Here is a 57671-nt window from a genome sequence, read left to right on the forward strand (position 1 = left end):
AATCTGGTATCTTTCTGTTTCGGTCAGTTGTGTATAGGCCATAGTGCATTTTCCTTTGGCGAGAAAGATGCCTACTATAGCAACTGACCGCCCTTCTGAAAAATTGCACTTATTAGTCGAATCCGCCCACTATTTAAATTTCTGGTTTTAATCGTACAAAGTTTTAACCGCTTTTTAAAGCCCAATGGTCTTTTTCGTTTCCTGAATAATATTTAATTTAACCGTTTTCATTAAACTGACCCTTAGTTTTTCCTTCTTATATTTTTAGATTTAAAACTAAAGAGGGTAACAGGTATGCTAATGACTTTAAAACACCCCTCATTCCTTTAATCATTTTTAATGTAATTAAATAAACTTTTTTATTCCTTTTTTCGCAGCTAATCGGGTTAACCCTGTTAAATGCTTTGACTTCTGTTATTAGATTAATGCTGTCTATACCCGTTATCTTTCAAATGGCACTAAAAGCGATCATCCACATTATTTAACCTAAGAGAATAGGACCACGAGCTATAAAATTATTTTACTGCTCGATTATAAACAAGAGCGAAAATCAATACACACGTCAGATTTTCACACTTAATTAAACCAATTACATGAACAGCGAATTTTTTCACATTCCATATTGTAATTCTTCATTAAAAACATAATTACTCATTGCGTCGTAAAAGTGATAACCTTACATCGAAGTTTTTACAGTTTTACAGTTTTACAGTTTTACAGTTTTACAGTTTTACAGTTTTACAGTTTTACAGTTTTACAGTTTTACAGTTTTACAGTTTTACAGTTTTACAGTTTTACAGTTTTACAGTTTTACAGTTTTACAGTTTTACAGTTTTACAGTTTTACAGTTTAATCATGATAGGTGAAATTATGAAAGATAAAATTATGAGTTTCTCTGTAAATAAAGATCTGGATGTTCATTCAAAAAGCTTTGACGCCTTCATTTCATACATGGAAAACAGCAACGACTTTTGGATCATAAAAGACAACGAATCTCGATTCGTCTATGCGAATGATATTATGCTTTATTACAGCGGCCTCCCTAAGGGTTTTAACATAGAAGGCAAGCTTGATAGTGAATGTCCAGCACCGTGGGCTGAGTTTGAAGATGTTATACAAGCTAATGATAAAAACGTAATGACGAGTCAAAAAACCATTCCGGTACTAAACACTTTCACTTATGGCGGAAGACAAAAAATAATCCAGCCATTCATGGTCGATATTACACCGCTAATGAAGGATGGGAAATGCATTGGCATTGTTGGACACGGCAAAAAACTTGAAATTTATTCCATGTATCATTTTGAAAACAACACTCACCCTGATTCATTAACTTTTGGCAAACCAACCGAGACTTTTACAGATAGAGAGTTCGATATAGTATTTTTTGCTTTGCAATCATTAAGCGCTAAAGATATTGCCAGAAAATTAAGTATTACCTATAGAACGGTACAAAGCAGGCTACATATCATTTATCAAAAAATAGGGATAAATTCATTAAGCCAGTTAAAAGAATATTGCAGGGGTAAGGGGTACGATAATTATTCTCCTACCCGATTTATTAACACGAATCCCTATATACCTCTGGTATAACAATGCGTAACATCACTGTCATTACTATGTCATTAGGGTTCTGCCAAGCAGAACCTTATGCTCCGCCCAAAACTCGCTCAGCAACGCGAAGGGGGATTTTACGGGATACCTCACATGGAGGTTATCACAGTTTTACAGTTCAATCATGATAGGTGAAATTATGAAAGATGACACTATGAGTTTCTCTGTAAATAAAGATCTGGATGTTTATTCAAAAAGCTTTGACACTTTCATCTCATACATGGAAAACAGCAATGATGTTTGGGTAATAAAAGACAAGGAACATCGATTCATCTATGCCAATGATACTATGATTCATTACAGCGGTCTTCCTAAGGATTTTAACATAGAAGGGAGGCTTGATGGTGAATGTCCAGCACCGTGGTCTGAGTTTGAAAATATTATACAAGCTAACGATAACAATGTAATGACGAGTCAAAAGACCATTCCGGTACTACACACCTTCACTTATGTCGGAAAAGAAAAAATAATCCAACCATTTCTGGTCAATGTTACACCGCTAATGAAGGATGGAGAATGCATTGGGATTGTGTCGCACGGTAAAAAACTTCAAATTTATTCCATGTATCATTTTGAAAACAACATTCATCCCGAGTCATTAACTGTTGGTAAACCAACTGATTTATTTACCGACAGAGAGTTCGATATAGTATTTTTTGCTTTGCAATCGCTAAGCGCTAAAGACATAGCTAGAAAATTAAGTATTACCTATAGAACGGTACAAAGTAGGTTACAATTTATTTACCAAAAAATAGGGATAAATTCATTAAGCCAGTTAAAAGAATATTGCAGGGGTAAGGGGTATGATAACTATGCTCCTACCCGATTTATTAACCCTAATCCCTATATACCTCTGGCATAACAATGCACAACATTGCTGTCGTTACTATACCATTAGGATTCTGTCTAAACAGAATCCTATGCGACGACCAAAACTCGCTTAACAAAGCGAAAAACAGTTTTGTGGGATACCTCACATGAACGTTATCACGGTCTTACAGTTCAATCATGATAGGTGAAATTATGAAAGATAACACGATGAGTTTCTCTGTAAATAAAGATCTGGATGTTCATTCAAAAAGCTTTGATGCTTTCATATCGTATATGGAGAACTGTAATGAGTTCTGGTATATAAAAGATAAGGAATCGAGATTTATCTATATGAATGATTACGGACTTCATCATAGCGGACTACCCAAAGGGTTTAATGTTGAAGGTAAACTGGATAGTGAATGCCCGGTTTATTGGTCTGAGATTGCTGATATTATTCAATCTAATGATCGTAGAGTAATGGAGGAAAAAAAAGTCATTCCTACTTTGATTACATTTATGTATGGCGGTAGGGATAAAATTATTCAACCATTTATGACGGACGTCACGCCTTTGATAAAAGATGGAGAGTCGATTGGCGTAGTAGGCAGAGCTAAAAAGCTAGAAATTTTTTCAATGTATCATATGGAAATTAATAAACCTCCTGAATCATTATCATTTGGCAATCCAACTGAGATTTTTACAGATAGAGAGTTCGATATAGTATTTTTTGCGTTGCAATCACTCAGTGCTAAAGATATAGCTAAAAAATTAGGTATTTCATATAGAACGATACAAAGTAGGTTACAATTTATTTATCAAAAAATAGGGGTAAATTCATTAAGCCAGTTAAAAGAATATTGCCGGAGTAAGGGATATGATAACTATGCTCCTACCCGATTTATTAACACGAATCCCTATATACCTCTGGCATAACAATGAACCACATCGTTATTATCACTATGCCATTAGGGTTCTGCCAAAACTCACTCAGCAGCGCGAAGGGTGATTTTACGGGATACCTCACATGGAGGTTATCACAGTTTTACAGTTCAATCATGATAGGTGAGATTATGAAAGATAACACGATGAGTTTCTCTGTAAACAAAGATCTGGATGTTCATTCAAAAAGCTTTGATGCTTTTATATCATACATGGAAAACAGCAACGACCTTTGGATTATAAAAGATAGTGAATCTCGATTCGTCTATGCTAATGATGTTGCACTCTATTACAGCGATCTTCCTAAGGGTTTTAACATAGAAGGGAGGTTTGATAGTGAATGCCCAGCTCCGTGGTCTGAGGTTGCAGATATTATACAAGCTAACGATAAAAACGTAATGACGAGTCAAAAAACCATCCCGGTACTAAACACCTTCATTTATGGAGGGAAAGAAAAAATGATCCAGCCGTTTCTAGCTGATCTTACACCGCTAATAAAGGATGGAAAATGTATTGGCGTTGTAGGACACGGTAAAAAACTTGAAATTTATTCCATGTACCATTTTGAAAACAACAGGCACCCTGACTCATTAACTTTTGGCACACCAACTGATTTATTTACCGACAGAGAGTTCGATATAGTATTTTTTGCGTTGCAATCACTCAGTGCTAAAGATATAGCGAGAAAATTAAGTATTACCTATAGAACAGTACAAAGCAGGTTACAATTTATTTATCAAAAAATAGGGATAAATTCATTAAGCCAGTTAAAGGAATATTGCAGAGATAAGGGGTACGATAATTATGCTCCTACCCGATTTATTAACCCTAATCCCTATATACCTCTGGCATAACAATGAACCACACCGTTATCATCACTATGCTATTAGGGTTCTGCTTGGCAGAACCTTAAGCCTTGTTTCTCTCACATTCCATCCAGCATATTTCATATTGCAATTACTCATTAAAAACATAATTACTAATAAAAATTTTACACAATATAGAATATTAGCATATTGAAGGTGATTACAGGAAACTGCTCCTCTGTAAAATCATCCGCACCAAATAGGTGCCCAAAAACTCATAAATATAATTATCCATTGTGTCGCAAAAGTGATAACCTTACATGGAAATTATTCCAGTTTTACCGTTTAATCATATAGGTGAAATTATGAAAGATAACACTATGAGTTTCTCTGTAAATAAAGATCTGGATGTTCATTCAAAAAGCTTTGATGCTTTCATATCATATATGGAAAACAGCAACGATTTTTGGATCATAAAAGATAGCGAATCTCGATTCGTTTATGCTAATGATGTTACACATTATTACTGCAACCTACCCAAAGGTTTTAATATGGAAGGTAGGCTTGATATTGAATGTCCAGGACCGTGGGTTGATTTTGTAGATGTTATACAAGCTAATGATAGAAACGTAATGACAAGTCAAAAAACTATTCCGGTACTAAATACCTTCATTTATGGTGGGAAACAAAAAATAATCCAACCACTACTAGTCAATATTACTCCTCTAATGAAGGACGGAAAATGCATTGGCATTGTTGGGCACGGTAAAAAACTTGAAATTTATTCCATGTACCATTTTGAAAACAACATTCACCCTGATTCATTAACTTTTGGCAAACCAACTGATTTATTTACTGATAGAGAGTTCGATATAGTATTTTTTGCTTTGCAATCACTAAGTGCCAAAGATATTGCTAGAAAATTAGGTATTACCTATAGAACGGTACAAAGCAGGCTACATATCATTTATCAGAAAATAGGGATAAATTCATTAAGCCAGTTAAAAGAATATTGCAGGGGTAAGGGATATGATAACTACGCTCCTACCCGATTTATTAACCCTAATCCCTATATACCGCTAGTATAACAATGAACCACACCGTTATCGTCATTATGCTATTAGGGTTCTGCCTGGCAGAACCTTAAGCCTTGTTTCTCTCACATTCCATCCAGCATATTGCAATTATTCATTAAGAACATAATTACTAATAAAAATTTTATACAATATAGAATATTAGCATATTGAAGGTGATTATAGAAACTGCTCCTCTGTAAAATCATCCGCACCAAATAGGTGCCCAAAACTCATAAATATAATTATCCATTGTGTTGTAAAAGTGATAATTTTACATGGGAGTTTTTACAATTTAATCATATAGGTGAAATTATGAAAGATAACACGATGAGTTTCTCTGTAAACAAGGATCTGGATGTTCATTCAAAAAGCTTTGACTCCTTTATATCATATATGGAAAACAGCAATGATATTTGGGCTATAAAAGACAACGAACATCGATTCATCTATGCCAATGATACTATGCTTTATTACAGCGGTCTTCCTAAAGGTTTTAATATAGAAGGGAGGCTTGATGGTGAGTGTCCAGCACCGTGGTCTGAGTTTGAAAATATTATACAAGCTAGTTGTGATGTTGTAATGACGAGTCAAAAAACCATTCCAGTATTAAACACCTTGACTTATGGTGGGAAACAAAAAATGATCCAACCATTTATGCTCAATGTTACCCCCCTAATGAAAGATGGGAAATGCATTGGGGTTGTTGGTCACGGTAAAAAACTTGAAATTTATTCCATGTATCATTTTGAAAACAACATTCAGCCTGACTCATTAACTTTTGGCAAACCAACTGATTTATTTACTGATAGAGAGTTCGATATAGTATTTTTTGCATTACAATCGCTAAGCGCTAAAGATATTGCCAGAAAATTAAGTATTACCTATAGAACGGTACAAAGCAGGCTACATATCATTTATCAGAAAATAGGGATAAATTCATTAAGCCAGTTAAAAGAATATTGCAGGGGTAAGGGGTATGATAACTACGCTCCTACCCGATTTATTAACACGAATCCCTATATACCGCTAGTATAACAATGAACCACACCGTTATCGTCACTATGCTATTAGGGTTCTGCTTGGCAGAACCTTACACCTTGTTTCTCTCGCATTCCATCCAGTATATTTCATGTTGAAATTATTTATTAAAATATAATTAATCAGTAAGTTTTAAATAAAATATTAGCATATTGAAGATGATTACAGGAAACTGCTCCTTTGTAAAATCGTCCACACCAAAGAGAGTCCCCTTTTGAAACTCATAAACATAATTATCCATTGTGTCGTAAAAGTGATAACCTTACATAGAAGTTATTCCAGTTTTACCGTTTAATCATATAGGTGAAATTATGAAAGATAACACGATGAGTTTCTCTGTAAACAAAGATCTGGATGTTCATTCAAAAAGCTTTGACGCCTTTATATCATATATGGAAAACAGCAACGATTTTTGGGCTATAAAAGACAACGAACATCGATTCGTCTATGCCAATGATACTATGCTTTATTACAGCGGTCTTCCTAAGGGTTTTAGCATAGAAGGGAGGCTTGNCTGCTCCTTTGTAAAATCGTCCACACCAAAGAGAGTCCCCTTTTGAAACTCATAAACATAATTATCCATTGTGTCGTAAAAGTGATAACCTTACATAGAAGTTATTCCAGTTTTACCGTTTAATCATATAGGTGAAATTATGAAAGATAACACGATGAGTTTCTCTGTAAACAAAGATCTGGATGTTCATTCAAAAAGCTTTGACGCCTTTATATCATATATGGAAAACAGCAACGATTTTTGGGCTATAAAAGACAACGAACATCGATTCGTCTATGCCAATGATACTATGCTTTATTACAGCGGTCTTCCTAAGGGTTTTAGCATAGAAGGGAGGCTTGTTAGTGAGTGTCCAGCTCCGTGGTCTGAGCTTGAAGATATTGTACATGCTAGTGATGGCAATGTAATGACGACTCAAAAGACTATTCCGGTATTAAACACCTTCACTTACGGCGGGAGAGAAAAAATAATCCAACCATTTTTGGTCGATGTTACACCACTAATGAAGGATGGAGAATGTATTGGGGTTGTGGGGCACGGTAGAAAACTTGAAATTTATTCCATGTATCATTTTGAAAACAACAGGCATCCTGAATCATTATCATTTGGCAACCCAACTGAGATTTTTACAGATAGAGAATTCGATATAGTATTTTTTGCTTTGCAATCATTAAGCGCTAAAGATATAGCGAGAAAATTAAGTATTACCTATAGAACGGTACAAAGCAGGCTACATGTCATTTACCAGAAAATAGGGATAAATTCATTAAGCCAGTTAAAAGAATATTGCAGGGGTAAAGGATATAATAACTATGCTCCTACCCGATTTATTAACCCTAATCCCTTTATACCTCTGGCATAACAATGAACCACATCGTTATTATCACTATGCCATTAGGGTTTTGCCAAGCAGAACCTTATGCTCCGGCCAAAACTCACTCAGCAACGCGAAGGGTGATTTTACGGGATACCTCACATGGAGGTTATCACAGTTTTACAGTTCAATTATAATAGGTGAAATTATGAAAGATAACACGATGAGTTTCTCTGTAAACAAAGATCTGGATGTTCATTCAAAAAGCTTTGACGCCTTTATATCATATATGGAAAACAGCAACGATTTTTGGGCTATAAAAGACAAGGAACATCGATTCATCTATGCCAACGATACAATGATTTATTACAGCGGTCTTCCTAAAGGTTTTAATATAGAAGGGAGGCTTGATGGTGAGTGTCCAGCACCGTGGTCTGAGTTTGAAAATATTATACAAGCGAGTTGTGATGTTGTAATGACGAGTCAAAAAACCATTCCAGTATTAAACACCTTGACTTATGGTGGGAAACAAAAAATGATCCAACCATTTCTGACCAATGTTACACCGCTAATGAAGGATGGAGAATGCATTGGCATTGTTGGACACGGCAAAAAACTTGAAATTTACTCCATGTATCATTTTGAAAATAACATTCATCCAGAGTCATTAACTTTTGGCAAACCAACTGATTTATTTACCGACAGAGAGTTCGATATAGTATTTTTTGCATTGCAATCATTAAGCGCTAAAGATATAGCGAGAAAATTAAGTATTACCTATAGAACGGTACAAAGCAGGCTACATATCATTTATCAGAAAATAGGGATAAATTCATTAAGCCAGTTAAAAGAATATTGCAGAGGTAAGGGGTATGATAACTATGCTCCTACCCGATTTATTAACTCGAATCCCTATATAACTCTGGCATAACAATGAACCACTCCGTCACTGTTCCATTAGGGTTCTGCCAAGCAGAATCCTACCCACTTCCAAAAAAATTTTTGGTTTACCCGCTTTTGTAATATTACGCCTATCTGGCGATCCGCGAAATCAACAGAAATATAGAGAGGAATGTCAGCACAGTACAAAAGATTAAATAATTTATACAGAAAAATTAATTATGACAAACATCAAGGCAAGGAGTTAATCACTCCATTTTAATCATACCTGAAACTTTCCACAAAACACTAGAAAAGTTTCAGGTACTTAATCTCTTCTCATTGACTTTTTTTCGAGAAGTTTATTTTATTTCATTTTGAATATCTGCTTGGCCATATTTCAAAAGGCTCACAATTTAGAGCGGTAGCAATGAGTTTCTCACCTTTAGGCCACGGACGATGCAAAGCATTTGATAAAGTGGATGATGCAAGCCCCGCATCCCTTGAAACAGCAGCTAACGACGTTCCCCGTTTTTTAAGCCCTGCAATAATATCAGCCGGGTGCCAGTCGTTTTTTACAATCATTCCTTATTCTCCTTTCAGTTTGGTTATTCAAGGTGCTATATTCATACTTTCTTCAAATTTATATTTTTATACCCGTTATCTTTCAAGTTGCCTCTTTGTTGGCTGCACTCGCTCACCCCGGTCACATAGTTCTCTATGCTCCCGGGGATTCGCTCCCTTGCCGTCGCGATGTATCTTGAAATCCATAGGGTATATATTGTTACAGCTTTTCCCCTGAGTCCGCACTGGTGCGGAATACTAAAAAATAACTGTACTAAAACGTTAAATCCCGCTAAGTACAGCCAAATATTCTCCGAATAAGAAAATATTATATCTAACGATTAAAAGTCATAAATGAATTTTAATCGTTAATAAATGTTCTTTTATGAATACTCGAATATTTAAAAAGTTTAGTTATTTTGGGAAATGTTGGAAGCTGCATAAAATACATTAATGAATGCCCTAAAAAAGCGCTTCAATTACGAGGAATAACACCCATTAAATACTTTATGTCCATCGAAAAATGACTTGTGCAACGGCAAATCAGCCAGTCGATAATTATCGACTGGCTGAATGACTGTTAACGTGCTTCATTCTGTGCCGTTAACCTATCCTTAATGCGGCAAAACCATCTCCCTCCCAATAACGCCACCCCAAGTTCAAGAGAAGCTATTGCAGCCAGAGTGAGGATAAACAAGGTCTTGCCCGCACCCACTAATATCCATCCACCTATTGCAGGAAATCCAAATATCCCCACAAAGTAGGCGACAACGAACCAAGTGAGGGCAGCGTGACGATTCTCAAGCGCAGAATCGTTTACTGCCCATGTTTGAATAACGGGATACACCAATCCATAGCCTATTCCCGTTAACATGGCCGCCAAAACCTGGAACATGGGGTTAACTGGTATGCCTAACAGGGCCAGAATGCCCATGATTAAGAATAACATCAGCGCGATGACCAATGGGATACGGGGCATCATCGATAAACGCCGGGCTAACAAAAGCCGCGACACAACCACAGTCGCTGCATGTACAGCAAAGAATGTACTTGCATTTGCTTGAGTCCCTTCAACCAACGAACTTTGGAACGACATCATTCCAGAGAATACGCAGCCTCCCAGACCTACCATCACAATAGGACGGATCGCACTGCTGGCAGCAATCTTGGTTATTTTTCTCACCCAAGGTCTCAGTGATAACTCCCGTTGACCATGCGGTTCCCTGATCCCAAAGGTCGCCAGAAGTAGTGAGGCGAGGATGCCAATGACGCCAACAAAGAGAAACGTTGTTTGTATGGGCACTCCTGCCTGTTCAACCGCGGCGGCGAGGAGGATGGGACTGCCGCAAATTCCAGCCATTTGAAACGCGCTGAAACGGGTAAACCAGTGGCCCCTGTCAGCATCAGTGACACGCTCTGACAACGCCATAGGCCCACTGATATAGAACATTCCCCAACCGAGTCCAATCAAAAATGCTGCGATACGCGGGATGTAACTCAGTTCACCGCTGAAACCCCCTAAAAGAAAATAACCACAAGACATCGCCAGCGCCGCGAGGGCTGCAAGGCGTGATGCTTCCAGTTGCCCGGCAAACCATCCAACCAAAGGAACGCCAATCAAAGTGCCGACCAAGGCCACGCTAAGGGTCGTCCCAGTGTCAATGTCACTCCCCCCTTGTGAGCGAAAATACGCGGAAATAAGAAAGGTGGCACCATATCCCCCCGCAGTGAACAGGGTTCCGAACAGGAGAAAAAGTGCCGACATTGTTCGCATAAGTCAAACTCCATCTTAATTATTACAGGACGCCGAATGGCTTTGGCACCATCGACCTCAGTTTATTCACCGCTTTTTCCAGACGGAGACAAACATAGCGTATCTCGTCTTCATTATTAAATCTTCCTAACCCGAAGCGCACACTGGCTTGAGCCTGTGCATCACTGACGCCGATTGCCTTCAGTACATGTGACGGTGCCCTGTTAGCGGATGTGCATGCAGACCCAGAGGACAACGCAACTTCGGAAAGCTCCAGCAAAAGCGAATCAGCATCCAAACCGTTGAAGGAGACATTTAACAGACCGGGAAGGCATTCGGTAAGATGACCGTTTATCCGAACGTCAGCCACATTCTCGATAATATACGAACGAAGCAAATCCCGTAAATAACGTAACCTCATCGACTCATCAGGCAAGTTTTTAACCGACAGTTCGACGGCCCGCCCGAAGCCTACTATCCCCGGGACGTTAAGAGTTCCAGAGCGTAAGCCTCGCTCATGTCCCCCACCAACGATGAGAGGAGCGAGTGTTATATTCTTATTACGTGAATCGATATAAAGTGCACCGACCCCCTTTGGTCCATATATTTTGTGCGCAGAAAATGAGGCAAGGCTGATATTCATGCGCTGTACATCAAATTTTATTTTGCCGAGCGCTTGCGTGGCGTCGGTATGAAGAGGAATGTCATGTTCCTTACAGATCGCGCCTATCTCTTCAATTTTTTGTATTGAACCAATCTCGTTGTTGGCGGCCATAATCGAAACGAGATAGGTATCATCTCTTATTGCACGAGATATTAAATCTGGGGATACGATGCCGTCGCTTTGCGGCGGTAAATAGGTCACCTCCGTTCCCATTGCTTCGAGCCTACTACAACAATCAAGGACAGCCTTATGCTCAATTGTCGATGTGATGACATGCCCCCTTTTGCCCCGATGTTGAAGGCCCGCGATTGCAAGATTGTTCGATTCGGTAGAACCCGACGTGAATATAATATCGGAATGACTCGTCGCATTTATCGATGTTGATATCAATTTTCTTGCATTATCAACAGCTTCCATAGCTTTCCACCCAAATGCATGGTGATTACTGGCAGCATTTCCATAAGCGCTGGTAAAATAGGGCATCATAGTTTGAAGCACGTCGGGATCTAATGGCGTTGTAGCATTGTTATCCAAATATATCGGCCGGGTTAAGTTGTACATAATTTATTTCCCCCACTAACAAACGAAGATGAAATTATTTTTTTATTATCTTGACTATATCTATACCCTATGGATTTCAAGATGCATCGCGGCGGCAAGGAAACGAATCCCCGGGAGCATAGAGAACTATGTAACCAGAGTGAATGCAGCCAACAAAGAGGCAACCTGAAAGATAACGGGTATATATCTGCTAGGCAGTAATTACATCACCTTGACTCACCTCCCCCTCTTCATTAACAAGATTAAGACGAATGGCGGTTGAAACACCGAGCATATGACTGAGTTGCAGCCCACGCACATAGGCCAAAGCTCTCGACCAAGCGCAATCCTCAAAGAACACCTCCAGAATAGTATCTGAGCCTTTGTGATCACCGGCAGCTTTCTCAAAGTACTCCTTCGTAATTGCTGCACAGGTGAGTTTCTGAGTCGGCTCTTCGTAAGCAGCATCTGATGTCGGTGGTTTGCCGTCAGCGAGGTTTTTGGACACCATCCGCCGTGTGATGATTTCGGGTATTTCTCCAGCGGCTAGGATGTGGACAAGGTGCTGCCTGGCTGAATCTTCGTGAATAACACGTATCTCACTGAGCGGAATCTGATATTTTTCTGCTACGGGCAAGAAGATATTCCTGATCGAGGCGTGGAGATGACTCAGACGAGGGTTCCGTTTTTGAGAATTAGTGAGATTATTTATCAGGAACTGGAGGCGGAATATCCCATGATGATCGAACGCCACGGATATCCTCGGTAATTGACCACATTCATCTTGGCTTCGTTTGGCGAACATCAGAGCAGCCTCAAAGGCTTTCAACTGAGCCTCGACAACTATCTCGCTATCCTTATTGAGATAAACTCGTGAATTCCCTGCCAATATGCTTACGTTAGTTTCTCGCTGATTCATTTTCATCAATATCCTTTTCCAAGATGGATCGTACGTATAAGGATGACCGCAAAAATCCATTAATTTTTAGATCGGGGAAGTTCTATAAAGAGTGGTCAATATAACGAATGGAAAATAAGGCGATCTTTATAATTTCACGTACGTTAAATATCTTTTTCTCTTGCGACCCCGGTTATGAAATAAATATGTCTGATATCAAGCAAAAGTATAATTGCCATAAAAAAGCTGAGTTCTGAGTTCTGAGTTCTGAGTTCTGAGTTCTGAGTTCTGAGTTCTGAGTTCTGACTAAAGGTTAGCGTGTCTTTTCTATTAAAAAATAGATCTTCGTCTTGTTTAAATGTTTTTTTCTTTTTAACCTTGCAGTCGAGGCTCTGAGCCCGACCATCGGACATCATTTAGCTCTCAGCTTACCGGGTAATTCTGTCACACCAATACAAGGCTCTAGTTGCCAAGTATGGATATGTCCGAACTGTTGTTGAGACAGCTAACTAAAATCCGTTATATCAAGGTAAATCTTTTCAGCAACATTAAAGGGGGGATTCTCGCTATTAAGCCATCGGCGAAAAGTTTCATATGTGAAAACATGGCTGCACCGACCGACTGCCTCAGGAAAACTCAAAAATTGACGTTGTAGAAGTTATCAGGCTATTACCCTTATGAAGGAGGGTTTTAGCCTTTCATTTGGAAGAATAAAATTATTTCAGGTTTGTCATGCTCAAACATCAACCTATTACACACAGCTCAACTTAATTCTTTCTCTTCGAATCACAGCTAGCTCTCCGCTCAACAAACATATTTAAATCGGCTCTGATAAATGAAAATCAGCACTGTTACCAGCCTAAATCACTTTTTAATTCATCAAGCGTGTTGGCACGGTGAACACCTATCCCGTTCTCTAGATCATGAATTGCCTGTAACGTCTCGCTATTCGGTTGCTGCAACCCATCCGGCAACCGACCTTCTGCGGCTAATCGATTAATAACCATACTTCACTTTTATATAGTCGTTGTTCCACTACCGGCAAAAGGATCAGAAACGCTCAACACATCAAAACTGCCAAGCAAATCAGTTCTTGCCTCTGTATTCTTTGAAAGGAGGGTTTTACCCCTCCTGTTTAATTCTAATACTTAATTAATTACCTATTAAGCCTGACCTTTTACTTCTTTCAGGCCATAGAAAGGAGCGCGGTTACCCAAAGCTTCTTCAATACGGATCAACTGATTGTATTTAGCAACGCGATCAGAGCGACTCATAGAACCGGTTTTGATTTGACCTGCCGCGGTACCTACTGCCAGATCAGCAATAGTCGCATCTTCAGTTTCACCAGAACGATGAGAAATTACCGCCGTGTAACCTGCGTCTTTTGCCATTTTAATCGCTGCCAGTGTTTCAGTGAGAGAACCAATCTGGTTGAATTTAATCAAAATGGAGTTAGCAATGCCTTTCTCAATACCTTCTTTCAGGATCTTAGTATTGGTAACAAACAGGTCATCACCAACCAACTGGATTTTTTCGCCCAGCACTTTTGTCTGGTAAGCGAAGCCTTCCCAGTCAGATTCATTCAAGCCATCTTCAATAGAAACAATCGGATATTTTCTGGTCAAATCTTCGAGGTAATGAGTGAATTCTTGAGAAGTGAAAGTCTTACCTTCACCTTTCAATTCGTAATTACCGGTTTCTGGGTTGTAGAATTCAGAAGCAGCACAATCCATAGCCAAAGTGACATCTTTACCCAGAACATAGCCTGCTTGTTCTACCGCTTCTTTAATAGCAGCCAGCGCAGCAGCGTTAGATTCCAAGTTAGGCGCATAACCACCTTCGTCACCAACCGCAGTACTCATGCCTTTTGCTTTCAGAACTTTAGCCAAGTTATGGAAAACTTCAGAACCGATACGAACCGCCTCTTTCAGCGTTTTTGCTCCAATCGGTTGAATCATAAATTCCTGGATATCAACGTTGTTATCCGCGTGCTCACCACCATTGATGATGTTCATCATCGGCAACGGCATAGAGAATTTACCCGGAGTGCCATTCAATTCAGCAATGTGCTCGTACAACGGCATACCTTTCGCTGCTGCTGCGGCTTTCGCATTAGCCAGAGAAACCGCCAGAATCGCATTAGCACCGAATTGAGATTTATTTTCAGTACCATCCAGGTCGATCATGATTTTGTCGATGTTAGCCTGATCTTTCGCATCCTGGCCGATAACTGCCTGTGCAATCGGGCCATTTACTGCATCAACAGCTTTCAATACACCTTTACCCATAAAACGGGATTTGTCACCGTCACGCAGTTCCAACGCTTCGCGAGAACCGGTAGATGCACCAGAGGGTGCAGCCGCTAAACCCACAAAGCCCCCTTCCAGATGCACTTCTGCTTCTACAGTTGGGTTACCACGGGAGTCAATGATTTCACGACCGATCACTTTAACGATTTTGGACATTAGGTTTTCCTCAGTACAAGTTACATTTCAGGTGAGTGACGGAAACACTTCATACCGTCACTCACTGCACATCTTATTTGAGCTGGCCTTTCTGGTATTTACCGGCGGCTTTAACAAAACCAGTAAACAACGGATGGCCATCACGAGGAGTGGAAGTAAATTCTGGGTGGAACTGACAAGCCACGAACCAAGGATGGTCAGGGATCTCAATAATTTCGACTAATTTATTGTCTACTGAACGACCCGCTACCCGCAGACCCGCATCTTCAATACGTTTCAGTAGTAAATTATTCACTTCATAACGATGCCGATGACGCTCAACAATCGTATCTGCTCCATACAAAGTGCGCACCAAGCTATCTTTTGTCAGGTGGCATGGCTGCCCGCCCACACGCATCGTTCCACCAAGATCACTCTCTTCGCTACGCACTTCTAAATTACCGTCTTCATCACGCCATTCGGTGATCAGACCAACAACCGGCAACCGGCAATCAGGTTCAAATTCTGTTGAGCTGGCTTTTTCCAAGCCCGCAACATGACGAGAAAACTCAATCAATGCTACCTGCATGCCGAGACAGATTCCCAGATAAGGAATGTTGTTCTCACGCGCATAACGAGCTGTCATGATTTTGCCTTCCACACCGCGGCCACCGAAACCACCAGGAACCAGAATCGCATCCAGTCCCTTCAATAATTCAACACCACGAGTTTCAACATCCTGGGAATCAAGCAGTTTGATGTTAACCGTCAAGCGATTTTTCAACCCGCCGTGCTTCAATGCCTCAATCACGGATTTGTACGCATCAGGCAGTTCAACGTATTTACCCACCATCCCAATAGTGACTTCACCGGAAGGATTCGCTTCTTCGTAAATGACCTGCTCCCATTCGGATAAATTTGCTTCCGGGCAATCAAGGCTGAATCGTTTACAAATATAATCATCTAAGCCTTGAGATTTCAATAGCCCTGGGATTTTATAAATGGAATCAACATCTTTTAGGGAGATAACCGCTTTTTCTGGCACATTACAGAAAAGAGCGATTTTTGCACGTTCATTAGCCGGAATGACGCGATCTGAACGACAAATCAGAATATCCGGTTGAATACCGATAGAGAGCAGTTCTTTTACCGAGTGCTGAGTCGGCTTAGTTTTAACTTCGCCAGCCGCTGCCAGATAAGGCACCAGTGTCAAATGCAAATATAAAGTGTGTTCACGGCCAACTTCTACCGCCATTTGACGAATAGCTTCAAGGAATGGCAGCGATTCGATATCACCGACAGTACCACCGACTTCCACCAGCACCACGTCATGACCTTCTCCACCACTGATGATGCGATCTTTAATTTCATTGGTGATGTGAGGAATAACTTGAACCGTCGCCCCCAGATAGTCACCACGGCGCTCTTTACGCAAAACTTCGGAATAAACTCGCCCCGTAGTGAAGTTATTGCGGCGAGTCATTTTAGTGCGGATGAAACGCTCATAGTGACCTAAATCGAGATCAGTTTCAGCGCCGTCTTCGGTAACGAAGACCTCCCCATGTTGGATTGGGCTCATCGTACCTGGATCGACATTGATGTACGGGTCCAGTTTCATAATCGTGACATTGAGTCCACGGGCTTCGAGTATAGCCGCCAAAGAGGCTGCGGCAATGCCTTTACCCAGAGAGGATACGACCCCGCCGGTCACAAAAATATAATTAGTTTTCATGCTGAACCTGAAAGTTTAGGTTTAAAGATGATGGATATAACTAGGACGGGAAAGCAGTATACCCGAACCTTAAATTTGCCACAAATAATCTGAACGCAAATAAGATATTTTCCACCATACTTTAGCCAAGAAACTCCCCTAATTATTATTTAAATTCATCAGGTTAGTTTATTTAAGAAAAATCGCCCTACTGTAAGCAATTGAAAATCTCAGCTTTGCGGTTATTGCTTCTTAACCTGTTGCCACATTTGTTCCATTTCTTCCAATGTTGCCGCTTCCAAAGTGTGACCTTGCTTCAGGATCAGCTTTTCTACTTCTCTAAATCGATGCTCAAACTTATTGCATGCTTTTTGCAATGCAATTTCCGGTTTGTATCCGAGATGGCGGGATAAGTTCACAACGGCAAACAACAGATCGCCAATCTCTTCTTCCAGATGTTGTTGATCAACCACCGCCTGATGAGCCTCATCCATCACTTCGTCGATCTCTTCATAAACTTTGTCTAACACCGGCCCCAAAGTATCCCAGTCAAAACCAACCGCAGCACAACGTTTCTGTATTTTATACGCTTTCATCAATGCCGGCAGACTTGCAGGAATGTCATCAAGGACCGAATGTAGATCTTTTTGCGCTCTTTCCTGCGCCTTACGTTTTTCCCAACCACTGATAGCCACATCACTGCTGATATCCTGCTGCTGACCGAAAATATGTGGATGGCGGCGCTCCAGCTTATCGCTAATCGCATTACAGATATCATCAAAATCAAACAACTGTTGCTCTTTGCCCATTTCAGCATAGAACACTACCTGAAATAACAGATCACCCAGCTCTTCTTTCAGATCAGAAAAATCACCGCGCTCAATGGCATCAATGACTTCATAAGTCTCTTCTAGCGTATAAGGTGCAATCGTTTTGAATGTCTGCTCTTTGTCCCAAGGACATCCCTGCTGAGGATGGCGCAACTGTGCCATAATCCCCAGTAACCGTTTTATACCCGTCATCTTTCAAGTTGCCTCTTTGTTGGCTGCACTCGCTCACCCCAGTCACATAGTTTGCTATGCTCCCGGGGATTCTCTCCCTTGCCGTCGCGATGCAGCTTGAAATCCATAGGGTTATACCCGTCATCTTTAGTTACCTCTTTGTTGGCTGCACTCGCTCACCCCGGTCACAGTATCCAAATTTTCCCGCGGTCAGTTGCCATGAAGACGTTTAGCTTCAATAACATCCGGTAACTGATTGATTTTCGCCAAAATCCGCCCCAGTACTTGCAGGTTATAAATCTCAATATTCATATCGATGGTAGCAATCTGCTGTTTTACATCGCTGCGGCTACTCACCCCAAGCACGTTCACCTTCTCATTCGCCAGAATCGTGGTGATATCACGCAATAATCCACTGCGATCATTCGCAACAACACGCACAATCAGTGAGTAACCACTGGAATAGCTCTCTCCCCAAACCGCATCCACCACCCTTTCCGGCGCATTTGCCTGCAACTCGGCCAGTTGTTCACAATCAACCCAGTGGATAGAGATCCCTCGGCCACGAGTGATAAAGCCGACAATCTCATCGCCGGGAATGGGCTGGCAGCAACGGGCAATGTGATGCATCAAATTACCCACACCTTCTACCACAATCCGCCCATCATCTTTAGCAGAACTACGCTGTGGATGTGATTTACTCTCTAAATTGCGAAGCGCTTCCCGATCTGCATCCTCTGCGGTGGTTTTCTTAAGTTTGCTTTGTAAGAAATTGACCAACTGGTTAATACGGATATCCCCAACCCCAATTCCCGCCAGTACTTCATCAAGTGTATGGACGTTATAACGGGCAATCAGCAGCTTTTCCGCCTCTTTTAGGCTGATATCCAAGTGCTCCAGTTCGTTATCCAGCATCTGACGACCGGCGATAATGTTTTTATCCCGATCCTGTTTGCGGAACCAGTTGTGGATTTTCGCCCGACCGCGGCTTGTGGTGACATATCCCAAGTTTGGATTTAACCAATCACGACTTGGGTTCGGGTGTTTCTGTGTGATGATTTCAATCTGATCGCCCATTTGCAATTGATAGCTGAATGGCACAATGCGACCACTGATTTTCGCCCCAATACAACGATGCCCCACATCACTGTGAATATGGTAAGCAAAATCCAGCGGCGTGGAACCGGTAGGGAGATCAACAACATCGCCTTTCGGTGTAAATACATATACCCGATCATCAAACACCTGACTGCGAACTTCATCCAGCATCTCACCAGAATCAGCCATCTCTTCCTGCCATGCGATCAGTTTACGTAGCCATGCAATGCGCCCTTCATATCCGACACGACTACCCGCCGCAGCCCCCTCTTTATATTTCCAGTGGGCAGCTATTCCCAATTCTGCATCTTCATGCATCTGACGAGTACGGATCTGGATTTCCAATGTCTTACCACCCGGCCCAAGTACCACAGTATGAATGGATTGATAGCCATTCGGCTTCGGGTTAGCAACATAATCATCGAATTCATCGGGCAAATGACGATAGTGAGTATGTACTATCCCCAAAGCCGCATAACAATCTTGCAAACGTTCAACCACAATCCGCACAGCCCGAACATCAAACAGTTCATCAAATGCCAGTGATTTTTTCTGCATTTTGCGCCAAATGCTGTAGATATGTTTAGGACGCCCGTATATTTCAGTAGTGACGCCCTCCTTGAGCATATGTTTGCGTAATGTATTGACAAAGTAATCAATGTACTGCTCACGATCAATTCGGCGTTCATGCAGTAATTTCGCAATTTTTTTATATTCATCAGGATGGAGATAACGGAAGCAGTAATCCTCAAGTTCCCATTTAAGTTGACCAATACCTAATCGGTTAGCGAGCGGCGCATAAATGTTGGAACACTCTTTCGCAGCCAGTACACGCTCATCTTCAGTCGCCTCTTTAACTTCCCGCAAATGGGCAATCCGCTCTGCCAATTTGATAATGACACAACGAAAATCTTCCACCATTGCCAGTAGCATCCGGCGAACATTATCAACCTGTACAGAGCAGATTGAATCGTGATGAGTGGCTTTTAACTGGCGAATGGCATCCATTTCCATAACACCTTTCACCAGATTGGTAATCGCGCTGCCAAACGCCTCGGTAACGGTTTCATCACCGAGTAATTTGGCATCCATTAACGGGAACAGTAACGCCGCACGCATACTGTCGCTATCCATACTTAACGTGGAGAGGATCTCAACCATCTCTACACCACGCCATAACAGAAGTTCTGAATCAGGATGATTTTGCGCTTTTTCGTGACAATAACGCCAGGTTTCGGCTAATTTCTCACCCAATTGAAGATTGGCTATATTTAAACTCGCGATCCACCTGTTTACTGCAAACTCTCCCGCAGGGGTTAAATGAGCACTTCTTACCGCAACCATAATCTCTCCCGACTACTTCATAACTTCTACCCAACCACGATCTAACGACTAAATAGCGCCATTGACTCCAGATGACCTGTATGCGGAAACATATCCAGCATCCGCACACTGATAATTTGATAGCCAGCCTCAAGCAGAATCTTACTGTCCCGCGCCAATGTTGTTGGATTACAAGAGACGTAGACTACTTTCTCTGGCACCAGCTCAACAATGTGTGACATGACTCCTACCGCCCCAGCACGCGCCGGATCTAATAAAACCTTGTTAAACCCCAGTTTAGCCCAAGGTTGATGATGTATGTCAGCTTCCAGGTTTTCATGGCAGAAAGATATGTTATCCAAATTATTTATTTTGGCATTATATTGCCCATTAGCCACCAACGTGGCAACCCCTTCGACTCCGACTACAGATTGCACTATGCGACCAATAGGTAAGGTAAAATTCCCCATTCCACAGAATAGATCAAGCACGTTATCATTCGGTTGCAAATCGAGCCACTCTATCGCCTGAGCAACCATTTGTTGATTCACCTGATCGTTAACCTGAATAAAATCTCTTGGACTGAAAACCAGTTTCAGTCCATCTACCTGATACCAAGGTTCCGGCGGTTCATTCAGTGATTCAAGTGAAGTTTCATCCGCCGCCAGATAGACAGCGACATTATGTTGCACGGAAAATGTGCCTAGTTTCTCTTTATCTTCCCGCTTCAAGGGATCAAGATGGCGCAATATCATCAATGGGCCATTATCTGCTAGCACCAACTCCACATGCCCCAACCGTTTAACCGCTTTCAAACTATTCAGACACTGAGATAATGGCTGTAATAACTGTTCCAATTCAGGTCGCAAAACCGGGCACTCTTTTATAGCAACTAATTCATTGGATTGATTTTGACGAAATCCTATCACCAGTTGGCGCTGTTTTATTTGATAATGTAAACCAAGCCTTGCCCGGCGCCGATAACCATATTCAGGGCCAAGAATCACCGGTTTGGCAGAAACCGTTACACCAGTTTCTCGCCTAATCAGGTGTTCGAGAACGCTGGCTTTACTTTCACGTTGTAAATCTGGTGCAACATGTTGTTGCTGACAACCGCCACATACTCCAAAATGAGGACAACGGGGATTCACACGATATGGACTGTCAGATAAACGCTTAACCAACTTTGCTTTTGCAAACTGTCGCTTCTCTTCCGTTAGTTGTACCTGTGCCTGTTCACCGGGCAATAACCCGGCGACAAAAATAGTTTTACCCTGATGGCGAGCTACGCCCTGCCCCTGGGCATCCAGATTATCAGCGGTAACTGTGATGATATGTCGATTTACCGTTCGACGATTGGGGGAATAAAATTGCACCATGATTCTTACGGACTATGAATTATTAAGTTCTTATTTTCCCATAATGGACGATTATGACCAAATATAGCTTACGCATCCGCATGATGAGCCTGATCCTAGTGCCAATTTTACTGGTTGGCATGTTTTTCAGTATCTCATTTCTCTGTTATCACTATCGTGAACTGGAGAACCAAATTGTTCGATCCGGGATCAGTATTATTGAACCCCTGTCGATCGCCAGTGAAATTGGCATCAACCTGCATAACCGTGAAAGCGTCAATTCATTGATCACCCGGCTTCATCGCAGAAATTCTGAGATAGTTCGGGCGATTGCCATTTTTAACGATGATAATCAGCTATTTGATATCTCAAACTATAAATACAATTCAGCGCAACTACAGATCTCGCCAGATATGCCTCTGCCAACCACCCTGACAAAAACGGAGGTTAAAAACAGTATTATTTTACGTATGCCCATTATTTCAGAACACCATCTGTCCCAAAATCAGCCGCATTCTGACACCCCATCTTTACGTCCGATTGGCTATATTGCCATTGATCTTGATTTACGGTCAGCTCACTTACAGCAATATAAAGAGATCGTTATTTTTATATTACTCTTACTCATTTGCCTTGGCTGGGCATCGCTGTTCGCCTACCATTTGGTTCGTAAAATCACAAAACCTATCAGCGATATCGTCAGTACTGTCGATAGAATTCGCCAAGGGCAATTAAACAGCCGTGTCAGTGGGAAATATTTTGGTGAATTAGATATGCTGAAAAATGGCATTAATGCAATGGCAAAATCGCTCTCCAGCTATAAAGAAGAGATGCAAAATGATATTGATCAAGCAACGTCAGATCTGCGGGAAACAATGGAACAATTCGAAATTCAGAACGTTGAACTGGCAATAGCGAAAAAACGTGCGCAGGATGCGGCCAGAATAAAAACGGAATTTCTGGCAAATATGTCTCATGAATTACGCACACCACTTAATGGCGTCATTGGCTTTACCCGCCAAACACTGAAAACACCTTTAACAATACAGCAAACTGAATATCTGTATATTATCGAGCGCTCTGCTAATCATCTACTGAACATTATCAATGATATATTGGATTTTTCGCGGCTTGAAGCGGATAAATTGGTATTGGAAAACGTTCCATTCCTTCTACAAGATACGATTGATGAGGTCATGGTATTACTGACACTCAGCGCCAAAAGTAAGAATATTCAGCTAACTCACCATGTTGATCCCCAAATACCGAATCTGGTCGTAGGCGACCCTACACGCCTACAGCAAATATTCACCAATATTATCGGTAACGCGATTAAATTCACCGACCAAGGTTCTGTGGAGATAAAGATCAATCTGCTACAACAGAAACACCATAAAATCAATTTAGAGATTACGGTCAGCGATACAGGTATTGGTATCAGTCCTGAACAGCAACCTCATCTATTTCAGGCTTTTCATCAAGCAAATGCCAGTATTTCCCGCCATTATGGCGGTACCGGCCTCGGTCTGGTCATTACACGGAAACTAATCCAAGAAATGGGCGGAAATATCAGCTTTACCAGTGAGCCGAAAAAAGGTTCTGTTTTCCGTTTTGATTTATGGCTAGGAAAAGACGATTTCATTCTAACCGGCTCAGTTGTACCACAAAAGACGCTTATCCATCCCCCACGTTTACCGATGACAGTCATGGCCGTTGACGATAATCCAGCTAACCTCAAACTAATAGGTTCATTACTAGACGAAATCGTGGAAAAAACCGTGCTATGTAACAGTGGAGAAGAAGCTTTACAGTCAGCAGCCTCTCACCATTTTGATCTTATTCTGATGGATATTCATATGCCAGGTATGGATGGCATCTGTACTTCCAACCACATCCACCAGCTACCGCAACACTACAGTACACCGATCATTGCAGTTACCGCTTATACCTGCCGACCAAAGAGCGATACATACTCTCCATTTGAGGATTTCCTGACCAAACCTCTCGATGAACATCGTCTGAGAGTCGTGTTAGATCGCTACGTTAAAACACCAAAATCACAACATATTAACTGGCCATTAGCACTACAACAGGCCACCGGAAAAGAACCGTTGGCTATAGATATGCTGCAAATGTTGGTAGATTTACTGCCAACCATTAAAACAATCACAGAAAAAGTTTTGTCAGGGGAAACGGTGGAAAATTACCAGCAGCAGATCCATAAACTACACGGTAGCTGCTGTTATAGCGGCGTGCCACAACTTAAAGCCCTCTGCCAATTAATTGAACAACAATTACAACAAGGTGTCCAATTAACCGATATAGAACCTGAATTGTTGGAACTGACAGATGAAATTGATCATGTCCTTACCGCCGCCCAAAAGATATTGAGTCGCGGCTAGAACATTCTAGAACATTAAGTGCACACAATAAATTTGCGATACTCCTCATAAACATAATTATCTGTCATGCCACTGATGTAATCCTGAATAAGACGAGCGCGATAATAGAATTCGAGCAAGTCTTTTTCAGCTTGATCAGTGGCAACAATTTTCTCTACTGCTTCACCATAAGCCAGACGATGCTTGGTGGAAAGTTTGTGTAGCAGCCGGGTTTCCATAAAATAATCTTTGTGGAAATTGTTCTGATTCAGTTCCACAAAATCCTGACGGGGCATTTTCAATAATGGGTAGTAAAAATCCAATAGTCCATTGATGATTCTGTACCCCTGTAACTCTAATTTTTCAATCTCTGGATGATTAAACACTCTCTTACAAGCAATGTTTTTCAATGTCTTAAGTAACCGATGCTCCTCGCTCTTATCTTCAAGTAGCGCTTGATTAAATGAGCCCTCAAAAACAGCCGGCAAATGATCAATAAAACGACGAGCAGTATAAGGAACAAGTTTGCCGGTAATATAAACCCGCAGATACATAAAAAATTGATCCTGCTGGCTTCGACGTAATTCGTTACCGTGAGTTCCCTTGTACGCCTTCCTGACCGTTAAGTCGAATAGATCCCCGGCCCGATGACCGCCATTTTCTTGCCACTCCTGTTCCAAATATCCCATCAGTGTATCGACGCTGAAAATCGCTTTTTCAACAGCATCATCCAAATCGGCAATGCAATAAGAGATATCATCTGCTGCTTCCATAATATAAGTCAGTGGGAAGCGACAGAACTCACCCATTTTAAGCTCACGACGTAATTCGCGAACAAAATGCTCCTCCGACCAATAAAAACCTGGCTTTTTCATCAAATAATTAAATTGATTTGGTATTTCTTCAAGACGAAAAGCAGGGCAAGTATATTTTAGAATACAACCAAGCTGGGCATAAGTCAGATTGAGTTTTAATAAGCTATGCACCATACGGATAGCCTGAGCATTCCCTTCAAACTGACATAAATCTTTACGCAACTGGCGACGAAAGCGATCTTTTTTCACATCACCACATAAACGCAATGCGGAGATTTCACATCGATCTTCCCGCTTAATATTTTCCAGGGAAAAATTAAGATCGAGCTTTTTGGCAAACCAATCTTTAATTGCCGCTTCACCAAAATGACCAAATGGTGGATTACCAATATCGTGCATTAAACAAGCCATTTCAATCAAACTTTCAAATGATAATAGCCGTTTATCCAACCCGTAATCGGCCAGCAAATGACGCGTTTTCAATTCATTAATAATCGTTTTCGAAATATAGCGCCCAACCTGTTGCACTTCTAATGAATGTGTCAAGCGACTGCGGACAGCGGCATTATTTTCCAGCGGAAAAACCTGTGTTTTTTGCTGTAAACGACGAATAGCCGCTGAATTCATAATCCGCCCACGATCGCTTTCAAATTGGCGAATAACCTGCTCTTCATCATTAGGATCAACATGATACTGACGGTATTTACGCTGATAGTTAAGCTTCTGACTAAAGTCTATCCCGGACATTTATCCCTCCAACTTGTGAGATAGCACTGTTTTACACCACAGATTATCTGATTGTTCCGTATTAGATGTTAAACTCAAACATGGAATGATTTTATATGATTAATTAATCAACAGCGAGTATGACATCATGAAAGTAGGCGTGATAGGTGCTATGGAACAAGAAGTGACGTTACTGCGCAATCAAATTGAAGATCGCCAAACACTGTCACGAGGTGGCTGCGAAATCTATACCGGTAAACTCAACGGCGTGGAGATCGCACTGTTAAAATCTGGTATTGGTAAAGTTTCTGCTGCAATTGGTACAACTTTACTGCTTGAACATTGTCAGCCTGATGTGATTATTAATACCGGATCTGCCGGTGGCCTTGATCCGAAATTACAAATCGGTGATATCGTGGTATCCCGTGAAGTTCGCTATCACGACGCTGATGTTACCGCTTTCGGTTATGAACCCGGTCAAATGGCGCAATGCCCTGCGGCTTTTGTGGCGGATGACCAGCTAATTGATCTGGCAGAAAAATGTATTCATTCACTGAATCTGAATGCAGTACGTGGGCTAATTTGCAGTGGTGATGCATTTATTAACGGCGCAGAACCACTAGCACGTATCCGAGCCACTTTCCCACAAGTGACGGCGGTAGAAATGGAAGCCGCAGCAATAGGGCATGTCTGCCATCAATATAACACGCCATTTGTGGTGGTACGTGCTATCTCTGATGTGGCAGATAAAGAATCTCATATCAGTTTTGATGAATTTCTTGCCGTGGCAGCTCGCCAATCTACATTAATGGTCAACGCCATGCTGGCAACGCTGAGTAAAGATAAATAATATACCCGTTATCCTTCAAGTTGCCTCTTTGTTGGCTGCACTCTCTCACCCCGGTCACATAGTTATCTATGCTCCCGGGGATTCGCTCCCTTGCCGCCGCGATGCATCTTGAAATCCATAGGGTATATATTACCGACACGCCCTAATTAATATTTTCGGGCGTGTTTACGGGCGATATATTTCATGTTTTAAAGAGCGTACATCTATGAAATGGATAAAAAGCACGGGTTCAATTGGATTATCGCTTTTACTGTTTCTCAGCAGTTTCAGCCATTCTCTGTATGCTGCTCCCTTACGGGTAATCAGTTTATCTCCGTCAACGACAGAATTAGCCTATGCCGCCGGGCTAGGTGACAATCTGATTGCCGCCAGCGCCTACTCTGATTATCCCCCTCAAGCCCGTAAACTTGAGCAAGTCGCTAACTGGCAAGGCATCAATCTGGAACGCATTATTACCCTTAAACCTGAGCTGATTCTGGCATGGCGTGGTGGTAATCCCCAACGTCCACTGGAACAACTTGCTGCTTTCGGCATTAAAATCTTTTATTCCGACCCCACAACCATCGAACAGATAGCGCAGGATTTAGAACGACTCGCTGAATATAGTCCTCATCCAGAACAAGCAAAAAAATCCGCGACTGAACTTCGCCAACGATTTGCCAATTTGCAACAACAATATGCCACTACAACCCCCAAACCGGCCTTTTTACAATTCGGTACTTATCCTCTGTTCACTACTTCAGGACAGACACTGCAAAGTGAAGTGCTTTCAATCTGTGGCGGCAGAAATATTTTTGCCAACAGCCCTGTTCCCTGGCCTCAAGTCAGTCGTGAACAAGTACTCATCAGGAAACCTGAAATAATTGTTATCAGTGGTGGGCAAGAACAGGTCAAATTAATTGAAAATTTCTGGCATCCACAATTGCGTGCCAAAGTCATTACATTACATGAAGATTGGTTTCACCGCGCGGGACCGCGCATCATTCTGGCAGCCGAACAGCTATGCCAGCAATTGAACGATAATGGTTCCTGATCAATCAGAAACATTTAAAGGATGACAAAAATATCCCGCAAACAGGTCATATGATATTCACAGACCTATCGCGGGAAATCGCCTGAAATCAGATACTGAAAGAAGAACCACAACCACAGGTTGTCTTCGCATTAGGGTTGGTGACGATAAAACGTGAACCTTCCAGACCTTCGGTATAATCAACACAACCGCCAACTAAATATTGTAGGCTCATCGGATCAACAACCAACTCCACACCCTGTTTCTCAATGGTCATATCACCTTCATTTATTTGATCATCAAAGGTAAAACCATACTGAAAGCCACTGCATCCGCCACCGGTGATATAAACCCGTAAACGCAAGTTTGGGTTTTCTTCATCCGAAACCAAGATTTTCACTTTGTTAGCCGCGGCATCCGTAAACTGCAAAGGTAATACGATATCATCGCTCATCATTTTTACTCCAGACTGGAACTCGGCAAAAATATTCAGAAGAGAACAAAAATTTGCCGATCATTAATAACTCGAATTATCCAATACCTGATTAGTTCGTTCAAGTTTTGTCATTTCAATAACACACGAACCGCCAAAAAGTTATCGCGCATTTGTTTACCATCGCGGCTACCTTGAGTGACAAACGTGGGTCTTGTAGTTAAACCCTCCATTAATCAATTAACAATTAAGAAAGAAAAAATATTGATTTATCATCATGATTAGTTACTTTATTGAATGTTTTTCAAAGTAACCATTATGGAGTTCCTATGCGAAAAATGTTGCCACTGATGCTTGCTGTCACCTTGACAGGTTGTACCGCTCATAGCAAACAAGCCGATATTGACAGCTATACCTCGAAAAAAATTAATGAAATTATAGAAAACCAGGTAAAACCGGGAAACAAAGAGAATCCCGGTGAAATAATAAAAGACGTCTCTTATCAATTCCTGGGCACACCTTATGCCGCAAACAAACTTATTGGCTCCCCTACTGAACCTGAAAAATTAGTTATCGACTTCAACGGACTAGACTGCTTTACTTTCCTTGATTATGTCGAATCGCTAAGGAAATCCAACGACCAAAGTGATTTTGTAAAAAATCTCATCCAGACAAGATATATCGACGGAAAGATTCGCTTTTTGCAAAGAAAACATTTCTTTACAGACTGGTCAACCAGAGAAAAATTAAATGCCAAAGATGTAACGGATGAAATAAGTTCTTCTTACATTGCAATCACAAAAAGCCTGAATAAAAAGGCTGATGGTAGCGAATACATCCCCGGACTAGGTGTTACCAAAAGAGATATCAAATATATTCCCGGTGATAAGATCAATGATGCGGTTATTAAGAACCTAAAAACAGGCGATTATATAGGAATATATACCCATCTTGCCGGATTGGATGTCACACATACCGGGATTTTTATTATGACAGATCACGGCCCAATGCTAAGGAATGCATCTTCACTTGCTGCGAATAAAAAAGTTGTCGATTCACCATTTCTTGATTACGTAAAGAATAAACCCGGAATTATCGTTCTAAGAGCATTATAATCCGAGGGGCAAACGACAAACCCTCTTAAAAATAGATTCAGGAGCCTTTCATGAGCCAATCCGACATCCTCTATTCTCAGGCAAAACAACTTATTCCCGGCGGCGTCAACTCTCCGGTACGTGCATTTAATGGTGTTGGCGGTACTCCGCTGTTTATCAAACATGCTGATGGCGCTTATCTCTATGATGTTGATGGTAAAGCCTATATCGATTATGTCGGTTCCTGGGGACCCATGGTGTTGGGACATAACCACAGCGCTATCCGTAATGCTGTTATCAAAGCCGCGGAGCAAGGATTGAGTTTTGGCGCGCCCACCGCCGCTGAAGTGAAAATGGCGCAATTGGTGACTGAACTAGTGCCATCGATGGATATGGTACGCATGGTTAACTCAGGTACAGAGGCGACCATGAGTGCTATCCGTCTGGCCCGTGGTTATACCCATCGCGATAAGATCATCAAATTCGAAGGTTGCTATCACGGCCACGCTGATTGCCTGCTGGTGAAAGCCGGTTCTGGCGCATTGACCATCGGCCAACCCAACTCTCCGGGGGTTCCGGTTGATTTCGTCAAACATACGCTAACCTGTACCTATAACGATTTGAGTTCAGTTCGAGAAGCGTTTGAACAATATCCACAAGAGATCGCCTGTATTATCGTCGAACCGGTTGCGGGTAATATGAACTGCGTACCGCCACAACCAGAATTCCTCCCCGGTCTGCGTGCGCTGTGTGATGAGTTCGGTGCTCTGTTGATTATTGATGAAGTGATGACCGGTTTCCGCGTCGCTCTATCCGGTGCACAATCTTATTACGATGTCGAACCCGATATAACTTGCCTTGGCAAAATCATTGGCGGCGGTATGCCCGTTGGCGCTTTCGGTGGACGTTATGAAGTGATGGAGAAATTAGCACCAACTGGCCCTGTCTATCAAGCGGGAACCCTATCCGGCAATCCGATTGCAATGGCTGCCGGTCTTGCTTGTCTGAAAGAAGTGTCTCAACCCGGTGTACATCAGCGTTTGACTGAGCTAACAGATAATCTGGCTGCTGGCCTGACGAAATCAGCAAAAGTGGCCGGTATTCCTCTGGTGGTTAACCATGTCGGCGGTATGTTTGGCATTTTCTTTACTGATGCAGAAACCGTCACTTGCTATCAGGATGTGATGAATTGCGATATTGAGCGTTTTAAACATTTCTTCCACCTGATGCTTGATGAAGGAGTTTATTTAGCGCCTTCTGCATTTGAAGCGGGTTTTATGTCTATTGCTCATACTGATGAAGATATTCAGCGTACTGTCAATGCAGCCGCTCGCTGCTTTGCCAAGCTGAAATAATTTCTTTGTTTTCAAATAATAGCGCCGTATTTTTACGGCGCTCATTCTTGCCATCCTTCGAATGGATCACAAGATTGTTCTTGCTGACACCGCTCATCTTTACTCAGAAAATCGTCGGGAATAATAGTTGTTCCCTTCAATGCCGCAAAAAATCCAGCCCAATCGTGTGGCTTACAGGACAGTATTACATCTCCTGTCTTAGGATCTTTTCGAATAAAAACTTCATCAGAGTCAAACCGATAAGCTGCTGGCAAACATACCGCTTGACGCTTCCCATCCATAAACAATTTAGCTTTATGGCTCATACAACCTCCTGATATTGATTGGAATATCCCAAAGCCTATCACAGATCTTGATACATAAATCAAAAGAGATTTGATAATCATAAACTGATAAATCAATTTGATGTCACACTCACCGCTACGATTGCTACTGAAATATCGTAACTTGAATCATAGGCTCAGCGCCGTAGTAGGCAACAAAGACATCACCAGAACAATTTTTGCTTATGCTAAGGGAAGAAGAATTTATATACTTCGCACATTTATACCCGTCATCTTTCAAGTTGCTTCTTTGTTGGCTGCACTCACTCACCCCGGTCACATAGTTTGCCGCCGCGATGCATCTTGAAATCCATAGGGTATATAAAGAAAACCCCGAAGACTCCACCGACAGAAATCAAACTGGCATTACAAAGATTAGAGGAAATGACAGATGAAAGTTAAGGGTATTCCATTTTCAGAAGTGAAGGCGCAAGCCCTCTCATCCCCCAAAGCTCAGGCCGCTTATGAAGCTGCTAAACAGGAAGAAGAACTCTACGAGCTCATTCAAAACATGAAACAGAAAGCAGGTATTAATAGTTCGCAGTTAGCCGAACGACTAGGAGTTACTCCACCGGCAGTAGCTAAGGTTGAAAAAAACCCAATGAAAGCAAGTATTGCAACACTTGAACGCTATGCAGCAGCCTGTGGAGTAAATCTCAAAATTACTATCGCATAATACGTTAATCCCAATACCTGATATCTTAATCAAACTTCATGGTAAAGAATGACGGGTATATATATACAGCGGCATATTCGTATTCAGATGTCACGATTAGCCTCATCCCTGAGGCCAATCTCTTTATATCTCAGAAAAATTTAATCATAAAACTGACTGATACTCTCTTTTTCTTGGCCGGATACGATGACGTTTAACAGTCGTTCATAATATATAGCCATCCTATCAATGACTGCTTCTGTATACAGTTCCGGATTGTAATGGAGTTCACACTTGATATTTTGTGGCATGTATAAGAAATTCATCCCAAGTGATTCAAAAGGAATTATTTCGGTATCTATCACTTCCACCTCAAGATTTGGCAATGATAATTTTTCATCTTTAGACATGTCGATAAAATCATAGAAATTTTGTGCATCCAAATAGTTAAACAGAACGTTAAATATACCCTCCCTCGCTTTTTCTCCCATCACGTCAATCACAACAGACATGTGGATATTAGCATTCTCTATGGCGCGATGAATAGACTGACTAACCTGCTTAATGATTTCTTGTAGGCTCATTTCCTGATTAATATTGGATTTTACTATCAAGTCACCCAAGAATAACCCTATTGTTTGATGGCTTTCGATGCGAGTTCGGTCAGCTTTTGGTGAGGTAACAATAAGTTGTGATTCACCGGAGTACATAAAAAGACAAGTGTGGAACAAAGCCATAAATAACATATAAGGTGTGATTTTGTGAGTTTCACAATATTGTAAAACAGCTTTATCCAGCGAATCAGGTATTTTGATATGATGGGCATGAGACCGATATTTTGAAGCCAGATGTTTTCTGAAAGAAACAGGAAAATCGCTCTCTGGATTAACATCAGCAAATTGTTGTTGCCAGAACTTAATTTGTTTTTTAGCTACTTCAGTCACATGGATTTCTTGTAAGTCATAAACATAACCAGAATATTGCATGGCAACGGGTGGCAATGTGTTTTCTTGCCCCTGTGAATAAGCGGTATATAACTGTTTAAACTCATTCATAATGATATTGACAGACCACCCATCGGAAATAATATGGTGCACATCAATCAATAATACCGTGATTGTTTCCGAAACAGGCAGTAGAAATGTCTTGATTAATGGACCATTATAAACATCAAAAGGTGTTCTTAATTTCTCTTGCCAGAGTTTATTAATTTCAATAATAATTTGGTCTCTCTCGATTCCTCTTGGTAACGCTTCGATAACTTGAAGATTGATTTTCATACTGTTATCAGGCTGCATGAAAATTTGCCCATTTTCTTGATAAAACTTAAAACGTAAACTTTCATGTCGCGCTAAGATGGTATTTAAACTTTTTTCCAACGCACTGTGATCCAATTCTCCTGCCATCAGCAAAGTAATGGGTACGTGGAAACTGTCCTCCAACAACGCTTCTTGCACAAAATACCAATACATTTTCTGACAATAAGAAATCGGCATTTTTCCATCAAATGCATTGTGATCAGATATATTGTGTGTTGTCTTCGATGCAGATATTTCATGCTTATGACTGTGACGAATCACACTTGCAATCTGAACAATAGTTGGATTTGCAAACAGCTCATGCATATTGAAATTATTGGTTAACGTATTTCTTATGGAAGCGGTTATCTTAACTGCCAAGAGTGAATGACCACCGAGTGAGAAGAAATTATCATAAATACCAATTTGATTGATTTTTAGATGTTCTTGCCATAACTGACAGAGTTTTTCCTCGATTTCATCTCTCGGTGCGATATAAGCCTGACGACGTAAATCATTTTCATTCGGAATAGGTAACGCTTTTTTATCCACTTTATTGTTTAAATTCAGTGGAATGCGTTCCAATGGGATATAGAAACTGGGCACCATATAATCCGGCAGTTGTTTTTTCAAGGCGGATTCCAGTAGCTCTGCAAGTTCTCCACTAATAGCAGGAAGTTGCGGATAATTAGCTAAATGCGTTTGGCTGTAATCTGAACGTGCCTGCACTTGAGGTAATTCACCACGGCTGAAAATCACATCCAGTAAATCAAGCTGCTGCTGTGACCATGTAAGTTCACACTGGTAGCCGCACTGTTCCGCATATTGAAGTAAGGATTCGAGGGCCAAAACTTGCTCTGCGGCTTCTGGAGAAAAATCGCCAACATCTTTTGGTAGAAAAATAATCTGATTAGATGGCCAATGGCGTAGACCTTCCGCTAAATCAAAATCATCTTTGATACGGGCATTAGGAATACCAGAGACACCAAATGTATCGAATTTCCCTGTCTCCAACACATGATAAAGATCTTCAATAGAGTTAAAATCGCACCAAGTTAGGGGTAAATTGCAACATAATTCCGCATTTTTATCGCACTTGTGTAATATCACTTCATAACGATAACGCAGCATTTCATTGTCGCCAACACCACGTTTAACCAAAATATCCACTCTTCCAATTTCAGGGTAACGCGTCGGCAATTGTGCAAAATAAGTTGGACTCAATAAAAACTCTTTTTCTTTCTGTAGACGCTGTTGAATACGGTTTGCCAACGTACCCACCGAAATACGTTGCCCATTCAGGCGATTTTTCTCGATGGCTGTTACATGTGCAGTTAACAAATCTAAGTTACGGATGTCTCCTAGCAGAATTTTTCCCCCGGATTTAACCGCGGGTAATAACTGGGTAATGACTTTTTCCAGATATTGAATATTGGGGAAGTATTGAACAACGGAATTAATCACAACGGTATCGAACTGATCAGGCGTGATAGTGCCCAAATTCAGTGCATCTCCCCTTCTTAGCTCCACGTGCGACCAGCCACGCTGTTGCAAAATCTTCTGGTGACGCGCCAATACCTCCGCTGAAATATCCGTGGCTAATACTGATTCGCATCGTCCAGCGTAACGATATAACAATAAGCCCGATCCACAGCCAATTTCCAATAAGCTTCTGGGGTACAGGAATTCAATCCGCTGCATAGTTCCCATCCGCCACTCTTCCATTTGATCTAACACAACTGGCTGTTCGGTATAGCTGTTCATCCAACTATCAAAATCACTATTATTATCGCTCTCATCGGTAGCATCGGTAGCAATATTTTCTGTTATCTCCCGCCGATACTGACCATCAAAGATCTCTGTCCAGCTTTCAATGTAATCGGCATTAAAATCGGCTGCTTTCTCCGCCAACCAATTGGTACTCGGGCAAACATAAGCAATGAGTTTCCTCTCTTCACTGTCATGATCATCAACGATCACGGCAGCATTACTTAAAATCTCCTGCCCCGCCAGTACCGACTCAATTTCACCCAATTCAATGCGATGGCTGCGAATTTTGATCTGCGAATCCCGGCGGCCAATAAACTCCAACTCACCTTCCGGCGTCCAGCGTACTAAATCACCAGTACAGTAAAGTCGGTCTGCCGGGTTGGTACTGAAAGGATCTCGGATAAACTGTTTTTCCGTGATATCCGGTGCATTCCGGTAACCACGCGCCAGTTGAATGCCGCCGATATGCAGTTCCCCGACAGCACCAAGAGGCAGCAGATTACCGTCGGCATTCAGGATTCGCATCACGGTATTCGGCAACGGTTTTCCAATCGTCACTCGCTTATTTGCTGTTAATAAGGCGGAGGTCACAATCGAAGTACACTCTGTTGGGCCATAAACGTTAAACAGCTTTCTGCTCTGCGACCACTGCGCGGCGATATGCGGTGCCACGGCTTCCCCTGCCAACAACAAGGTTGAAACTGTGCGCCATTTGTTGAAATCCAAATGAGGCAACAGCGCTGGCGGGAGTACAGCATGGGTAATGTGGTATTTTTCAACCATCTCATCCAACCATTCAGGCGAGCGGCGATGTGTTTCTGCAATCAAATACAATGTGGCGCCATAGGCCAAGGTCATTGCCATTTCCAACACTGCGGCGTCGAAGCTCCAGGAAGCAAACTGCAACCCGCGAATATCAGCATCCGCACCAAATAACGCGGCTTGTGCTTGCGCCAGATTCACCCACCCCTTGTGCTCCAACATCGCGCCTTTTGGTCGGCCGGTAGAGCCAGAGGTATAAATGACATAGGCCAGATGATTTTCTGTCAGGGGCACCGGACGATGCACGATATTGCCGGTAGGCAGGTTTTGTACATATAAATGTACCGTTTCAGCATCCAGACAGATAACGCGTTGCTGACTGATAGGCAATTTATCAACCAGCGGTGTTTCGGTCAGGATAACTTCAGCCCCGCTGTGCTCCAGCATGTATTGCAGGCGCGCTTGCGGATAACTGGCATCCAAAGGCACATAAGCACCACCCGCTTTGAGGATGCCCAGCAGTGCAATCACTGTTTGCAACGACCGGGGAAGGCAAATTGCAACCAAGGTATCTGGCTGGATACCTTGCTCAATCAGGTAATGCGCCAATTGATTGGCCTGAACATTAACCGCCTGATAATTTAAGGTTTCCTCACCAAAAACCAGCGCGTTTTTTTCAGGATTCAGTGCCACCTGTTCTTCAAACAGTTCATGGAAGCAACGCCCTTGTGGATAATGGTTCTGCGGCCCATTTAATTCATGCAGTAAAATATGCTTTTCAGCTTCTGACAATAATGGGAGTTCATGAATGGAGGGCTCTTTATTGACTGAGTCATCTGTCATTACCTCAACAATGCCAGAAAGCAAGGTTGCGTAATTGGCGATAAATCTTTCAATGGTATTACTATCGAACAGACTGGTATTTGAAATCCATACTATAGATAATTCGTCTGTCTGTTCTTCTTCAAAAACATGGATTTCCAAATCAAACCGAGTTGTTCTGAGTAAATTATCCCCGAGTTCAATAATATCATCCTGTCCCAGTATTGCGTCACGTTGGTTATTCTGTACTGCAAACATGATCTGAAATACCGGATTATAATTTAAGCTTCGTTCCGGGCTGAGCTTTTCCACCAACATCTCAAACGGCAAAGCTTGATGTTCATAAGCATCTAGGATGGTACGGCTGTTCTGTTTTAATAATTCACTGAACGTCGGCTGACCGGATAAATCTGTTCTAATAACCAATGAATTAACAAAAAAACCGATCAGAGGTTCAATATCAGGATGTTGTCTGCCGGCAATAGCTGTTCCAACCAGAATATCTTTTTCATTGCTATAGCGGCTCAGTAATACGGTAAAAGCCGTTTCCAGGAACATAAATAGTGTAACGTTATGTTTGGTGCATAATGCTCTAATTGCTTGGGTAAGATGTGCTGAAATACGCTGTAGATGAAGCCGTCCTTCAATATTTTGTTTTTCCGGACGTGGATTATCCAGCGGCACACGGTGGACGGGTGAAATTCCAGCTAACTGATTCTGCCAGTATGTCAGTTGTTTTTTCAGCACATCACCTTGCAACCAACTCTGTTGCCACTGGGCATAATCGGCATATTGAATTCTCAGCGGCGGTAGCGGATTTGCCTTACCCTGACAATAAGCTTTGTATAACGTGAAAAATTCATGGAGAAATATTGCCATCGACCAGCCATCGAAGGCGATATGATGTATCGTATAAATAATAAGATAATCATCTTCTGCCAATTTTATTAACCGGACGCGCAGCATCAAATCGGTATTCAGGTTGAAAATTAGATTTTCTTCTTCCTTACTAATTTGTTTTACCTGATCGTTTTTCTCAGTTTCAGACAACGCAGATAAATCATGATCTGTAATCGGTAAATCATAATCCGCGGCAATAAATTGCCGCGGTTCATTATTGATGATTTTAAAATGGGTACGCAGGACTTCATGGCGTTCAAGTAATGCCTTAACGGCTGCCTCAAACGCCTCTATGTTAATGGATTCCCGCAGCCTGAAATCCCCCATACAGTTATATTGGCGACTACCTCCATCCAGTTGATCAATAAACCATAGTCGTTGTTGGGCAAATGAAAGCGGATAATGTTCTGCTTTACCATCACGCTGAATATCTTGCAAAAAGTGATGCGTTTGAGTTTGCTCTTCTGCATCAAGCTGGTTCAGAAAATCAATCAACTCCTGTTTATGCTGTTTCCATTCACTGAGCAATTCGGGTGGAATACTGCTGCGGCGAGTCTCGTATTGTAAACGATTATCAGTAACGAACAGAGTAATTCCCTGCTCTAAAGATTCATTGATAATTCGCGCGGCATTTCTCATATATCACCTTTCAATAGTTCTTGCGTTGTTTCTTTCCCAGCCTGGAAATGTTTTCTTTTTTCTTTGATAAGATGAATAGTGACCACCTGTGATAGCTGCTCAAGTGTCGGGTGTTCAAAAACACTTCTCAACGGAACTTCTATTTCTAATTCGTTACGTATTGAACTAATAAGGCGGGTTGCTTGAAGTGAATGTCCACCCAATGTGAAGAAATTGTCATAGATGCCTACTTGGCTGACATTCAATAACCGCTTCCATAACTGACCAATCTTAATTTCTATTTCATTTCTTGGTGCCACATAGTTTTGTCGGCGTAAATCATCTTCATTTGGGATCGGTAACGCTTTTTTATCCACTTTGTTATTTAATGTGAGTGGCATTCGTTCCAGTGGAATATAGAGACTTGGCACCATATATTCTGGCAGTTGCTGTTTCAGTGCGGATTCGAGTAATTCTGACAGTTCCCCACTGATGGCCGAAATTTGCGGATAATTAGCTAAATGGGTTTGATTATAGTCAGCACGTGCTTGTACCGGCGGTAACTCTCCACGACTAAAAATCACATCCAGCAAATCAGGTTGCTGTTGTGACCATGTAATGCCGCATTGATAACCACATTGTTCAGCGTATTGCAATAAGGATTCGAATTCCTGAACCTGTTGTAATGCCTGTGGGGAGAAACTGCCAACATTTGCGGGTGGCGTTATCATCTGATTGGCTGACCAGTGACGCAGCCCTTCTGCCAAAGTGAGGTCATCTTTAATTCTGGCGTTGGGGATACCTGAAACACCCAATATATCCTCGGTGCCCATCTGTAACAAATTACGCAGACTGTCAAAAGAATCGAAATGATGCCAACTTGAAAGCAATTCATTACAAGATTTGGTCTTTTCACCTCTTTTGTGCAATATGACATCGTAACGATAACGCAACATTTCATTGTCGCCGATGCCACGTTTAACCAGAATATCAACCCGACCAATTTCGGGGTAACGCTCCGGTAATTGGGCAAAATAAGTTGGACTGAGTAAAAACTCGGGTTCTTGTTGTAAACGCCGCTGAACACGGTTCGCCAGCGTCCCTACCTGAATACGCTGCCCGTTAAGATGACTTTGCTCTATTGCTGTAGCATGGGCGGTTAATAGATCTAAATTGCGGATATCTCCCAGCAAAATTTTCCCACCCGCTTCCACCGCCAGTATTAACTGTTCAAGTACTTTTTCCAGATATTGAACATTGGGGAAATATTGGATAACCGAGTTAATCACGACAGTATCAAATTCATCAGCGCTCAATGTTCCTAAGTTGAGCGCATCGCCTCTTCTGAGCTGCACATGTGACCAGCCACGTTGTTGCAGAATATGTTGATGCCGATTTAAAACCTCAGCCGAAATATCGGTCGCCACCACTGATTCGCACTGTTCAGCATAGCGATACAACAATAATCCGGTACCACAACCAATTTCCAGTAAGCGATGAGGATGCAGGGCTTTAATCCTGTGCATGATTCCTGTTAACCATTCCTCCATTTGCTCAAGGGCAATCGGCTGTTCAGTATAGCTGTTCATCCAGCCGCCGAAATCACTGTCTGATGCAACTACATCACCTTTCTGAGTGCTCTCTTTTTGAGTACTATTCGTTGTAGGCTTCGTTGTGGTTTGACGGTACTGATCATCAAAAATTTCTGTCCAGTTCTCAACGCTGCTTGCGTTAAATTCAACCGCTTTCTCACCTAACCACTCTGTGCTTGGGCAGACATACGCAATGAGTTTTTTATCTTCATCTTGACCATAAGCGACCACAACAGCACTACTTAAAGCATCATGCCCGGACAAAACTGTCTCGATTTCACCCAACTCTATGCGGTGACTACGGATCTTAACCTGAGAGTCAACACGGCCGATAAATTCCAATTGACCATTCGGTGTCCAACGCACTAAATCGCCCGTTCGATAAAGCCTGTTTTCCCCGCCATCCGTTGAGTGTGGGCTGAATGGATCACGGATAAACTGCCTTGCTGTGATTTCCGGTGCGTTTCGGTAACCACGAGCTAACTGAACACCGCCAATATACAGTTCCCCGATAACGCCCATCGGAGCCAAATTACCTTCTGGATCAAGAATACGCATCACAACGTTAGGCAACGGTTTTCCAATCGTAATCTTCTCGTCAGTGAGTAAAGCAGTGGTGACAATGGATGTACATTCTGTCGGACCATATACGTTAAACAGTTTTCTATTCTGTGACCAACGAACAGCAATCTGTGGTGGCACGGCTTCACCCGCCAAAAGCAAAGTTGAGACAGAACGCCATTTATTAAAATTCAGATGAGGAAGCAGGGCCGGTGGTAGTACCGCATGGGTTATCTGATGTTTTTCAACCACTTCATCCAACAGTTCAGGGGAACGCCGTTGGGTTTCGGAAATCAAATACAATGTTGCGCCATAGGCCAATGTCATCGACATCTCTAAGATCATGGCGTCAAAACTCCAGGAAGCAAACTGCAACCCCCGGCAATGGGAATCAATGCCAAATAAATCTGCTTGCGAGAATGCCAGATTAACCCACCCCCTATGTTCCAGCATCACCCCTTTCGGTTTACCGGTAGAGCCGGAAGTATAAATCACATAAGCCAGATGATTTTCCGTGAGCGGAAGTGGGCGCTCAGTAATATTATCTGTAGACATATGTTGTAGCTGAGACTGTACCGTCTCTGTATCCAAACAAATCACTTTCTGCTGGCTGATTGGCAGTTTTTCAACCAGGTGAGTTTCGGTCAGGATGAATTCGACTTCACTGTGATCCAACATATATTGAAGGCGGGCTTTCGGATAACTGGGGTCTAACGGTACATAAGCGCCACCCGCTTTAAGAATACCCAATAATGCCACAACAGCTTGCAATGACCTTGGTATGCAAAATGCAACCAACGTGCCCGGTATGATCCCCTGTTCGAGCAGATAGTGAGCCAATTGGTTCGCTTGTTCATTTAATGATTGATAGCTCAGGGAGTCATCGCCCAAAATCAGTGCATTTTTTTCAGGGTGTTGTGATACCTGCTCTTCGAAGAGTTCATGGAAACATTTCCCGGTCGGATAAGGAATTTGTGGCCCACTCCATTCATGCAGTAAGGTATTCCGTTCAGCATCCGCCAATAATGGAAGGTCATGAACGGACGGCTCGCTGATACCCGCATGATGCTTCATCACATCAACAATATTAGTCAGCAAAATTTCGTAATTGGCGATTAATCTGTTAATGGTCGCATTTCTGAACAGGCTGGTGTCAGAGATCCATCCAATGGATAACTCACCTTCGTCTTCTTCATAGATATGAACTTCCAAATCAAATCGGGTGGTCAGCAGAGAACGTTCTTTAGATGTCACGATGCTATCCTGCTCCAGCGTTGTATCCCGTTGATTATTCTGTACTGCAAACATGATCTGGAAAATAGGATTATAATTTAAATTCCGTTCTGGGCTGATTTTCTCCACCAACATCTCAAAAGGCAGGTCTTGATGTGCATAAGCATCCAGGATCGTACGACTATTTTGTTTTAATAGTTCACTGAATGTCGGCTGACCGGATAAATCCGTTCTGATCACCAGTGAATTGACGAAAAATCCAATCAAAGGCTCAGTGTCACGGTGTCTTCGTCCGGCAAGCGGCATGCCAACCAGAATATCCTTTTCACTACTGTAACGACTCAACAACACAGCAAAAGCCGTTTCCAGAAACATAAATAACGTCACTTCATGTTTGGCGCACAGTGCTCGTATTTCTTGGGTCAACGCTTTTGAAATACGTTGTGGATGAACATTCCCTTCAAAATTTTGTTTTTCTGGTCGAGGATTATCCAATGGAAAACGGTGAAGAGGAGAAATAGCTGATAATTGGTTTTGCCAGTAATCCAGTTGTTTTTCCAGAATATCCCCTTGCAGCCAATCCCGTTGCCATTGTGAATAATCAGTATATTGAACGGGTAATGGTGGCAGAGGATTACCCTCGCCTTGGCAATAAGCACGATATAATGTCAGCAGCTCACTGATAAAGATTGCCAGCGACCAGCCATCACAAGCGATATGATGAATCGTATAGAGAATGAAATAATCATCATCTGCTAATTTTAGCAACCGAATACGCAGCATCAGGTCAGTGCTGAGATTAACAGCTTGTTTCCACTCTTGCTCACCGAGTTGTTTAACCTGTTGTTGCTGCTCAAATTCTGCAAGTGTGGACAGATCATGTATGGTAATCGGCAAATCATAAGCAGTCGCGATAACCTGCCGGGGCTCATTATCAATAATTTTGAAATAAGTACGCAGCGATTCATGACGTTCAAGTAATGTTGCTATAGCCGCCTCAAAAGCGTTGAGATTGAGCGACTCTCTCAACCTGAAATCACCTGTGCAGTTATATTGCGGACTGCCTTCGGTGAGTTGATCGATTAACCACAAACGCTGTTGAGCAAATGAAAGTGGGTAATGTTCCGCACGATCATAACGCGGAATACCTTGCAGTCGGTGAGTGTCCGAATCCTCTTCTGAATCGATTTGCTTCAGGAAATCAATCAATTCTTGTTTATATTGTTTCCATTCATTAAGCAGTTCCGGAGGAATGCTGTCTCGGCTGGTTTTATATTTCAGTTTGTTATCAATAACAAACAGAGTAATTCCTTGATTTAAAGCTTCATTGATAATTTGTGCCGCATTTTTCATATATCACCTTCCAATAGTTTCTGTGTTGTCTCTTGTCCAGCCTGGAAATGCTTTCTTTTTTCTTTAACCTGATGAATCGTGGCAATTCGTGCTAATCGCTCCAGTGTTGGATGCTCAAAGACACTGCTCAACGGTATTTCAATGTTTAGATCATTGCGTATTAAGCTGATAAGGCGGGTTGCCTGAAGAGAGTGACCACCCAGCACAAAAAAGTTGTCATAAATGCCGACTTGACTAACGCCCAACACTTCTTGCCATAACTGACTGATTTTTCTCTCTACTTCATTTCTTGGCGCGACATAACCTTGTTGGCGGAAATCATTTTCATTTGGAATAGGCAACGCTTTTTTGTCCACTTTGTTATTTAACGTGAGTGGCATTCGCTCTAGCGGAATATAAAGGCTTGGCACCATGTATTCTGGTAATTGTTTTTTCAGTGCTGATTCAAGTAGCTCAGAAAGTTCAGCTTTAATATCGGAGGATTGAGAAACGTTGTCGGTATTAAATTTTAGCCCTTTTTTATCCAGCCAATCTTTGGTTGGACAAACATAGGCAATCAATCTTTTATCGTTCCCATAAGTCATAACCGCAGCACTGCTTAAAGCATCATGCCCGACCAGTACAGTTTCGATTTCTCCCAACTCAATCCTGAATCCTCTAATCTTGACTTGAGAGTCAATCCGGTCAATAAATTCCACACTACCATCAGGCAACCAACGGGCTAAATCTCCCGTTCGGTATAAACGTTGGGATTGGGATTTGCCCGTCAAATCAGTCATAAATTTCGTTGCGTTTGTTTCAGGAGAATTCAAATACCCGCGTGCCAGTTGGATGCCGCCAATACATAATTCCCCGGCAACACCAATAGGAACTAAATTGCCTGATGGATCAAGAATACGGATAACGGTATTAGGCAATGGTTTCCCAATCGTAATTTTGTCATCCGTTAATAAGCCCGAAGTCACAATAGCAGTACACTCTGTCGGGCCATAGACGTTGAACAGTTTTCTGCCCTGTGACCAATGAACGGCGATCTGTGGCGGTACCGCTTCCCCCGCTAAAAGTAAGGTTGAAACGGAACGCCATTTGTTAAAGTCTAGGTAAGGCAGCAAAGCGGGTGGTAATACAGCATGGGTAATCTGGTGTTTATCAACTAACTCATCCAAATATTCAGGGCTATGCTGTTGAGTTTCTGAAATTAAATAAAGTGCGGCTCCATACGCCAGTGTCATCGATATTTCTAAGATCATGGCATCAAAGCTCCAGGAAGCGAACTGCAATCCCCGGCTATATGAATCAACACCAAATAAACCCGCCTGCGAAAGTGCCAGATTTACCCACCCCTTATGTTCCAACATAACTCCTTTCGGTTTACCCGTAGAACCAGAGGTATAAATAACGTAAGCCAGATTATTTTCCGTTAGTGGGAATGGGCGTTCAGCGATATTGTCCGCAGGCATGTGCTGCAATTGTGATTGTATTGTCTCAGTATCCAAACAGATGACTTTCTGTTGGCTGATTGGGAGTTTTTCTATCAGATTTGTTTCGGTCAGAATGAACTCAGCTTCGCTGTGTTCTAACATATATTGAAGACGGGATTTCGGATAGCTGGGATCTAACGGCAAATAAGCTCCGCCGGCTTTAATAATCCCCAGTAGCGCGACTACAGCGCGTATTGAACGAGGAATACAGAGCGCGACCAATGTTTCTGGTTTGATCTTTTGTTCTATCAAGTAGTGAGCAAGTTGGTTAGCTTGTTTATTTAGTTCCTGATAACTTAATGAATTGCCGTCAAAAATAACGGCTATTTTTTCAGGATACCGCGCAGCTTGTTGCTCAAATAGTTCATGAAAACAGCCGCCATGCTGGATATGATCCTGCGGGCCATTCCATTCATGTAATAAAGTCTGTATTTCAGCTTCTGCTAACAGAGGAATATCATGGACAGAGGGTTCCTTGTATATCAGATCGGAACCAATGCATGGCTTCATGACACTAACAATATTAGCAAGCAAGGTTTCATAATTGGCGAGTAATCTTTCAATAGTCATATTGTTGAACAAGCTGCTGTCATAAACCCATAACAGGGATAATCCCCCCTCCTCTTCTTCATAAATATGAATTTCCAAATCAAATCGGACTTTCAAAAGCAGACGTTCTTCAAACTCAATATTATTATCCTGCGCCAGTACCGTATCACACTGAGTATTCTCCAGAGTAAAAGCGATTTGGAATATCGGGTTATAATTTAAGTTTCGTCCCGGACTCATTTGTTCTACCAGCATTTGAAATGGCAGATCTTGATGTGCATAAGCATCCAGAATAGTGCGACTGTTCTGCTTTAATAATTCACTGAAAGTGGGCTGGCCGGATAAATCCGTTCTGATCACCAGAGAGTTAACAAAAAAGCCAATCAGAGGCTCAATATCATGGTGCCTTCTCCCTGCAAGTGGTGTTCCGACCAGAATATCTTTTTCATTACTGTAACGACTCAACAATACGGCAAAGGCTGTCTCCAGAAACATGAATAATGTGACTTCATGTTGGTGACATAATACTCTTATTTCTTGTGTCAAATCCTTTGAAATACGTTGTTCATTAAGCCGCCCCTCAAAACTCTGTTTCTCTGGTCGTGGGTTATCCAGTGGAAAACGGTGAAGTGGAGAAATACCTGATAACTGGGTTTGCCAATAATCCAGTTGTTTTTCCAGAATATCGCCTTGCAGCCAATTTCGTTGCCATTGAGCATAATCGGTATATTGGATTTTAAGTGGCGGTAATGGGGCTATTTCTCCTTTACTATACGCGCGATATAAGGTGATAAGTTCATTGACAAAGATCTCTATTGACCAGCTATCACAGGCAATATGGTGAATGGTATAGATAATCACATAATCATTTTCAGCTAGCTTTATCAAGCGAATACGCAACATCAAATCAGTACTGAGGTTAAAAACCAAGTTATCTTCTTCTTTACTGAATCTTTTGATTTGAGATTCTTGCTCAGTTTCAGAGAATGCGGTCAAATCATGTCGTGTAATGGGTAAATCATAGCAATGTGTTATGACTTGCCGTGGCTCATTATCAATAACTTTAATATGGGTACGTAACGCCTCATGACGCTCAAGCAATGTTTTTACCGCAGCCTTAAAAGCGTTGAAATTCAGTTGTTCCCGTAATCTCAAATATCCGGGACAATTATATTGAGGACTACCTTCGGTAAGTTGGTCGATAAACCACAGGCGTTGTTGAGCAAATGAGAGTGGATAATGTTCTGCATTGCCATCACGTTGGATATTCTGTAATTGATATGTTTGAATTTCTTCTTCTGCATCGATCTGGCTCAGGAAGTCGATCAACTCTTGTTTATAATTTTTCCATTCATTGAATAATTCCGCAGGGATACTATCACGGCCAGTTTCGTATTGTAATCGGTTATCAGCAACAAACAGAGTAATTCCTTGATTTAAAGCCTCATTCACAATTTGCGCTGCATTCTTCATATATCTCCTTGAAAATATAATATCAAATTATTTACACGCGTGATTATTTATCATGTCCATAATTGTAAAATAATAAATTTCCAATCATGTTAGCATATGGGCATCGAAAATCATTAGTGACGTTGTTTGATCTTGTTATCAAAATAGCGAAAAAAATAAATCATTTTTCATAATTATAACCACACCCTATTTTATTATTATCTGTTATTCCTATAGGAAATGAATTCAAAAATATTTTCACTTTTTCGCGCAACTGCCACATATACTGGCAGCAATGATTTCGTGTCACCGTTTCATACAGAGATTGCACAGGCGTTCAAATTTATTCAGCTAAGGATAATAAACATATAAAATAATAGGTTAATAGGATGACGGGCCAGACAATCATTGACCAGTCGGATTTTATGAATACTGTAATTATCCAAAATTAACGTTAGAGTTTCAGTGTGACAATATTTACCCAAGATATTGATAAATACTTAAATATTCATTACCATTATTTATACAACCTCTTTATTCATATTTTACCGCCAGTATATATACCCTACGGATTTCAAGATGCATCGCGACGGCAAGGGAGCGAATCCCCGGGAGCATAGCGAACTATGTGACCGGGGTGAGTGAGTGCAGCCAATAAAGAGGCAACTTGAAATCTATAAGGTATATTGCTTCTGCTTATTCCGCTTTTGAGATATTTCTACCATGTCACATTTTCAGCATGAAGGAAAGTTATTGTCTCAACTTGTTCAAGTAAATCATGGGATAATTGTATATAAATCTTTTCCTCAGATTCAGATACATTGTAAAGGTAGAGGTCTTTCCAACCATATTGACAGTTAAACACCTGACATGGCGGAAAGGACTTAATTGCCGCCCCAAAATACTCCTCAACCCATTCACGCGTCATTGGATTAACCAAAGGGGATGGCAATTGATTTGGATAAACATAACCGGTCCGTTCTTCATCGATCAATGTCAGAGTAACATGTGTTAATTTCTTACTGTTCCGGTCAAAAGCCAAAAATACTCCCTCCTTCTGCATATCTAACGACACATAATCGTCACCAGAATCTCCCCTAGGTTTACTCTTATAAGGAATTAGACCTTCATCAAAAATTTCCTGATAGGTTTTACCCAAACTATTAATTAATGCATTAACATTGATCGCCATTATTTATATAACCTCTGTTTCATATCTGACCTCTAGCATATAAACATGGATAACGATTTATTAGCCGCTATCCAATAAAGATAGAAAACTGAAAAAAATATCCCAGAAAACGTCTATACAACTTGCTCAAATGCTAATACATCTACTCGCAAATCAGTTAAATATGAAAAATGAATATTTGTATTAGGGTATTGTTCGCTTAGTTTAAGTATATAAGCATCAAACCCACCCATAAGCCCTATTACCGGAACTTTTTTTGGACCACCGCTGGAATCAGGTTCCCCCATGAGTGTTCTAACGGTTGTTTTATCCATTGAGTTTAAAAATGGAGGAGGCATATCGCCATTATATGAATCATTATTATCATAAACATTGATTAATACAAACTCCACTGAATGCGGCCTCCTTGAAACATTGTGAAAAGTTAGCCTCAGACCGGGTTCTGGTTTACAAAAAAATTCATCGTCTCCTTCAAAGAAATATTCAAACTTATTAGCTGGAATAATCTCTTTTTCAATTAGTTGCTCCGCTGTTTGTCCCAAGTTATCAATTAACTCTTTAATGTTGATTACCATTATTTTCATAACCCCTGTTCTTGATTGAGCTAAGGCTATATTCCCCGCTCAAAAACCAACCCTCTAACACGCAAATCAGTTAAATATAATCGCGGAAATCCTTTTCCTAATTTACCGAATCCCTTTTATTTTTTGAAGCCAGGTTTGCCGTTTTTAGCTCGCCATTCTTTTATAACTTTAAGCACACCTCCAGGACTATCTTCAACTCCATTTTCTGGGTAAAAAATTAGTCCATTTCGTCTGGGGTGCTCGGTAATTATCTCAATATGTTTTACTAAACTGTGATATTCGTTCTCAGTTTTACATTCACCATCGAAGATTTTATTCAGCAGAACTAAAAATTCAGCTTCTGTATAATCTTCCAACTTATTTTTCAGTTCCATTCTACTTTACCTCTTTATTTAAATGAGTTGGCTATTAAAACGGTTTCCCTCTTATTATTGACTACCAACGTACTTCTGAGGTGGGTAAGAATGTCACTGATATAACTTGCTCCAATAGATCATAATCAAACTTCATACTAGTCGGAATACGAAAATCCAGCAATGTATATAACTCAGTCCAGCCAATGTCTTTTTTGAGCCTTTTTCTCGGTGGAAGAAATTTTTCTGGTTTGCCAAATTGTTCATGAACCCACTGTCGGCACATCAATGGAATTAATGGTGAAGGCAGCTCATTAGTAAACTGGTATAAAGAATTCTTCTCGTCAAACAAAGTTAATGTAATTTCTTTTAATCGCTTTCCTTCCCGATGGAAAGACAGAAAGACGCCTTCTTTAACCATATCCAAGCACACTACACTATCACCGGCAAAACCACTTGGTTTCGTTTTATAAGGGATTAACCCTTCATCAAAAATTTCTTGATAGGTTTTCCCCAAACTATTAATTAATTCTTCAACATTGATCGTCACTATTTATATAACCTCTTTATTTATATCTGACCTATAGCATATAAACATGGATAATGGTTTATTAACTGCTATAAAATGAAAGTAGAAAAATATTCCAGAAAGCGTTTATACAATATGCTCAAAGATTAATGCATGTACCCGTAAATCAGCCAAATAGAGAAAACGAATTTCTGTATTAGGATATTGCTCACTCAACTTATGTGTATAAGAATCATATCCACCGACCATGCCAATGACAGGGATCTTTTCTGGGCCACCAGCAGAATCTGGTTCCCCCATAAGTGCTCTAACAATTGTTCTATCCATTGAATGTAAAAATGGATAAGGCAATTCTCCATTATATTCTCCACTACCCTCATAAGCGTTAATAAGTGTAATTTGTACAGATTCTAATATACTTGAATCAGCGTGAAACACTAATGTAAGGCCAACGTCAGGTCCACAATTGAACGTATCAGCATTCTCAAACAGAAACTCAAACTTTTCGGCTGGAATAAATTGTTTTTCAACTAATAGATCGGCTGTCTGTCCCAAACTTTTTATGATTGCAATAACATCCACCATTATTTGTACAACTCCTGTTCTTGATTAAACCAATCCATCTGCTATTTCGTTTTTTCAAATTACTCACAAATGAATTGGCTTTCAATAATAACCACCCATCTATTACTAACTACCAACGTACTTCTGATGTAAGCAAGAACATTACAGATTCAACACGCTCAAACAGGTCATAATCAACCTGCATACTAGTCGGCATCCGAAAATCCAATAACGTATATAGCTCTGTCCATCCAACATCCTTCTTGAGAATTCTTCGCGGAGGAAGAGCCTTTTCTGGTTTACCTAATTGTTCGTGCAGCCATTGCCTGAACATCAATGTCTTCAAAGAAGAAGGCAACTCATTAGGAAATTGGTAGGAGGATTTCTTCTGATCAAGCAAAAGAAGCTCTATAGCAAACAGAATTTTGCCATCCCTCTTAAAGGCCAAATACATACCCTCTTTAATCATATCCAAAGTGATATCAGGATCTCCTGGGTATCCTGTTGGCTTAGTCTTATAAGGGATTAACCCCTCATCAAAAATTTCCTGATAGGTTTTCCCCAAACTATTAATTAATGCATTAACATTGATCGCCATTATTTATATAACCTCTGTTTCATATCTGACCTCTAGCATATAAACATGGATAACGATTTATTAACCGCTATCAAATAAAAGTAAAAAAACACTCCAGAATACGTTTATTCAAAACGTTCAAATATTAAAGCATGTACCCTTAGATCAGCTAAATAGAGAAGACGAATTTCCGTATTAGGATATTGCTCATTCAGCTTATGTGTATAAGAATCATATCCACCAACCATGCCAATGACAGGGATTTTTTCTGGGCCACCAGCAGAATCTGGTTCCCCCATAAGGGCTCTAACAATTGTTCTATCCATTGAATGTAAAAATGGATAAGGTATTTCTCCGTTATATGCACCGTTATTGTCATAGATATTAATCAATGTTAACTGTATCGATTTTAGCCGCTTTGAAACATCATCAAAAACAAGTCTCATACCTGATTCAGGTTTATAAAAAAACTCATCATCTCCTTCAAAGAAATATTCAAATTTATTAGCTGGAATAATCTCCTTTTCAATTAGTTGCTCCGCTGTTTGTCCCAAGTTATCAATTAACTCTTTAATGTTGATTACCATTATTTTCATAACCCCTGTTCTTGATTGAGCTAAGGCTATATTCCCCACTCAAAAACCAACCCTCTAACACGCAAATCAGTTAAATATAATCGCGGAAATCCTTTTCATCACTTACTCAATCTCTATTTTTTAAAGCCAGGTTTGCCGTTTTTGGTTCTCCATTCCTTTATCACTTCAAGCACACCTTCAGGACTATCTTCAATGCCATCTTCTGGATAGAAGATTAAATCACCGCCAGAGGGGTGTTCTGAAATTCTTTCAAATTCATCTATAGCTTCTGATTCTTCCTCCTCTGTTCGAAAATTTCCATTAAATATTTTCTTTATCAAGGATAAAAATTCATTTTCAGTAATATTCATTACATTATTTTCCATAGTTTATTCACCTCCAACTATGTAGTTCACCATGTCTCTTTGGCGTAACAACACTAATGTTGTCAACATTATAAACATCTCCACCTTTAGAAATAGGCTTTTTATGATGTAACTCGTATTTTTTCTTTTTTCCTTTCCATTCGTCTTTCCTTGGAGCTGGAGCTTTTCCTTTTTTCATATTTCCCATATTCGCAGTTTTAAATTGCTTAGAAAACTCAGGGTCATTAGCAACTTCTTTCCAAAACGCATTCCTGAAATTATCAAAGTTATTAAACTTCCTCCCACGCAACTTATCTGCTATCTGACTGGGAATTGGTGCTCCCATACCTTGCCCTGCGCGACTTAACCAGTTTCCTTCGATTTTTTGTCCCCGACCAGTTACCACTCCCGGTTGATTCCGAGGAGTATTAAACATCACATAGATCGGCTCTATGCCTGAATCGGCTGGGAATACCAGAATATAATCACGGAAATCCTTTTCCTACGTTACGGGCAGCGATTTAATATCGCTATCCACTTTACCAAAGACAAATAATTAGAAATCACACTTCACTCAAATTTTTTTAAAAGTTATATTACTCACCTTCTGATCTGTAGAATACGCAAAAATTATTCGTGTATTTGGGTACTGATCGCTCATTCGGTCAATATAAGTATCCCATCCTCCAACCATTCCAATAACTGGCAATTTAACAGCGCCCTTTGTCTCTGATGGCTCTCCTAGCACAGATTTAACCTTTGTCTTATCCATTTCAGACAAAAATGGGGGCGGCATTTCACCTCTATAAATCTTCATCCTTGGCCCAGATTTAATTAGAGTAATACCGACTGAGATTAACAACCTTGATTTATCTTCAAAAACTAACGTTAATCCATCCTCTGGTATACAGAGAAATTCATCGTCTCCTTCAAACAAATATTCAAACTTTCCTGTCGGGATAAGTTGTTTTTCAATTAATAGATCTGCTGTTTTCCCTAGACTATGAATTATTTCAACAATATCTCTCATTACCTGTACCATCCTTTCTCTTGATTAAATTTATGTAAGTCTTTCCGGGCATTATTCAATTGACTATCAGTATAACCTTCTTCTTTCAGACCTGGAGTCATAGCATCAAAGTTACTATCAACTGCTGCTTTCAAATCGGATGCATCCTGAATCCTTTTCGTTGGTGTATTTCGCCCGCCATAAGTTTCACTATATTTTTGATGAACCCAGCGAGAAACAGCAATACAAACGCTATTCTCTAAGATATTTTTGAGCACACCAGAATCTAATTCTCCGTACCTTTCAATCAAATAAATTTTCAATGCCGCCTTAGAAGGAATATGATCAATATCCAACCCATCATTACGGCTACGTCCAGCCAGATCCTGATATTCTCCCACTTCCAACGGTTTCACCGGCGGTTTACTCAAATACACATACACCGGCGGCATATTAGGAACAGGGAGGATCAGAATATAATCACGAAAATCCTTCTCTTCCGGCATAGGTAACGATTCAATATCGCTGCCCACTTTCTCCGGGATCGGCAACACGGTTATTTGCGACGGAATAAACGGTTGTTCTTCATTCCCGGTATGGGCTGGAACCTTGAATTCCTGTTCATTCGGCGTCCATAAAATTATCGGCCGGTATTCTCCCGGTTCCCAGAACTCGTAATTACCGGTAGTCCGATTCAGCGTCATCATGCGAACCGGCACTTTATCCAAGCCGCCTTCCGGGCTGACGTGATATCCCTGAACCGTCATCCTGCCGCTTTTTTCATCTCTGATCCAGCGAAAACGTACACGAGTTGGTGCTTTACCGTACTGTTCCGCTATCTGTCTCAGGCGATACGGATCTAAGTAATCCTCCTCACCCTCATTCAGCTTCGGTGAATAAAACAGCCCCATTAACCCAACTGTCACCGGATTCGGTACCGCCAGCCAACGTCCTGCACTGATGGCACCGCCGCCAATGTAACGCATCACCAGCGTTTCCCCTTCCGCTACCGCGCTGCGGGCAGTGGCGGCCACAGCGGTAGCGGCGGCTTCGGCTTTATCTTCACCACTACGGAACCACCGTTTATACCACGGTAATTTTTTATCCTGCGGTTTATCCGGTTCAGGCGGCTGTTTCTCACCTTGCAGAGGCGGTTCTGGTTTTTGCGGCGTCACCGGAGTGGGAGATGACGGAACCTGATATATCGCCATTCTGCCGAAGTTATCCGCCGGTTCGGCTTCGGTTCCGGCATCGGTACAACCTTTACCCCGTAAGCAGGATTTCGCAAACACCGGTATCGGAGGCTCTTTAGTCACAGGAGGTGCGGGCTGAACGTTTCTCGCTTCCTCCACCGGCGACGAGAAATTCTGGGCCGCCATATTAACAGGGGCTGTAGCCCGATTATTGGGCTGCTCCTGCTTCTCATAGCTGTCCATCTCCGAATTGATAAACCTAGCCCGACAAGGGCAAGTACTCACACTGTCCAATGTGCCAGCCAACTTACGTCCCATATCAAACACATCTGATACACCACCGACAATCGTATAACTACCGGGATGTTTGCCACAGGTGACCTTATCTCCTTCACGAGCGGTTGCCCGTCCATTAAATGTCATGGTGTGGTCACCGGTAATAATCTGTCCGCCACAGGTTGTCTTATCACCAACAAGCAAGAAATATCCTATTGCCATCTATTCATCTCTCCATTGATTTACAGTATGGAGAGTGGATCTAATTGAAATTATCGTCATATCATTATCACCATGAGTTAATACACATGATTAATAATTCACCATATTTCACTTAAAAAACATATAGGAATATTCTGAAAATTGCTTATTTTTTTGCCCCAAACAGGTGTAAAACATCATGATTTTAAACAATTTATAAACAATTACATAACATAAGCAGATAATCACCGCCATTGCGATGATCATATATACCCAATGGATTTCAAGATGGATCGCGACGGCAAGGAAGCGAATCCCCGGAAGCATAGAGAACGATGTGACCGGGGTGAGTGAGTGCAGCCAACAAAGAGGCAATTTGAAAGATGACAGGTATAAAGTCGAAAAAATAATGGTTCGGTATGTTTGGAAAGCCGTTAAACTCAGAAAATCAAAACGCTGACCATTAAAGATCAGCGCTTTGTCATTCATCTCAAATCAAATATTGATTATTGGCCAAACATCTCTCGCAACCAGCCCGGTGCTTCTTCTTGCTGTTGAACCGGTGCTGATACCGCTGTTTGTTGGCACAAACTCTGTGGATCATAAGTCCAAACCGGTAATGTTCGCCAACCACTGCCACTACAGCTAAAGCTGCCATCCTGATTAACCGCCATATCGACAATGCCTTCCGGTGGAATGTTATTCAACATCAGCGGCGTCTGATTTTCCAGATAACGGCGATATACATTCAACGCCCCTGTAGCGCCTGTCAGATTGGTCGGTCCGTTGTTATCGCGACCAACCCATGCGATCACCACTTCTTTACCATCGATTCCGGCAAACCAGCTATCACGCAGATCATTGGTAGTGCCCGTTTTACCCGCCAGATTATAACGACCAAACTTAGCATTCAGAGAACGAGAAGTTCCATTCGCCACCACCTGCTGCATACCATATAGCGTCAGATAAGCCGCCTGAGCCGGTACAGCCCGTTCAGCCTGTGGGTAACTCTGATATATCACGGTGCCATCCTCCGCGATGACAGAACGTAACGCGGAAAGCGTCGCACGATTGCCGCCACTCGTCATCGTCTGGTATTCCTGCGCCACTTCTAAAGGTGTCAAGCTAAGAGAACCCAGTAACATGGCTGGAACCTGTTGAATCACTTCCTCCGGTACGCCAAGCCGGATCAATGTGTTGCTGACATGATCAAGACCAACTGCCAATCCAAGATTCACCGTAGGAATATTCAATGAATTTGCCAGCCCATCTATCAACAGGACACGTCCACGGAAACGACGGTCATAATTTCTCGGTTCCCAAACCTTGCTGTTCGGCTGTTTTACCGCAAGAGGTTCATCCGACAGCCAAGTATTCAGTCGAAATTGATCAGGCTCACTCAATGCCGCCAAATAAGTCGAAGGTTTTGCCAGTGAACCAATTGAACGACGCGCCATCATTGCTCGGTTAAATCCAGCATACTGCGGTTGAGAACCACCAACCATCGCCCTGATTTCACCACTGATGCGATCGACAATTACCATTGCTCCTTCAAGGTCAGCAATTTTGCGAGTTTTTCTCAGGCTGGCAATCCCCTCTTCTACTGCGTTTTCAGCCGCATCTTGAGATACTGGGTCCAAAGTAGTGAAGATTTTCACGCCGGACAGATCATTCACTCTATCCCCCAGTTTGTCCTGCAACTCCTTACGAACGAGCTGCATAAACGCCGGTTGTGGGGTAATAACACCACCTTTCGGTTTTACCCCCAGTGGACGAGCACTTAATAATTTATAAAGATCTTCATCAATAATTTGCTGGTTTTGTAACAGCTTGAGCACCACATTACGGCGCTGGAGAGTGAGTTTAGGATTGCGCCACGGATTATAGAGTGAAGCGCCTTTCACCATACCAACCAGCAACGCCTGTTGATCTAAACTCAATTCATCCACGGGACGACCAAAATAGTAGAGGCTCGCCAGCGGAAATCCTCGGATCTCCCCATCACCACTTTGGCCTAAAAAAACTTCGTTCAGATACAGTTCGAGAATCCGATCTTTGCTGTAACGATAATCCATCAGCACAGCCATATAGGCTTCATTAGCTTTACGTACCAAAGTGCGTTCATTGGTCAGGAACAGGTTTCTCACCAATTGTTGCGTCAGGGTACTTCCCCCCTGAACCGTGCGCCCGGCAGTCAAGTTAGCCAGTGCTGCACGTCCAATGGAAAGAATACGAATGCCATCATGTTGATAGAAATGGCGATCTTCCGTCGCCAGCAAGGTGTTAACCAGTAAATCAGGGAAACCAGAACGCGGCACAAATAGCCGCTGCTCCCCATTGGGAGACTGCAACATGGTAATCAGCTTCGGATCAAGGCGGAAGAACCCAAACTGACGCTGATTTTCCAGATTTTCGATCCCCGCCAAACGGTTATCACTGAAAGTTAGCAGAGAGTGGATCTGCCCCTCTTTGCTGTCTGGGAAATCAAACGGACGACGCAACATTTCAATGGTTTCACCTCTGACAGAAAACTCTCCGGGACGGGTAATTTTCGTCACCTGGCGATACTGCATCCCTTCCAGCAGATGTACCATCTCTTTCTTACTGTAGTTCATGCCCGGTTCAAGATTGACCATGCGGCCATAGACCGCCGCAGGTAATTCCCAGACTCTCCCATCAATGCGATCGCGGATTTTGGCATCCAGATAGACACCATAAGCCGCCAATAATACGGCAAAAATAATGAATATCTTGAATAACAACCAGAACCAACGCCACTTTTTCTTAGGTGGACGGGAATACATTCCTTTCTTTGTCATGAGTTGATCCTCTTCATCATCGTAGTCCTCATCTTCATAGCCATTATCATCATCCAACAGATACCGTCTTTTTATTGACCGTTTACGGCGGGATACCCATTTTTTGCCTTTACGTCCGATTGGTTGACGATCTTCACCAGACATTCCAAAATTCTCCGAAACCGTTTAGATGCTATTATTGGGTTTTCATATTTTTTAATGAATTTATTCGCCGGCAAAAACAAGGGCTAAACTCTATTACGAATATTTTTTTGTCCGCCGAGTCGGTACCGTATTCGCCGGATCATCCGGCCATAAATGTTTTGGATAACGCCCTTTCATCTCTTTTTGCACTTCACGATAGGATCCTTGCCAAAAAGCAGCCAAATCCTGTGTGATCTGCAATGGCCTTTGGGCGGGTGATAGTAGTTCAAGCACCAGTGTTACCCGCCCTTTTGCCAGAGATGGGCTTTGCCGCTCACCATACATTTCCTGTATCCGAACTGATAATACCGGTGGTTTATCACTGAAATAACGGATTGCTATCCGACTGCCGGTAGGGACAGTGTAATAAATAGGCAGTTCATTATCCAGACACTGTTGTTGCTGCCAATCCAGCAAATTTTCCAGTGCCGGCAACAAATCAATCTGTTTCAGCCCTTTCAAATCACGCACACCAGTAAGGAACGGCATTAACCAATCATCAAGAGAAGCCATTAATGCATCATTATTGACTGGCGGCCACAGCATTTCAGGTAACCATTTGGCCGCACATTGGATACGGATGCACAACTGAACCGCCGCAGGTGACCAATTCAGCTCATGTAATCCCTCACTGCGTAACCAGTTTAGCAGAGCCTGTTGTAATTGCTCATCGGAAGGCTTTGCCAATCGTTGGGCTTTTACTGTCAGGCTGCCACATTGCAGCCGCTTCCAAGCCTGCAACGTCCCTTTGTTATCATCCCATTCAACGACACTCTGTTCACTGAATAAATTCGGCTGTTGCTGTATCAGTCGTTCAATATCCAGAGGACAAGCCAGCAAAATACGCGCGTCAGGATTTCTACTGTTTTGTAATAATGAAGGAGCCACCAGCCACGATTCGCCAGATAACGTTTCTTCATCATCGATTATCGTTCCCAGACCGTTCGACAGTTGAAAACGCCCTCCCTTATCCCGATTTTTGGCTATTCTGTCAGGGAAACCTTGGGCTAATAGCATTGCAGCAAATCCACCGTCTGGCTCACCAAAATGATCACCCATATTTCTAACTAACTGCTTTGCCCGCCGTAACCAATGAGCTTGTCGCTGCTCAACCCAATAAGTGATGTCCGGCTGACCATCACGGGGCGGCTCCTCCAGAATCGCGGTCAGCATAGCGGCGGTTGCCAGCATATCGGCCCCTTGTTCCAACCCCGCACATAACATCGCTGCCAGACGCGGATCACTACCGGATTCCGCCATTTTTCTGCCTCTGGACGTTAACTGACCACTGTTACTGATTGCACCTAACTGTAATAACAGCGACTTAGCCACCGCCAGAGCCGCCGCAGGTGGTATATCTAGCCAGTGC

47 protein-coding genes and 3 pseudogenes (1 of these 50 running past the window's edge) are annotated in these 57671 nt (G+C 41.8%); 18 read left to right on the plus strand and 32 right to left on the minus strand.

All coding sequences use genetic code 11. The features are described from left to right. Positions 1 to 870: 870 nt before the first annotated feature. The 9 genes and pseudogenes from AACQ38_RS11265 (at position 871) to AACQ38_RS11305 (ending at position 8545) form a co-directional block, all read left to right on the plus strand. A complete protein-coding gene (locus AACQ38_RS11265) occupies positions 871 to 1593 on the plus strand; it encodes a helix-turn-helix transcriptional regulator (protein ID WP_165578145.1) in 723 nt (240 codons plus the stop codon). A gap of 160 nt (positions 1594 to 1753) precedes the next feature. Beyond that, positions 1754 to 2476: a helix-turn-helix transcriptional regulator gene (locus tag AACQ38_RS11270; protein ID WP_109791948.1), complete on the plus strand. Its 723-nt coding sequence runs from the start codon at positions 1754 to 1756 to the stop codon at positions 2474 to 2476. A gap of 161 nt (positions 2477 to 2637) precedes the next feature. Further along, positions 2638 to 3360 carry a helix-turn-helix transcriptional regulator gene (locus tag AACQ38_RS11275; RefSeq protein WP_165578146.1) on the plus strand — a complete coding sequence of 241 codons (723 nt, stop codon included), beginning with the start codon at positions 2638 to 2640 and terminating at the stop codon, positions 3358 to 3360. Positions 3361 to 3497: 137 nt separating this feature from the next. After that, positions 3498 to 4220 (plus strand): helix-turn-helix transcriptional regulator, encoded by a 723-nt coding sequence (locus AACQ38_RS11280; protein ID WP_165578147.1) that lies wholly within the window; start codon positions 3498 to 3500, stop codon positions 4218 to 4220. A gap of 317 nt (positions 4221 to 4537) precedes the next feature. Further along, on the plus strand, positions 4538 to 5260 hold the full coding sequence (locus tag AACQ38_RS11285) for a helix-turn-helix transcriptional regulator (RefSeq protein WP_165578148.1): 723 nt from the start codon (positions 4538 to 4540) through the stop codon (positions 5258 to 5260). A 300-nt stretch (positions 5261 to 5560) separates the two neighbouring features. After that, entirely contained in the window at positions 5561 to 6283 is a 723-nt protein-coding gene (locus AACQ38_RS11290; protein WP_165578149.1) for a helix-turn-helix transcriptional regulator, read from the plus strand. Positions 6284 to 6597: 314 nt separating this feature from the next. Further along, a pseudogene (locus AACQ38_RS11295) lies at positions 6598 to 6798 on the plus strand (helix-turn-helix transcriptional regulator); the annotation flags it as partial. Positions 6799 to 6939: 141 nt separating this feature from the next. After that, on the plus strand, positions 6940 to 7662 hold the full coding sequence (locus tag AACQ38_RS11300; protein WP_165578150.1) for a helix-turn-helix transcriptional regulator: 723 nt from the start codon (positions 6940 to 6942) through the stop codon (positions 7660 to 7662). A gap of 160 nt (positions 7663 to 7822) precedes the next feature. Further along, positions 7823 to 8545, plus strand: a complete 723-nt coding sequence (locus AACQ38_RS11305) for a helix-turn-helix transcriptional regulator (protein WP_165578151.1) — start codon at positions 7823 to 7825, stop codon at positions 8543 to 8545. 320 nt (positions 8546 to 8865) lie between these two features. Here AACQ38_RS11305 and AACQ38_RS11310 read toward each other — a convergent pair whose 3' ends face one another. The 3 genes from AACQ38_RS11310 to AACQ38_RS11320 all read right to left on the minus strand — a co-directional run bounded on the left by AACQ38_RS11310 (position 8866) and on the right by AACQ38_RS11320 (position 12035). After that, entirely contained in the window at positions 8866 to 9075 is a 210-nt protein-coding gene (locus tag AACQ38_RS11310) for a helix-turn-helix domain-containing protein (protein ID WP_125026268.1), read from the minus strand. Between the two features lie 562 nt (positions 9076 to 9637). Beyond that, positions 9638 to 10831 (minus strand): MFS transporter, encoded by a 1194-nt coding sequence (locus tag AACQ38_RS11315; protein ID WP_011145281.1) that lies wholly within the window; start codon positions 10829 to 10831, stop codon positions 9638 to 9640. 22 nt (positions 10832 to 10853) lie between these two features. Further along, positions 10854 to 12035, minus strand: a complete 1182-nt coding sequence (locus AACQ38_RS11320; RefSeq protein WP_109791354.1) for a cysteine desulfurase family protein — start codon at positions 12033 to 12035, stop codon at positions 10854 to 10856. A 28-nt stretch (positions 12036 to 12063) separates the two neighbouring features. Here AACQ38_RS11320 and AACQ38_RS11325 point away from each other — a divergent pair, with 28 nt between their 5' ends. Further along, positions 12064 to 12204: a hypothetical protein gene (locus AACQ38_RS11325; RefSeq protein ID WP_158536555.1), complete on the plus strand. Its 141-nt coding sequence runs from the start codon at positions 12064 to 12066 to the stop codon at positions 12202 to 12204. A 21-nt stretch (positions 12205 to 12225) separates the two neighbouring features. On the opposite strand, the gene AACQ38_RS11330 is transcribed toward AACQ38_RS11325, so the two are convergent. The 8 genes from AACQ38_RS11330 to rlmD form a co-directional block, all read right to left on the minus strand. Continuing rightward, positions 12226 to 12933: a hypothetical protein gene (locus AACQ38_RS11330; RefSeq protein ID WP_058589001.1), complete on the minus strand. Its 708-nt coding sequence runs from the start codon at positions 12931 to 12933 to the stop codon at positions 12226 to 12228. A gap of 830 nt (positions 12934 to 13763) precedes the next feature. Beyond that, positions 13764 to 13919 (minus strand): type II toxin-antitoxin system RelB/DinJ family antitoxin, encoded by a 156-nt coding sequence (locus AACQ38_RS11340; RefSeq protein WP_165578152.1) that lies wholly within the window; start codon positions 13917 to 13919, stop codon positions 13764 to 13766. Positions 13920 to 14075: 156 nt separating this feature from the next. Next, positions 14076 to 15377 (minus strand): phosphopyruvate hydratase, encoded by a 1302-nt coding sequence (eno, locus tag AACQ38_RS11345; RefSeq protein WP_011145278.1) that lies wholly within the window; start codon positions 15375 to 15377, stop codon positions 14076 to 14078. Positions 15378 to 15450: 73 nt separating this feature from the next. Beyond that, positions 15451 to 17088: a glutamine hydrolyzing CTP synthase gene (gene pyrG, locus AACQ38_RS11350; protein WP_011145277.1), complete on the minus strand. Its 1638-nt coding sequence runs from the start codon at positions 17086 to 17088 to the stop codon at positions 15451 to 15453. Between the two features lie 221 nt (positions 17089 to 17309). After that, positions 17310 to 18059 carry a nucleoside triphosphate pyrophosphohydrolase gene (mazG, locus tag AACQ38_RS11355; protein WP_242685566.1) on the minus strand — a complete coding sequence of 250 codons (750 nt, stop codon included), beginning with the start codon at positions 18057 to 18059 and terminating at the stop codon, positions 17310 to 17312. Beyond that, complete coding sequence (locus AACQ38_RS11360; RefSeq protein ID WP_242685567.1) at positions 17965 to 18213, minus strand: hypothetical protein; 249 nt, start codon at positions 18211 to 18213, stop codon at positions 17965 to 17967. The genes mazG and AACQ38_RS11360 overlap by 95 nt, the downstream gene beginning before the upstream one ends. 65 nt (positions 18214 to 18278) lie before the next feature. Continuing rightward, on the minus strand, positions 18279 to 20510 hold the full coding sequence (gene relA / locus AACQ38_RS11365) for a GTP diphosphokinase (RefSeq protein WP_011145275.1): 2232 nt from the start codon (positions 20508 to 20510) through the stop codon (positions 18279 to 18281). Between the two features lie 41 nt (positions 20511 to 20551). Further along, positions 20552 to 21868, minus strand: coding sequence for a 23S rRNA (uracil(1939)-C(5))-methyltransferase RlmD (gene rlmD / locus AACQ38_RS11370; RefSeq protein WP_165578154.1), 1317 nt, complete (start codon positions 21866 to 21868; stop codon positions 20552 to 20554). Between the two features lie 53 nt (positions 21869 to 21921). Here rlmD and AACQ38_RS11375 point away from each other — a divergent pair, with 53 nt between their 5' ends. Continuing rightward, on the plus strand, positions 21922 to 24249 hold the full coding sequence (locus tag AACQ38_RS11375; RefSeq protein WP_165578155.1) for an ATP-binding protein: 2328 nt from the start codon (positions 21922 to 21924) through the stop codon (positions 24247 to 24249). A 14-nt stretch (positions 24250 to 24263) separates the two neighbouring features. Here AACQ38_RS11375 and dgt read toward each other — a convergent pair whose 3' ends face one another. Then, complete coding sequence (dgt, locus tag AACQ38_RS11380) at positions 24264 to 25790, minus strand: dGTPase (RefSeq protein WP_165578156.1); 1527 nt, start codon at positions 25788 to 25790, stop codon at positions 24264 to 24266. A gap of 127 nt (positions 25791 to 25917) precedes the next feature. Between dgt and mtnN the strand changes: the two genes are divergently transcribed. Beyond that, positions 25918 to 26619: a 5'-methylthioadenosine/S-adenosylhomocysteine nucleosidase gene (gene mtnN / locus AACQ38_RS11385; RefSeq protein ID WP_165578157.1), complete on the plus strand. Its 702-nt coding sequence runs from the start codon at positions 25918 to 25920 to the stop codon at positions 26617 to 26619. On the opposite strand, the gene AACQ38_RS11390 is transcribed toward mtnN, so the two are convergent. Then, positions 26582 to 26758 (minus strand): hypothetical protein, encoded by a 177-nt coding sequence (locus tag AACQ38_RS11390; RefSeq protein ID WP_162265302.1) that lies wholly within the window; start codon positions 26756 to 26758, stop codon positions 26582 to 26584. The genes mtnN and AACQ38_RS11390 overlap by 38 nt on opposite strands. 66 nt (positions 26759 to 26824) lie before the next feature. Between AACQ38_RS11390 and btuF the strand changes: the two genes are divergently transcribed. Next, positions 26825 to 27652: a vitamin B12 ABC transporter substrate-binding protein BtuF gene (gene btuF / locus AACQ38_RS11395; protein ID WP_058588997.1), complete on the plus strand. Its 828-nt coding sequence runs from the start codon at positions 26825 to 26827 to the stop codon at positions 27650 to 27652. Between the two features lie 88 nt (positions 27653 to 27740). Here btuF and erpA read toward each other — a convergent pair whose 3' ends face one another. Further along, positions 27741 to 28085, minus strand: a complete 345-nt coding sequence (gene erpA, locus AACQ38_RS11400) for an iron-sulfur cluster insertion protein ErpA (protein WP_041380619.1) — start codon at positions 28083 to 28085, stop codon at positions 27741 to 27743. Between the two features lie 308 nt (positions 28086 to 28393). Here erpA and AACQ38_RS11405 point away from each other — a divergent pair, with 308 nt between their 5' ends. Together AACQ38_RS11405 and hemL are read left to right on the plus strand one after the other, a co-directional pair. Continuing rightward, positions 28394 to 29179, plus strand: a complete 786-nt coding sequence (locus AACQ38_RS11405) for a DUF1460 domain-containing protein (RefSeq protein WP_058588998.1) — start codon at positions 28394 to 28396, stop codon at positions 29177 to 29179. Between the two features lie 50 nt (positions 29180 to 29229). Next, on the plus strand, positions 29230 to 30513 hold the full coding sequence (gene hemL / locus AACQ38_RS11410) for a glutamate-1-semialdehyde 2,1-aminomutase (protein ID WP_165578158.1): 1284 nt from the start codon (positions 29230 to 29232) through the stop codon (positions 30511 to 30513). Positions 30514 to 30554: 41 nt separating this feature from the next. Here hemL and AACQ38_RS11415 read toward each other — a convergent pair whose 3' ends face one another. Beyond that, entirely contained in the window at positions 30555 to 30818 is a 264-nt protein-coding gene (locus AACQ38_RS11415; RefSeq protein WP_165578159.1) for an antitoxin, read from the minus strand. Between the two features lie 166 nt (positions 30819 to 30984). On the opposite strand from AACQ38_RS11415, the pseudogene AACQ38_RS11420 reads away from it, so the two are divergent. Together AACQ38_RS11420 and AACQ38_RS11425 are read left to right on the plus strand one after the other, a co-directional pair. Continuing rightward, a pseudogene (locus AACQ38_RS11420) lies at positions 30985 to 31238 on the plus strand (hypothetical protein); the annotation flags it as partial. After that, positions 31228 to 31512, plus strand: a complete 285-nt coding sequence (locus AACQ38_RS11425; RefSeq protein WP_165578160.1) for a helix-turn-helix domain-containing protein — start codon at positions 31228 to 31230, stop codon at positions 31510 to 31512. The pseudogene AACQ38_RS11420 and the gene AACQ38_RS11425, both read left to right, overlap by 11 nt. A gap of 140 nt (positions 31513 to 31652) precedes the next feature. Here AACQ38_RS11425 and AACQ38_RS11430 read toward each other — a convergent pair whose 3' ends face one another. The 15 genes and pseudogenes from AACQ38_RS11430 to AACQ38_RS11500 all read right to left on the minus strand — a co-directional run bounded on the left by AACQ38_RS11430 (position 31653) and on the right by AACQ38_RS11500 (position 53321). Next, positions 31653 to 37682 carry a non-ribosomal peptide synthetase gene (locus AACQ38_RS11430; RefSeq protein ID WP_165578161.1) on the minus strand — a complete coding sequence of 2010 codons (6030 nt, stop codon included), beginning with the start codon at positions 37680 to 37682 and terminating at the stop codon, positions 31653 to 31655. Then, positions 37679 to 42400, minus strand: a complete 4722-nt coding sequence (locus AACQ38_RS11435) for a non-ribosomal peptide synthetase (protein ID WP_242685568.1) — start codon at positions 42398 to 42400, stop codon at positions 37679 to 37681. Before AACQ38_RS11435 ends, AACQ38_RS11430 begins: the two co-directional genes overlap by 4 nt. After that, the gene (locus AACQ38_RS11440; RefSeq protein WP_165578162.1) at positions 42397 to 45903 is read right to left on the minus strand and encodes a non-ribosomal peptide synthetase; all 3507 of its coding nucleotides are present in this window, start codon (positions 45901 to 45903) and stop codon (positions 42397 to 42399) included. The genes AACQ38_RS11435 and AACQ38_RS11440 overlap by 4 nt, the downstream gene beginning before the upstream one ends. A 160-nt stretch (positions 45904 to 46063) precedes the next feature. Further along, positions 46064 to 46364: pseudogene (locus tag AACQ38_RS11445) on the minus strand (hypothetical protein); the annotation flags it as partial. Positions 46365 to 46600: 236 nt separating this feature from the next. Continuing rightward, entirely contained in the window at positions 46601 to 47074 is a 474-nt protein-coding gene (locus tag AACQ38_RS11450) for a DUF6392 family protein (protein WP_165578163.1), read from the minus strand. A 113-nt stretch (positions 47075 to 47187) separates the two neighbouring features. Then, positions 47188 to 47649 (minus strand): DUF6392 family protein, encoded by a 462-nt coding sequence (locus tag AACQ38_RS11455; RefSeq protein WP_165578207.1) that lies wholly within the window; start codon positions 47647 to 47649, stop codon positions 47188 to 47190. A 125-nt stretch (positions 47650 to 47774) separates the two neighbouring features. Next, positions 47775 to 48032, minus strand: a complete 258-nt coding sequence (locus AACQ38_RS11460) for a bacteriocin immunity protein (protein ID WP_165578164.1) — start codon at positions 48030 to 48032, stop codon at positions 47775 to 47777. A 61-nt stretch (positions 48033 to 48093) separates the two neighbouring features. Then, the gene (locus tag AACQ38_RS11465; protein ID WP_165578165.1) at positions 48094 to 48561 is read right to left on the minus strand and encodes a DUF6392 family protein; all 468 of its coding nucleotides are present in this window, start codon (positions 48559 to 48561) and stop codon (positions 48094 to 48096) included. 105 nt (positions 48562 to 48666) lie between these two features. Next, positions 48667 to 49125 (minus strand): DUF6392 family protein, encoded by a 459-nt coding sequence (locus AACQ38_RS11470; RefSeq protein ID WP_165578166.1) that lies wholly within the window; start codon positions 49123 to 49125, stop codon positions 48667 to 48669. 109 nt (positions 49126 to 49234) lie between these two features. Then, entirely contained in the window at positions 49235 to 49702 is a 468-nt protein-coding gene (locus tag AACQ38_RS11475) for a DUF6392 family protein (protein ID WP_165578167.1), read from the minus strand. 104 nt (positions 49703 to 49806) lie between these two features. Further along, positions 49807 to 50268, minus strand: coding sequence for a DUF6392 family protein (locus tag AACQ38_RS11480; RefSeq protein WP_242685570.1), 462 nt, complete (start codon positions 50266 to 50268; stop codon positions 49807 to 49809). A gap of 122 nt (positions 50269 to 50390) precedes the next feature. After that, positions 50391 to 50642 carry a bacteriocin immunity protein gene (locus AACQ38_RS11485; RefSeq protein WP_165578168.1) on the minus strand — a complete coding sequence of 84 codons (252 nt, stop codon included), beginning with the start codon at positions 50640 to 50642 and terminating at the stop codon, positions 50391 to 50393. A gap of 7 nt (positions 50643 to 50649) precedes the next feature. Beyond that, positions 50650 to 51057: an HNH endonuclease signature motif containing protein gene (locus AACQ38_RS11490; protein WP_242685571.1), complete on the minus strand. Its 408-nt coding sequence runs from the start codon at positions 51055 to 51057 to the stop codon at positions 50650 to 50652. Positions 51058 to 51195: 138 nt separating this feature from the next. Then, positions 51196 to 51651 (minus strand): DUF6392 family protein, encoded by a 456-nt coding sequence (locus tag AACQ38_RS11495; RefSeq protein WP_165578169.1) that lies wholly within the window; start codon positions 51649 to 51651, stop codon positions 51196 to 51198. Continuing rightward, a complete protein-coding gene (locus AACQ38_RS11500; protein ID WP_165578170.1) occupies positions 51651 to 53321 on the minus strand; it encodes an S-type pyocin domain-containing protein in 1671 nt (556 codons plus the stop codon). The genes AACQ38_RS11495 and AACQ38_RS11500 overlap by 1 nt, the downstream gene beginning before the upstream one ends. 238 nt (positions 53322 to 53559) lie before the next feature. Here AACQ38_RS11500 and AACQ38_RS11505 point away from each other — a divergent pair, with 238 nt between their 5' ends. Next, the gene (locus AACQ38_RS11505) at positions 53560 to 53760 is read left to right on the plus strand and encodes a hypothetical protein (protein ID WP_165578171.1); all 201 of its coding nucleotides are present in this window, start codon (positions 53560 to 53562) and stop codon (positions 53758 to 53760) included. Positions 53761 to 53806: 46 nt separating this feature from the next. Here AACQ38_RS11505 and mrcB read toward each other — a convergent pair whose 3' ends face one another. Then, positions 53807 to 56263, minus strand: coding sequence for a bifunctional glycosyl transferase/transpeptidase (mrcB, locus tag AACQ38_RS11510; RefSeq protein ID WP_165578172.1), 2457 nt, complete (start codon positions 56261 to 56263; stop codon positions 53807 to 53809). Between the two features lie 93 nt (positions 56264 to 56356). Continuing rightward, positions 56357 to 57671 carry the 3' portion of an ATP-dependent helicase HrpB gene (hrpB, locus tag AACQ38_RS11515; RefSeq protein ID WP_165578173.1) on the minus strand. 1124 nt of this gene lie beyond the right edge of the window, so the window shows 1315 of its 2439 coding nt (coding positions 1125-2439); its start codon lies off the right edge, out of view; its stop codon occupies positions 56357 to 56359.

The sequence above is a fragment of the Photorhabdus sp. RW14-46 genome (assembly GCF_963887965.1).
Classification (GTDB): domain Bacteria; phylum Pseudomonadota; class Gammaproteobacteria; order Enterobacterales; family Enterobacteriaceae; genus Photorhabdus; species Photorhabdus laumondii.

Coding starts and splice junctions, on each gene's coding strand:
- AACQ38_RS11265 (WP_165578145.1), top strand. CDS start 871: ATGAAAGATAAAATTATGAGTTTCTCTGTAAATAAAGATCTGGATGTT.
- AACQ38_RS11270 (WP_109791948.1), top strand. CDS start 1,754: ATGAAAGATGACACTATGAGTTTCTCTGTAAATAAAGATCTGGATGTT.
- AACQ38_RS11275 (WP_165578146.1), top strand. CDS start 2,638: ATGAAAGATAACACGATGAGTTTCTCTGTAAATAAAGATCTGGATGTT.
- AACQ38_RS11280 (WP_165578147.1), top strand. CDS start 3,498: ATGAAAGATAACACGATGAGTTTCTCTGTAAACAAAGATCTGGATGTT.
- AACQ38_RS11285 (WP_165578148.1), top strand. CDS start 4,538: ATGAAAGATAACACTATGAGTTTCTCTGTAAATAAAGATCTGGATGTT.
- AACQ38_RS11290 (WP_165578149.1), top strand. CDS start 5,561: ATGAAAGATAACACGATGAGTTTCTCTGTAAACAAGGATCTGGATGTT.
- AACQ38_RS11300 (WP_165578150.1), top strand. CDS start 6,940: ATGAAAGATAACACGATGAGTTTCTCTGTAAACAAAGATCTGGATGTT.
- AACQ38_RS11305 (WP_165578151.1), top strand. CDS start 7,823: ATGAAAGATAACACGATGAGTTTCTCTGTAAACAAAGATCTGGATGTT.
- AACQ38_RS11315 (WP_011145281.1), bottom strand. CDS start 10,831: ATGCGAACAATGTCGGCACTTTTTCTCCTGTTCGGAACCCTGTTCACT.
- AACQ38_RS11320 (WP_109791354.1), bottom strand. CDS start 12,035: ATGTACAACTTAACCCGGCCGATATATTTGGATAACAATGCTACAACG.
- AACQ38_RS11325 (WP_158536555.1), top strand. CDS start 12,064: ATGAAATTATTTTTTTATTATCTTGACTATATCTATACCCTATGGATT.
- AACQ38_RS11330 (WP_058589001.1), bottom strand. CDS start 12,933: ATGAATCAGCGAGAAACTAACGTAAGCATATTGGCAGGGAATTCACGA.
- AACQ38_RS11340 (WP_165578152.1), bottom strand. CDS start 13,919: ATGGTTATTAATCGATTAGCCGCAGAAGGTCGGTTGCCGGATGGGTTG.
- eno (WP_011145278.1), bottom strand. CDS start 15,377: ATGTCCAAAATCGTTAAAGTGATCGGTCGTGAAATCATTGACTCCCGT.
- pyrG (WP_011145277.1), bottom strand. CDS start 17,088: ATGAAAACTAATTATATTTTTGTGACCGGCGGGGTCGTATCCTCTCTG.
- mazG (WP_242685566.1), bottom strand. CDS start 18,059: ATGGCACAGTTGCGCCATCCTCAGCAGGGATGTCCTTGGGACAAAGAG.
- AACQ38_RS11360 (WP_242685567.1), bottom strand. CDS start 18,213: ATGACGGGTATAACCCTATGGATTTCAAGCTGCATCGCGACGGCAAGG.
- relA (WP_011145275.1), bottom strand. CDS start 20,510: ATGGTTGCGGTAAGAAGTGCTCATTTAACCCCTGCGGGAGAGTTTGCA.
- rlmD (WP_165578154.1), bottom strand. CDS start 21,868: ATGGTGCAATTTTATTCCCCCAATCGTCGAACGGTAAATCGACATATC.
- AACQ38_RS11375 (WP_165578155.1), top strand. CDS start 21,922: ATGACCAAATATAGCTTACGCATCCGCATGATGAGCCTGATCCTAGTG.
- dgt (WP_165578156.1), bottom strand. CDS start 25,790: ATGTCCGGGATAGACTTTAGTCAGAAGCTTAACTATCAGCGTAAATAC.
- mtnN (WP_165578157.1), top strand. CDS start 25,918: ATGAAAGTAGGCGTGATAGGTGCTATGGAACAAGAAGTGACGTTACTG.
- btuF (WP_058588997.1), top strand. CDS start 26,825: ATGAAATGGATAAAAAGCACGGGTTCAATTGGATTATCGCTTTTACTG.
- erpA (WP_041380619.1), bottom strand. CDS start 28,085: ATGAGCGATGATATCGTATTACCTTTGCAGTTTACGGATGCCGCGGCT.
- AACQ38_RS11405 (WP_058588998.1), top strand. CDS start 28,394: ATGCGAAAAATGTTGCCACTGATGCTTGCTGTCACCTTGACAGGTTGT.
- hemL (WP_165578158.1), top strand. CDS start 29,230: ATGAGCCAATCCGACATCCTCTATTCTCAGGCAAAACAACTTATTCCC.
- AACQ38_RS11415 (WP_165578159.1), bottom strand. CDS start 30,818: ATGAGCCATAAAGCTAAATTGTTTATGGATGGGAAGCGTCAAGCGGTA.
- AACQ38_RS11425 (WP_165578160.1), top strand. CDS start 31,228: ATGAAAGTTAAGGGTATTCCATTTTCAGAAGTGAAGGCGCAAGCCCTC.
- AACQ38_RS11430 (WP_165578161.1), bottom strand. CDS start 37,682: ATGAGAAATGCCGCGCGAATTATCAATGAATCTTTAGAGCAGGGAATT.
- AACQ38_RS11435 (WP_242685568.1), bottom strand. CDS start 42,400: ATGAAAAATGCGGCACAAATTATCAATGAAGCTTTAAATCAAGGAATT.
- AACQ38_RS11440 (WP_165578162.1), bottom strand. CDS start 45,903: ATGAAGAATGCAGCGCAAATTGTGAATGAGGCTTTAAATCAAGGAATT.
- AACQ38_RS11450 (WP_165578163.1), bottom strand. CDS start 47,074: ATGGCGATCAATGTTAATGCATTAATTAATAGTTTGGGTAAAACCTAT.
- AACQ38_RS11455 (WP_165578207.1), bottom strand. CDS start 47,649: ATGGTAATCAACATTAAAGAGTTAATTGATAACTTGGGACAAACAGCG.
- AACQ38_RS11460 (WP_165578164.1), bottom strand. CDS start 48,032: ATGGAACTGAAAAATAAGTTGGAAGATTATACAGAAGCTGAATTTTTA.
- AACQ38_RS11470 (WP_165578166.1), bottom strand. CDS start 49,125: ATGGTGGATGTTATTGCAATCATAAAAAGTTTGGGACAGACAGCCGAT.
- AACQ38_RS11475 (WP_165578167.1), bottom strand. CDS start 49,702: ATGGCGATCAATGTTAATGCATTAATTAATAGTTTGGGGAAAACCTAT.
- AACQ38_RS11480 (WP_242685570.1), bottom strand. CDS start 50,268: ATGGTAATCAACATTAAAGAGTTAATTGATAACTTGGGACAAACAGCG.
- AACQ38_RS11485 (WP_165578168.1), bottom strand. CDS start 50,642: ATGGAAAATAATGTAATGAATATTACTGAAAATGAATTTTTATCCTTG.
- AACQ38_RS11490 (WP_242685571.1), bottom strand. CDS start 51,057: ATGTTTAATACTCCTCGGAATCAACCGGGAGTGGTAACTGGTCGGGGA.
- AACQ38_RS11495 (WP_165578169.1), bottom strand. CDS start 51,651: ATGAGAGATATTGTTGAAATAATTCATAGTCTAGGGAAAACAGCAGAT.
- AACQ38_RS11500 (WP_165578170.1), bottom strand. CDS start 53,321: ATGGCAATAGGATATTTCTTGCTTGTTGGTGATAAGACAACCTGTGGC.
- AACQ38_RS11505 (WP_165578171.1), top strand. CDS start 53,560: ATGATCATATATACCCAATGGATTTCAAGATGGATCGCGACGGCAAGG.
- mrcB (WP_165578172.1), bottom strand. CDS start 56,263: ATGTCTGGTGAAGATCGTCAACCAATCGGACGTAAAGGCAAAAAATGG.